This window comes from Nocardia sp. NBC_01499, from assembly GCF_045040275.1.
In the GTDB taxonomy this organism is placed as follows: Bacteria; Actinomycetota; Actinomycetes; order Mycobacteriales; family Mycobacteriaceae; genus Nocardia.
The window spans coordinates 2,473,047-2,530,717 of record NZ_CP109426.1 but is presented as its reverse complement, the minus strand read 5'-3'; the positions used below and the strand labels follow the sequence as shown (position 1 = coordinate 2,530,717).

At 65.9% G+C, this 57,671-nt stretch carries 53 protein-coding genes and 3 pseudogenes (2 of these 56 cut by a window edge); 34 read left to right on the top strand and 22 right to left on the bottom strand.

All coding sequences use genetic code 11. The features are described 5' to 3' along the window. Positions 1-141, top strand: partial view of a sigma-70 family RNA polymerase sigma factor gene (locus tag OG203_RS11500; RefSeq protein WP_405165650.1) — the final stretch only. 486 nt of this gene lie to the left of the window's left edge; 141 of the gene's 627 nt are visible here — the last part of the coding sequence; its start codon lies off the left edge, out of view; it ends in the stop codon at positions 139-141. Positions 142-180: 39 nt separating this feature from the next. Here the strand turns inward: OG203_RS11500 and OG203_RS11495 are convergent, their stop codons facing one another. Beyond that, entirely contained in the window at positions 181-852 is a 672-nt protein-coding gene (locus OG203_RS11495) for a potassium channel family protein (RefSeq protein WP_405165649.1), read from the bottom strand. 2 nt (positions 853-854) lie between these two features. Then, on the bottom strand, positions 855-1,520 hold the full coding sequence (locus OG203_RS11490) for a TrkA family potassium uptake protein (protein ID WP_364721367.1): 666 nt from the start codon (positions 1,518-1,520) through the stop codon (positions 855-857). 160 nt (positions 1,521-1,680) lie between these two features. On the opposite strand from OG203_RS11490, the gene OG203_RS11485 reads away from it, so the two are divergent. The 3 genes and pseudogenes from OG203_RS11485 to OG203_RS11475 all read left to right on the top strand — a co-directional run. Next, a complete protein-coding gene (locus OG203_RS11485; RefSeq protein ID WP_405165648.1) occupies positions 1,681-3,669 on the top strand; it encodes an APC family permease in 1,989 nt (662 codons plus the stop codon). Further along, positions 3,666-3,761 (top strand): annotated as a pseudogene (locus OG203_RS11480) (hypothetical protein); the annotation flags it as partial. The gene OG203_RS11485 and the pseudogene OG203_RS11480, both read left to right, overlap by 4 nt. A gap of 1,449 nt (positions 3,762-5,210) precedes the next feature. Continuing rightward, positions 5,211-5,858: pseudogene (locus OG203_RS11475) on the top strand (class I SAM-dependent RNA methyltransferase); the annotation flags it as partial. Between the two features lie 170 nt (positions 5,859-6,028). On the opposite strand, the gene OG203_RS11470 reads toward OG203_RS11475, so the two are convergent. From OG203_RS11470 to glsA, 4 genes are all read right to left on the bottom strand, one after another. Continuing rightward, positions 6,029-6,832 (bottom strand): enoyl-CoA hydratase, encoded by an 804-nt coding sequence (locus tag OG203_RS11470; RefSeq protein WP_405165647.1) that lies wholly within the window; start codon positions 6,830-6,832, stop codon positions 6,029-6,031. Positions 6,833-6,946: 114 nt separating this feature from the next. After that, positions 6,947-7,831 carry a CPBP family intramembrane glutamic endopeptidase gene (locus OG203_RS11465; RefSeq protein ID WP_405165646.1) on the bottom strand — a complete coding sequence of 295 codons (885 nt, stop codon included), beginning with the start codon at positions 7,829-7,831 and terminating at the stop codon, positions 6,947-6,949. 106 nt (positions 7,832-7,937) lie between these two features. Further along, positions 7,938-8,612 carry an SIMPL domain-containing protein gene (locus OG203_RS11460; protein ID WP_405165645.1) on the bottom strand — a complete coding sequence of 225 codons (675 nt, stop codon included), beginning with the start codon at positions 8,610-8,612 and terminating at the stop codon, positions 7,938-7,940. Positions 8,613-8,928: 316 nt separating this feature from the next. Continuing rightward, a complete protein-coding gene (glsA, locus tag OG203_RS11455; RefSeq protein WP_405165644.1) occupies positions 8,929-10,794 on the bottom strand; it encodes a glutaminase A in 1,866 nt (621 codons plus the stop codon). Between the two features lie 167 nt (positions 10,795-10,961). Between glsA and dxs the strand changes: the two genes are divergently transcribed. Together dxs and OG203_RS11445 are read left to right on the top strand one after the other, a co-directional pair. Beyond that, positions 10,962-12,884: a 1-deoxy-D-xylulose-5-phosphate synthase gene (dxs, locus tag OG203_RS11450; RefSeq protein ID WP_405165643.1), complete on the top strand. Its 1,923-nt coding sequence runs from the start codon at positions 10,962-10,964 to the stop codon at positions 12,882-12,884. Between the two features lie 77 nt (positions 12,885-12,961). Beyond that, positions 12,962-13,168, top strand: a complete 207-nt coding sequence (locus OG203_RS11445; RefSeq protein ID WP_405165642.1) for a hypothetical protein — start codon at positions 12,962-12,964, stop codon at positions 13,166-13,168. Between the two features lie 6 nt (positions 13,169-13,174). Here OG203_RS11445 and OG203_RS11440 read toward each other — a convergent pair whose 3' ends face one another. Next, complete coding sequence (locus OG203_RS11440) at positions 13,175-13,831, bottom strand: PhzF family phenazine biosynthesis protein (protein ID WP_405165641.1); 657 nt, start codon at positions 13,829-13,831, stop codon at positions 13,175-13,177. Between the two features lie 291 nt (positions 13,832-14,122). On the opposite strand from OG203_RS11440, the gene OG203_RS11435 reads away from it, so the two are divergent. Both OG203_RS11435 and OG203_RS11430 read left to right on the top strand, forming a co-directional pair. Beyond that, a complete protein-coding gene (locus OG203_RS11435; protein ID WP_405165640.1) occupies positions 14,123-14,503 on the top strand; it encodes a DUF5655 domain-containing protein in 381 nt (126 codons plus the stop codon). Between the two features lie 651 nt (positions 14,504-15,154). Continuing rightward, the gene (locus OG203_RS11430; RefSeq protein ID WP_405165639.1) at positions 15,155-15,319 is read left to right on the top strand and encodes a hypothetical protein; all 165 of its coding nucleotides are present in this window, start codon (positions 15,155-15,157) and stop codon (positions 15,317-15,319) included. Here the strand turns inward: OG203_RS11430 and OG203_RS11425 are convergent. Then, positions 15,316-15,888, bottom strand: coding sequence for a CGNR zinc finger domain-containing protein (locus tag OG203_RS11425; RefSeq protein ID WP_405165638.1), 573 nt, complete (start codon positions 15,886-15,888; stop codon positions 15,316-15,318). The two genes, OG203_RS11430 and OG203_RS11425, sit on opposite strands and share 4 nt — an antisense overlap. 101 nt (positions 15,889-15,989) lie before the next feature. Here OG203_RS11425 and OG203_RS11420 point away from each other — a divergent pair, with 101 nt between their 5' ends. Next, positions 15,990-16,400 (top strand): SRPBCC family protein, encoded by a 411-nt coding sequence (locus OG203_RS11420; RefSeq protein WP_405165637.1) that lies wholly within the window; start codon positions 15,990-15,992, stop codon positions 16,398-16,400. A gap of 1 nt (position 16,401) precedes the next feature. On the opposite strand, the gene OG203_RS11415 is transcribed toward OG203_RS11420, so the two are convergent. Beyond that, on the bottom strand, positions 16,402-17,664 hold the full coding sequence (locus tag OG203_RS11415) for an HRDC domain-containing protein (RefSeq protein WP_405165636.1): 1,263 nt from the start codon (positions 17,662-17,664) through the stop codon (positions 16,402-16,404). Between the two features lie 135 nt (positions 17,665-17,799). Further along, positions 17,800-18,438 (bottom strand): DUF3000 domain-containing protein, encoded by a 639-nt coding sequence (locus tag OG203_RS11410; RefSeq protein ID WP_405165635.1) that lies wholly within the window; start codon positions 18,436-18,438, stop codon positions 17,800-17,802. A 716-nt stretch (positions 18,439-19,154) separates the two neighbouring features. Between OG203_RS11410 and hemE the strand changes: the two genes are divergently transcribed. The 4 genes from hemE to hemQ all read left to right on the top strand — a co-directional run bounded on the left by hemE (position 19,155) and on the right by hemQ (position 24,192). Next, positions 19,155-20,210, top strand: a complete 1,056-nt coding sequence (gene hemE, locus OG203_RS11405; RefSeq protein WP_405165634.1) for a uroporphyrinogen decarboxylase — start codon at positions 19,155-19,157, stop codon at positions 20,208-20,210. Between the two features lie 441 nt (positions 20,211-20,651). Next, positions 20,652-21,185 (top strand): uridine kinase, encoded by a 534-nt coding sequence (locus tag OG203_RS11400; RefSeq protein WP_405165633.1) that lies wholly within the window; start codon positions 20,652-20,654, stop codon positions 21,183-21,185. Between the two features lie 524 nt (positions 21,186-21,709). Further along, positions 21,710-23,056 (top strand): protoporphyrinogen oxidase, encoded by a 1,347-nt coding sequence (locus tag OG203_RS11395; RefSeq protein WP_405165632.1) that lies wholly within the window; start codon positions 21,710-21,712, stop codon positions 23,054-23,056. A 440-nt stretch (positions 23,057-23,496) separates the two neighbouring features. Further along, positions 23,497-24,192: a hydrogen peroxide-dependent heme synthase gene (gene hemQ / locus OG203_RS11390; protein WP_405165631.1), complete on the top strand. Its 696-nt coding sequence runs from the start codon at positions 23,497-23,499 to the stop codon at positions 24,190-24,192. Positions 24,193-24,283: 91 nt separating this feature from the next. Here hemQ and OG203_RS11385 read toward each other — a convergent pair whose 3' ends face one another. Beyond that, the gene (locus tag OG203_RS11385) at positions 24,284-24,877 is read right to left on the bottom strand and encodes a DinB family protein (RefSeq protein ID WP_405167833.1); all 594 of its coding nucleotides are present in this window, start codon (positions 24,875-24,877) and stop codon (positions 24,284-24,286) included. Between the two features lie 281 nt (positions 24,878-25,158). Here OG203_RS11385 and OG203_RS11380 point away from each other — a divergent pair. Further along, positions 25,159-25,338, top strand: a pseudogene (locus OG203_RS11380) (hypothetical protein); the annotation flags it as partial. Positions 25,339-25,994: 656 nt separating this feature from the next. On the opposite strand, the gene OG203_RS11375 reads toward OG203_RS11380, so the two are convergent. Beyond that, positions 25,995-26,885 (bottom strand): alpha/beta fold hydrolase, encoded by an 891-nt coding sequence (locus OG203_RS11375; protein ID WP_405165630.1) that lies wholly within the window; start codon positions 26,883-26,885, stop codon positions 25,995-25,997. 87 nt (positions 26,886-26,972) lie between these two features. Between OG203_RS11375 and OG203_RS11370 the strand changes: the two genes are divergently transcribed. Then, a complete protein-coding gene (locus tag OG203_RS11370) occupies positions 26,973-27,449 on the top strand; it encodes a MarR family winged helix-turn-helix transcriptional regulator (RefSeq protein WP_405165629.1) in 477 nt (158 codons plus the stop codon). Between the two features lie 412 nt (positions 27,450-27,861). Then, positions 27,862-28,191: a hypothetical protein gene (locus OG203_RS11365; protein ID WP_405165628.1), complete on the top strand. Its 330-nt coding sequence runs from the start codon at positions 27,862-27,864 to the stop codon at positions 28,189-28,191. Between the two features lie 512 nt (positions 28,192-28,703). Here the strand turns inward: OG203_RS11365 and OG203_RS11360 are convergent. From OG203_RS11360 to OG203_RS11350, 3 genes are all read right to left on the bottom strand, one after another. Next, positions 28,704-29,003: a hypothetical protein gene (locus OG203_RS11360; protein WP_405167832.1), complete on the bottom strand. Its 300-nt coding sequence runs from the start codon at positions 29,001-29,003 to the stop codon at positions 28,704-28,706. Between the two features lie 280 nt (positions 29,004-29,283). Continuing rightward, complete coding sequence (locus OG203_RS11355) at positions 29,284-29,772, bottom strand: hypothetical protein (protein WP_405165627.1); 489 nt, start codon at positions 29,770-29,772, stop codon at positions 29,284-29,286. A 100-nt stretch (positions 29,773-29,872) separates the two neighbouring features. Then, a complete protein-coding gene (locus OG203_RS11350) occupies positions 29,873-30,514 on the bottom strand; it encodes a TetR family transcriptional regulator (RefSeq protein WP_405165626.1) in 642 nt (213 codons plus the stop codon). An 84-nt stretch (positions 30,515-30,598) separates the two neighbouring features. Here OG203_RS11350 and OG203_RS11345 point away from each other — a divergent pair, with 84 nt between their 5' ends. Continuing rightward, positions 30,599-32,899 (top strand): CocE/NonD family hydrolase, encoded by a 2,301-nt coding sequence (locus tag OG203_RS11345; RefSeq protein ID WP_405165625.1) that lies wholly within the window; start codon positions 30,599-30,601, stop codon positions 32,897-32,899. Between the two features lie 212 nt (positions 32,900-33,111). Here OG203_RS11345 and OG203_RS11340 read toward each other — a convergent pair whose 3' ends face one another. Next, a complete protein-coding gene (locus tag OG203_RS11340) occupies positions 33,112-33,465 on the bottom strand; it encodes a DUF4442 domain-containing protein (RefSeq protein WP_405165624.1) in 354 nt (117 codons plus the stop codon). 1,044 nt (positions 33,466-34,509) lie between these two features. On the opposite strand from OG203_RS11340, the gene OG203_RS11335 reads away from it, so the two are divergent. Further along, on the top strand, positions 34,510-34,866 hold the full coding sequence (locus OG203_RS11335) for a MerR family transcriptional regulator (protein WP_405165623.1): 357 nt from the start codon (positions 34,510-34,512) through the stop codon (positions 34,864-34,866). 661 nt (positions 34,867-35,527) lie between these two features. Here OG203_RS11335 and OG203_RS11330 read toward each other — a convergent pair. Continuing rightward, entirely contained in the window at positions 35,528-35,758 is a 231-nt protein-coding gene (locus OG203_RS11330; RefSeq protein WP_405165622.1) for a nuclear transport factor 2 family protein, read from the bottom strand. Positions 35,759-35,882: 124 nt separating this feature from the next. Next, complete coding sequence (locus tag OG203_RS11325) at positions 35,883-36,632, bottom strand: hypothetical protein (RefSeq protein WP_405165621.1); 750 nt, start codon at positions 36,630-36,632, stop codon at positions 35,883-35,885. Here OG203_RS11325 and OG203_RS11320 point away from each other — a divergent pair. Next, entirely contained in the window at positions 36,597-37,118 is a 522-nt protein-coding gene (locus OG203_RS11320) for a helix-turn-helix domain-containing protein (RefSeq protein WP_405165620.1), read from the top strand. The two genes, OG203_RS11325 and OG203_RS11320, sit on opposite strands and share 36 nt — an antisense overlap. A gap of 89 nt (positions 37,119-37,207) precedes the next feature. On the opposite strand, the gene OG203_RS11315 is transcribed toward OG203_RS11320, so the two are convergent. After that, positions 37,208-37,324, bottom strand: coding sequence for an SHOCT domain-containing protein (locus OG203_RS11315; RefSeq protein WP_405167831.1), 117 nt, complete (start codon positions 37,322-37,324; stop codon positions 37,208-37,210). A gap of 215 nt (positions 37,325-37,539) precedes the next feature. Here OG203_RS11315 and OG203_RS11310 point away from each other — a divergent pair, with 215 nt between their 5' ends. Continuing rightward, complete coding sequence (locus OG203_RS11310; protein ID WP_405165619.1) at positions 37,540-37,887, top strand: hypothetical protein; 348 nt, start codon at positions 37,540-37,542, stop codon at positions 37,885-37,887. A gap of 3 nt (positions 37,888-37,890) precedes the next feature. Here OG203_RS11310 and OG203_RS11305 read toward each other — a convergent pair whose 3' ends face one another. Next, on the bottom strand, positions 37,891-39,330 hold the full coding sequence (locus OG203_RS11305) for an NF041680 family putative transposase (RefSeq protein ID WP_405165618.1): 1,440 nt from the start codon (positions 39,328-39,330) through the stop codon (positions 37,891-37,893). Between the two features lie 164 nt (positions 39,331-39,494). On the opposite strand from OG203_RS11305, the gene OG203_RS11300 reads away from it, so the two are divergent. Then, complete coding sequence (locus OG203_RS11300) at positions 39,495-39,881, top strand: hypothetical protein (RefSeq protein WP_405165617.1); 387 nt, start codon at positions 39,495-39,497, stop codon at positions 39,879-39,881. On the opposite strand, the gene OG203_RS11295 is transcribed toward OG203_RS11300, so the two are convergent. Then, positions 39,876-40,784 carry an IS5 family transposase gene (locus OG203_RS11295; protein ID WP_405162543.1) on the bottom strand — a complete coding sequence of 303 codons (909 nt, stop codon included), beginning with the start codon at positions 40,782-40,784 and terminating at the stop codon, positions 39,876-39,878. The genes OG203_RS11300 and OG203_RS11295 overlap by 6 nt on opposite strands. Before the next feature lie 259 nt (positions 40,785-41,043). Here OG203_RS11295 and OG203_RS11290 point away from each other — a divergent pair, with 259 nt between their 5' ends. The 4 genes from OG203_RS11290 (at position 41,044) to OG203_RS11275 (ending at position 44,860) form a co-directional block, all read left to right on the top strand. Then, positions 41,044-41,454, top strand: coding sequence for a hypothetical protein (locus OG203_RS11290; protein WP_405165616.1), 411 nt, complete (start codon positions 41,044-41,046; stop codon positions 41,452-41,454). A 141-nt stretch (positions 41,455-41,595) separates the two neighbouring features. Further along, positions 41,596-42,138: a hypothetical protein gene (locus OG203_RS11285; RefSeq protein ID WP_405165615.1), complete on the top strand. Its 543-nt coding sequence runs from the start codon at positions 41,596-41,598 to the stop codon at positions 42,136-42,138. Continuing rightward, positions 42,135-43,325 (top strand): MAB_1171c family putative transporter, encoded by a 1,191-nt coding sequence (locus OG203_RS11280; protein WP_405165614.1) that lies wholly within the window; start codon positions 42,135-42,137, stop codon positions 43,323-43,325. The genes OG203_RS11285 and OG203_RS11280 overlap by 4 nt, the downstream gene beginning before the upstream one ends. Continuing rightward, positions 43,322-44,860, top strand: coding sequence for an AMP-binding protein (locus OG203_RS11275; protein WP_405165613.1), 1,539 nt, complete (start codon positions 43,322-43,324; stop codon positions 44,858-44,860). The genes OG203_RS11280 and OG203_RS11275 overlap by 4 nt, the downstream gene beginning before the upstream one ends. A gap of 160 nt (positions 44,861-45,020) precedes the next feature. Here OG203_RS11275 and OG203_RS11270 read toward each other — a convergent pair whose 3' ends face one another. Next, positions 45,021-45,389: a hypothetical protein gene (locus tag OG203_RS11270; protein WP_405165612.1), complete on the bottom strand. Its 369-nt coding sequence runs from the start codon at positions 45,387-45,389 to the stop codon at positions 45,021-45,023. 1,270 nt (positions 45,390-46,659) lie between these two features. Between OG203_RS11270 and OG203_RS11265 the strand changes: the two genes are divergently transcribed. From OG203_RS11265 to OG203_RS11225, 9 genes are all read left to right on the top strand, one after another. Continuing rightward, the gene (locus tag OG203_RS11265) at positions 46,660-48,615 is read left to right on the top strand and encodes a cutinase family protein (RefSeq protein WP_405167830.1); all 1,956 of its coding nucleotides are present in this window, start codon (positions 46,660-46,662) and stop codon (positions 48,613-48,615) included. Next, a complete protein-coding gene (locus OG203_RS11260; protein WP_405165611.1) occupies positions 48,615-49,382 on the top strand; it encodes a M23 family metallopeptidase in 768 nt (255 codons plus the stop codon). The genes OG203_RS11265 and OG203_RS11260 overlap by 1 nt, the downstream gene beginning before the upstream one ends. 6 nt (positions 49,383-49,388) lie before the next feature. Continuing rightward, positions 49,389-49,859, top strand: coding sequence for a lytic transglycosylase domain-containing protein (locus OG203_RS11255; RefSeq protein WP_405165610.1), 471 nt, complete (start codon positions 49,389-49,391; stop codon positions 49,857-49,859). Between the two features lie 74 nt (positions 49,860-49,933). Then, the gene (locus tag OG203_RS11250; RefSeq protein WP_405165609.1) at positions 49,934-51,295 is read left to right on the top strand and encodes a MinD/ParA family protein; all 1,362 of its coding nucleotides are present in this window, start codon (positions 49,934-49,936) and stop codon (positions 51,293-51,295) included. A 154-nt stretch (positions 51,296-51,449) separates the two neighbouring features. Then, positions 51,450-51,788: a hypothetical protein gene (locus OG203_RS11245; protein WP_405165608.1), complete on the top strand. Its 339-nt coding sequence runs from the start codon at positions 51,450-51,452 to the stop codon at positions 51,786-51,788. Positions 51,789-51,988: 200 nt separating this feature from the next. Then, entirely contained in the window at positions 51,989-52,603 is a 615-nt protein-coding gene (locus OG203_RS11240) for a hypothetical protein (RefSeq protein WP_405165607.1), read from the top strand. Positions 52,604-52,618: 15 nt separating this feature from the next. Further along, positions 52,619-54,745, top strand: coding sequence for a hypothetical protein (locus OG203_RS11235; RefSeq protein WP_405165606.1), 2,127 nt, complete (start codon positions 52,619-52,621; stop codon positions 54,743-54,745). Continuing rightward, positions 54,742-56,316, top strand: coding sequence for a hypothetical protein (locus tag OG203_RS11230; RefSeq protein WP_405165605.1), 1,575 nt, complete (start codon positions 54,742-54,744; stop codon positions 56,314-56,316). The genes OG203_RS11235 and OG203_RS11230 overlap by 4 nt, the downstream gene beginning before the upstream one ends. A gap of 350 nt (positions 56,317-56,666) precedes the next feature. Next, positions 56,667-57,671: the 5' portion of an ATP/GTP-binding protein gene (locus OG203_RS11225; RefSeq protein ID WP_405165604.1), read on the top strand. It continues 222 nt past the right edge of the window; only the first 1,005 of its 1,227 coding nucleotides appear in the window; it begins with the start codon at positions 56,667-56,669; the stop codon falls past the right edge of the window.

Below are 57,671 nucleotides of genomic sequence, written 5' to 3'. Positions count from 1 at the left end.
GAGGTGCTGGTCATGCGGATCGTGCTCGGCTGGTCGGCGGCGCAGACCGCGGAGGCGATCGGCACCAGCCCCGGCGTGGTCAGGGTGATGCAGCATCGCGCGCTGAACAAGCTGCGCGCGGAACTGAAGGCGGCGGCCTAGTTCACCTCGCCACCGCCGCGGATCAGCCCTGTCGGGGAGTCAAGGCTTGATGCCGTGGTTGGCGAGTTCGACCCTGAGGTCCTCTTCGGCCTCCACCGAGGTCACGAACAGCAGTTCGTCGTCGCCCTCGAACGGATCATCCGGTTGCGGCACGATCACCCGGCCGCCGCGCAGAATCGTCACCAGGGCGGCGTCGCGCGGCAGGGTGAGCGTGCGCACCGGCTTTCCGGCCAGCCCGGTGTCGCCGGGCAGCGTGATCTCGACCAGGTTGGCCTGACCCTGTCGCAGCGTCATCAGGCGCACCAGATCGCCGACCGTGACCGCCTCCTCGACCAGCGAGGCGAGCAGGCGCGGCGTCGACACCGCGACATCGACACCCCACGACGAGTCGAACAGCCACTCGTTGCGCGGATCGTTCACCCGAGCCACCACCCGCCGCACGCCGAACTCGGTCTTGGCGAGCAGGCTGTGCACCAGATTGGCTTTGTCGTCACCGGTGGCCGCGATGACCACCTCATAGGTTTCCAGTCCCGCGTCCTCGAGCAACGCGAGTTCGCAGGCGTCGGCGTGCACCCAGACCGCGTCCGGAATGGCCGCAGGCTCGATGTGATCGAGTTGCCGCTCGAGCAGCATGACGTTGTGTCCGCCGCGCAGCAATTCCCTGGCGATGGATCGGCCGACGGCGCCTGCCCCGGCGATGGCCACTTTCATGTTCAGTCCTCGCTCACGGGGGGCTTGCCTGCCAACGCGATGGCCTCACCAACGGAACCGGAGGTGGCGGCGACATAGACGACGTCATCGGCTTGCACGATGGTCTTGCTGTCGGGCAGCAGGCCCTGACCGAATCGGATGATGAACGCGACCCGCACGCTCACCTCGCGCTCCAGGTCGCGCACCGTCCGGCCATACCAATCCTCGTGCAGCGTCAGCTGCGTCACAGCTACCGTGCCGGTCGGGTCGCGCCAGGTGGTGGTGGTGTTATCGCCGATGAGGGCGCGCAGGAACCGGTCGGTGGTCCACGGCACGGTGGCGATGGTCGGAATGCCGAGCCGCTCGTAGACCGCGGCGCGCTTGGCGTCGTAGATGCGGGCGACCACCCGCTCGACGCTGAACATCTCGCGGGCCACCCGCGCGGAGATGATGTTGGAGTTATCGCCGGAGGACACCGCGGCGAACGCGTCGGCCCGCTCGATTCCGGCTCGCACCAGCACATCTCGGTCGAAGCCGACGCCGGTCACCCGCTCGCCGGTGAAATCCTGGCCCAGGCGGAGGAAGGCGGCCGGGTCTCGATCGATCACCGTGACCTCATGGCCGACCCGGACCAGGGCACGGGCCAGCGCCGAGCCGACGCGCCCACAACCCATGATCACTACGTACACCCGTGCAACCTCGTTCCTGGAACCAAGCGTTCGGTCTGCTAATTATGTGGTCGAACGGTACCTGCCGAATCATTCCATCGGCCACGTTCCCCCTCCGCCACACGGCCAAACCTGCGAGCCACGCGCGCGACCACCCTCGCGTGCGCCTATGCTCGCTCCAGTGTCCAAGATGACGACGGCAGCGAAACGAATGCTGCTGGGCAGGCCTTTCCGTAGTGATTCGCTTGGCCATACCCTGCTGCCGAAACGCATCGCCCTCCCGGTGTTCGCTTCCGATGCCATGTCCTCGGTCGCCTACGCGCCGGAAGAAATTTTCCTGGTGTTATCCGCAGCCGGAATTTCGGCCTATGTCTATGCCCCCTGGGTCGGCTTAGCCGTCGCGTTGGTGATGGCCGTGGTCGTAGCAAGCTACCGGCAAAATGTGCACGCCTATCCGTCCGGTGGCGGTGACTACGAGGTGGCCACGACGAACCTCGGACCCAATGCCGGTCTGACGGTCGGCAGCGCGCTGCTCGTCGACTATGTGCTGACGGTGGCGGTCTCGATTTCCTCGGCCGCGTCCAATATCGGCTCGGCGATACCGTTCGTCGCTACGCACAAGGTGTTGTTCGCGGTTGTCGCGATCGCCATCCTGACCGCGATCAACCTGCGCGGCATCCGCGAGTCCGGCACCACCTTCGCGATCCCGACCTACGCCTTCATCGTCGGCATGTTCGTCATGCTCGGCTGGGGGCTGTTCCGCATCTTCGTCCTCGGCGACAACCTACAGGCGGAGTCGGCCGGTTTCGGATTGAAGGCGGAGGACGAGCACCTGTACGGGGTCGCCTTCGCCTTTTTGATCGCCCGCTCGTTCTCCTCCGGTTGTGCCGCGCTGACCGGTGTCGAGGCGATCAGCAACGGTGTGCCCGCGTTCCGGAAGCCGAAGTCGCGCAACGCCGCAACCACCCTGCTGATGCTCGGCACCATCGCGATCGTGCTGTTGCTCGGCATCATCATCCTGGCCCAGCGGATCGGGATCGTGTACGCGCACAACGATGCCGATCTGATCGGCGCACCGCCCGGATACCACCAGAAGACGTTGATCGCGCAGCTCGCCGAGACGGTGTTCCACGGGTTCCCGATCGGGTTCTACTTCATCACCACGGTGACCGCGCTGATCCTCGTGCTCGCCGCGAACACCGCGTTCAACGGGTTCCCGGTGCTCGGTTCGATTCTGGCGCAGGACCGTTACCTGCCCCGGCAATTGCACACCCGTGGCGATCGGCTGGCGTTCAGCAACGGCATCCTGTTCCTGTCCGGTGCGGCGATCGCGTTCGTCGTGCTGTTCGGCGCCGAGGTCACCAAGCTGATCCAGCTTTACATCGTCGGCGTGTTCGTTTCCTTCGTGCTCAGCCAGACCGGCATGCTGCGGCACTGGACCCGATTGCTGCGCACCGAAGCCGATCCCGCGCAGCGGTCGCGGATGAAGCGGTCAAGGGTGATCAATGCCGTCGGCCTCAGCGCGACCGGCGCGGTGCTGATCATCGTGCTCATCACGAAGTTCTTCGCGGGCGCCTATATCGCCATCTGCACCATGGTCGCGATCTTCATTGTGATGAAAATGATTCGGCGACACTATGATTCGGTGTCGCGCGAGCTGGAAGAGCAGGAATGGGACGGCGTGCTGCCCAGCCGCTCCCACTCGATCGTGCTGGTCTCCAAGCTGCACCTGCCGACGCGGCGCGCGCTGGCCTATGCCCGCGCCACCCGGCCGGACACCCTCGAGGCGATCACCGTGAACGTCGACGAGGCCGACACCAGGGCGCTCGTGCGCGAGTGGGAGCAGAGCGATGTCACCGTGCCGCTCAAGGTGATCGAATCGCCCTACCGCGAAATCACCAAGCCCGTCCTCGATTACGTGAAGCGGGTGCGCAAGGATTCGCCGCGCGACGTGGTGACCGTGTTCATCCCCGAGTACGTGGTCGGACACTGGTGGGAACAGGTGCTGCACAACCAGAGTGCGTTGCGGCTCAAGGGGCGACTGCTTTTCGAGCCCGGCGTGATGGTGACCAGCGTGCCGTGGCAGTTGAGTTCGTCGACGCGGGCGCGGACGCCAGGCATGGTGAACGCGCCGGGTGCGGTGCGGCGTGGTTATGACGACCGCTCATGAGTGATTGGCTCGGCACCACTTTCGAGGTGCGCCTCGGCCCGCCCGGGCACGGTGGGTTCTGTGTTGGCCGGCACGAGGGACGCGTGGTGTTCGTCCGGCACGGGTTGCCTGGCGAGCTGGTGCGGGTGCTTGTCACCGAGGATCGTGGCGGCTCGTTCTGCCGCGCCGACGCGGTGGAGATCCTCGAGCCGTCCCCGGACCGCGTCCCCGCGACCTGCCCCGTCTCCGGCCCCGGCGGCGCGGGCTGCTGCGACTTCTCCTACGCCACCCCGAAAGCCCAACGGGCACTGAAGGCTTCGGTGGTCGCCGAACAACTGCGCCGACTCGCGGGAATCGACCGCGAGATCGTCGTCGAACCGATCACCGGCTCCGGCGACACCACCGGCGGCTGGCGCACCCGAATCCGCCTTGCCGTCGACGCCGAAGGACGAGCGGGCGTACATCGATACCGCAGCACCGAGGTCATCACGGATCTGCGCTGCCCCCAACCGGTTTCGGGTGCCCTCGACGGGGTGGCGGATCGATTGTGGACGCCGGGCGCGGATTTGGTGATCGCCGTCGACGGCGACGGCGTGCGCCACATCATCGAACTGGCCCCCGCCGTCGAGGGGGAGCGCCGCAAGTCACGCGGCGGCGACCGCGAGTGGCAACGAGCAGACCCGACCGCGACCGGTGAGCGTCGCGGAGATCAGCGCGGCCGCGATCGCCGTGGCCGCGCCGACCGCCCCGATCGCCGCCGCCCCGGCGCCGAACCCGGTAGTGCCCGCGGCGACGCCGACCGCAGCCGAAATTCTCGCGCCGACGACCTGGGTGTACGTGGACGTGACGACCGAGCCGGTGCCGACACGCGGGGCGGTGTCGAACGCGACAACCGCCGCCGCCCAACCGGCAAGCCCGGCAGCGAACTGCGTGGCGACGACGCACCCGGCCGCACCGAGCGCGCCCACCGTCGCCGCCCAGGTGAGATCGGCGGCGTCTGGCGCGGCGGCGCACGCCGCGGCACAGAACCGAGCGATGGTCGCAGCCCGGATGAGCCTCATGGCGGCTGGCACCGCGACGACGCACGCAGTGACGGCAGCCTTGGCGAGCGCGAGGCCAGCGGACACAACGACTTTGATCTGCCTGGCAGCAACGACGGTGGTCGCGGTGCCGCTGAGCGTGGCCGGGATCGCGACGGTCGGCGGGGTCCGGATGAGCGTGGTGGCACCGATCGGGATGATCGTCGTGGCACGAGTGATTCTGGTGGCAGTCGCGGCGGCGCGCGCGGTCGCGATGAGTCGCGTGGTGCTGATGAGCGTGGCGGTTGGCGCGATGGTCCTGATCGGCGCGGTGACGACGACCGGGCCGCACTGCGGGATCGCGACGGTCTGCGGGGCTCGGAGGGGCGTGCTGGCAGCGACCGGGACGATCGTCGCGGCCCCAACGATTCTGGTGGTGATCGCCGCGGCGGGCGTGGTCGCGAGGAGGCGCGCGGTGCTGATGGGCGTGTGGAGGAGCGGTACGCCGCCGATGGTCGGCTGGAGGCACCGCAGGCTGGTGAGCGGCGCAATGCTTCTGCTCGGCGAGCGGCTACGCACGCTGCGCGCGACGAGTGGGTGATCGCCGGAACCGGGCGTGCGGTCGAGTATGTCGCGGGTCGCCGGTGGGAGGTCGCCGCGACCGGCTTCTGGCAAGCGCATCATGGTGCCGCGCAATGTTATTCGGATCTCGTGGCGGAGTGGTCCGGGTTGCGTCCCGGCGGCTTGGCCTGGGATCTGTACAGCGGCGCCGGTGTTTTCGCGTCCAGGTTGGCCGACCAGGTCGGGCAGACCGGCGCGGTACTCGCGGTGGAGTCGGCCCGCTCAGCAGTCGCCGACGGCACAGCGGCCCTCCTCGACCTACCGTGGCTCGACCTACACGCCCAGCGGGTCGAGCGCTGGGTAACCGAACGTGTCGGCGGCGCAGCACCAGACGTCATCGTCCTCGACCCACCGCGCGCGGGCGCTGGCAAGGACGTGGTAGCCGCGATCACCGCAACCGGCCCTCTCCGCATCGTCCACATCGGCTGCGACCCAGCCTCTTTCGCCCGCGACCTCGGCCTCTACCAATCCGCTGGCTACCAACTAACCGACCTCCGAGCCTTCGACGCCTTCCCCGGCACCCACCACGTCGAATGCATCGCCCTCCTGGAGCGCTCAGCACCGGAATAGCGTGGCACCGCTCGCCAAGCGAGACATGGTGGCGGCGAATCGCGAGTGGGCGCGCCGGATAAGTACAGCTGCACGCTTTTTGATATGGCGCACCTGGAATCGCAGGCAATTCCGGGTGCGGGAAATCAAAAGGCGTGCGGTGACGTGGGTTTCGTCGGTGGTTTGACAGGTCAGTCGTCGTAGACCGGGGGGCGGTGGTCGCGGCGGGCGCGGATGGCTTCGTCGAAGTTGGCGGTGGTGAGGCGGACGTAGAGTTGGGCCATGCCCTCGTGTTGCATGTGGGATTCGAAGCCGCCTGCTTCCATGCCGCTCCACAGCATGCGTTTGGTGAGTTCGGTGCCGACGCGGCTGAAGCTGATGATGCGGTCGGCCAGGTCGTAGCAGGTTTCGAGGAGTTTGGCGGCGGGCACGGTGCGGGAGACGAGGCCGATGCGTTCGGCTTCGGCGGCGTCGACGTCGCGGCCGGACAGCATGATCTCGAAGGCGCGGGAGGCGCCGATGGCGCGCGGCAGCAGGTAGCTGATGCCGAGTTCGGTGGAGGTGAGGCCGTTGTTGATGCCTGCCGCGCGAAAGTAGGCTTCCTCGGCCGCGATTCGGATGTCGGTGGCGACGCTGAGACAGAATCCGCCACCGATGGCGGCGCCGTTGATCGCGCCGATCACCGGTTGGTTCATCCGCCGCAGGGTGATCATCACGTCGTTGAGCAGATCCATCGAGCGGCGCGCGACGCTGGTGACGGTGAGCCCCTCGACATTGGGCACCTTCCCCGCGCTCTGCAGGTCGGCGCCGGAGCAGAAGCCCTGCCCCGCGCCGGTGAGCACCACGACCCGAATGTCGTTGTCGGCGCTGACTTCTTCGAGCGTTTCACGCAGCGGAATCATCACGTCGAAGGCCATCGCGTTCATCCGGTCGGGGCGATTGAGTGTGACCAGGGCGACGTGCGGTCGCGGTGTATCAATGAGCACGAACGACATGCGAACCCCTAACCAGCGGCGTCCTGCCACCGACTTCTCAATATAGGTTGCGCGAGGGATACGCTCGTCCGATCGCGGTTTTGGAGATATGCGCATCCGTTGCCCCGAGGTGCGTCAGCCGAACGAGGGCCAGGAGTTTGCCGGTGCCGTAAAGGGTTTCGACCTGGTGGTTGCGGGGTGGACCGGGAACCAGGTGAACAGCACGGCCGCGATGACGGTGAGTACGCCCCAGCCGACGAAACCGTATCCGGCAAGCAGGGGGTTCATTTCGTGCGCGGGGGAGTTGAACAGGCCGAACAGCATTGCGCTTCCGTTGAATGCGGCGTGGGCGACGGCGCACGGCCAGATGCTGCCGGTGTACATCCGTAGCCAGCCGAGGATGGCGCCGAACGGGACGCAGAATCCGATGAACGCGACGGCGGCCAAGGAGCCGAGGTTCGGATAGTTGTAGCCGAGCAGCGTCAGCGGTGCGTGCCATAGGGCCCAGATCACGCCGGTGGCAATGATTCCGCCGGTGCCGCCGAGGCGGCCGGTGAGCTGCGGCATCAGCCAGCCGCGCCAGCCGAGTTCCTCGCCGAGCGCGAACGGCAGGGTGCCGAGGGTGGAGACGGTGATCGCGTCGACGACGACGGCCGCCACGATTTGCGGGCTCGGGAATTCGAAGATGTACACGTTGAACAGCACGCTCAAACCGAAGGCCACCCACAGGAACAGCGGCGCCGCGAGCCAGGCGATCGCCGTGAGCCATGCGGTCCGTCCAGGTCGCGCGCCGAGCCGTAACCCGTTCTGCGCCACCAGCGCGGACCAGGACAGCCGCCGGTATCGCCACACAGCGAGCACACCGAGCGCCGGGGAGAGCATCATCAGCGCGGCTCCGGTATGCAGCCACAGCCCCGACTGCAAGCCTTGACCATCGAGCCACGGCCCGGACGCGAGCACCCAGGCCGCACCGACCGCGACGAGCAGGAACAGAGCGAAATCGTTGCGCCGAGCGATCATCCGACATCCTTAGGACGGCGTGCTGCTATACCTACTCGGACGCGGTGGATGTCCGTCCGGTTCCATCGATGTCGAAAGTTCTTCTACGGTTTTAGTCCCCGCTCGGCTAATTCAGTTGCCAGGTAACGCGAATCCCCGCCGAGATCTCGCTCTCGCCGAGCTCGACCGGTACCGGAGCGGCACCGTAGGCGTCCATCGAAATCGACATCGCCTTCACGTGCGGAATGGAAGGCGGTGCGGCGGAAGTATTCTCGGTGATCTCCAGCACGGAGCCGAGCGCTCGACCCGCACGCGCCGCGAACTGCTCGGCCTTGGCGACGGCGTTCTCCCAGGCCGCGTCCCGCGCTTGCACGAGCAGCGACTCCTGGTCGGCGAACGTGAGATTCAGACCACCGAGCCGAACATCATCGCCACCCGCGTCGACAGCGTTGGCGATGATCGTCGCGGGGCCGGGATCGGCATCGTCACCGAGGTTGCGCAGCGCGATGGTCAGCGACGTGCTCGCCAGATAACCGGTAATACGATTGCCCTGACCCTCGGTCCACACGGTTTCGGTGTGCACGGACAACCCGCTCGTCGCGATATCTTTCCCCTCGACCCCGTCCGAACGCAGCGACCGGGTAACCCCCGCGACCCGCTCACCGGCCTTGCTGTACGCGAGCGCGACCTTGCTCGCCCGGCATTCGACGGAAATCGTGACGCGCATCAAATCCGGCGTAGCGCGCGCGGTGCCGCTGCCGAAAATGGTGACGGTGCCCGCGGCGTCGGACTGGTTACTCACGGCATTCTCCTCGATCGGTCGACGGTCAGTCTCGCTTCAAGTGGTCAACGGCGGACACAACACAATCGTCCCCGCCGATAAAAGTTCGTAGCCTCATCATCCCGGCCGACACCGGGACCGGGACGCACCTGGACCTCGATCACCGGCATACGCCGAGATGATGGCAAGCCGTGTGGGCCATGAGGTAGTGCCACCCGGTGATGAGTCAAGCCGCACTGGGAAGTGGCATGCCGCGAGGCGGTGCGGCAAGCCGCACGGGGACGGTGACGAGGCTGTGTGGCGACGGGTACGCCAGGTGACGGGCGAGCTGAGCCGCTCAGTAGTCACCCCCACGCACAGCGATCGCGCGCACCGCCGCGTCCATCTGCGCATAAGCCCCCGCTGCCAACCGCTCGAGCAACGCCAACTTCAACTGTGGCGCCCGCGAGGTGAGCTGATCGAATCGCGCAGGGCTCAACACCGCGACTCGCACACCGGTCTCCGCCCGTGCCTCGTTCACGAACGGTGTCCCCACCAGCATCGGGATCTCGCCGAACGACATCCCCGACGACAAACTGACCAGCCGATGCGTCCGATCATCGCTGCCCTCGAACGTGATTCGCACCCGACCTTCGAGGATCAGATACAACCCCGATCGCGCACTTCCGCGCCGCGCGATCACCTCGCCGCGCGCGAAAGTGTGCACCTCGAACTCCTTGGCCAACTGCACTCGATCATCCTGCTCGAGCGCGGCGAGCGCTTCATGATCCTCGATCGCGATCGAGGTGCACACCGGCTCCTCGCCCGGCCGGTGCCGCTCGAGCACGATGTCCTCACACCATTCGGTGGCGGTGTCGCGATCGATGAACACCCGCCCGCGCGGATCGTCCGGATCGAGGCTGGACGCGAGGTGCCCGAGCTTGGCGTCGGGATCGACCAGCGCCACTCGCACGCCGATCGCCGCGAGCTCGGTCTGCAGATCATCGATCATGGTCACCGCGATCGCGCTCACCTCACCGATCCGGCGCAGATCGACCACGAGCGCTTCCAGCTCGCCCGCCTGCGCCTCGATCGTGCGTACCGCGCTCTCCGCGCCCGCGAACAGCAGGTCGCCGTGCAGTTCGTAAACCCGTGCCCGATGGCCGTTTTCGGCGAGCACGGCGATCTCCTCGGTCGTCCTGCGCAGCCGCGATGGCACCTCGGCGACCGAGTATCCGGCCCGGATCGCCGTCCGCGCCGCCCGTGTGACGTGCAGAAAGTGCAGTTCCAGTCGCTGCGACAGCTCACGGCAGGCCGCGACGCCGCGCACGCTGTTGCCGTGCGCGTCCAGCCGAGGGGAGTAGACCGCGATGCCGATCTGCCCGGGCAGCACCGCGACGATGCCGCCGCCGACCCCGCTCTTCGCGGGCAGCCCGACGCTGGTCACCCAGTCACCGGCCGCGTTGTACATGCCGCAGGTGGTCATCACGCTGAGCACCCGCTCGGTCAGCGCGGTCGACAGCGCGCGTTCCCCGGTGACCGGGTTGCGGCCGTTGTTGGCCAGCGTCGCCGCCATCATCGCGAGGTCGCGGCAGGTCACGTCGATCGAGCACTGCCGGAAGTAGCGGTCGACCGCCTCGTCCGGATCGGAGTCGATGATGCCGAACGAGCGCAGCATGTAGCCGATGGCGCGATTGCGGAAACCGGTGCGCGCCTCGGACGCGTACACCGCCTCGTTCATGCTCAGTTCGCGTCCGGCGAAACGCGAATAGCAGCGGCGGATGCGCTCGAATCGCTCGAGCGGACCGTGACCGGTGATCAGTGCCGCCGCGGTGATCGCGCCCGCGTTGATCATCGGATTGCGCGGTCGCTCGGTCACCGGGTCCAAACTGATCTCGTTGAACGCCTCACCGGAGGGCTCAACATCGATGCGCGCGTCCACGAACTCGGTGCCGCGATCGGCGAGCGCGAGCGCGTAGGTGAACGGCTTGGAGATCGACTGAATGGTGAACGAGGTAGCCAGGTCGCCGGTGCCGTAGACCCGCCCGTCGGCGGTGGCCAGGCACAGCGCGAACGAATCGGGCTGCGCGGCAGCCAGTTCCGGAATGTAGTCGGCCAGTGTGCCGGAATCGTCGGGACGGCACAGCTGATAGACGTCGTTGACGATCCTGGACACGACGCCCGGTTCGATTGTCCTCTCGATCGCCTCTTCGAGCTCGGCCACACGATCACTGTAGGCCGAGTACGGTATGCCGAGGCTCACATTTCGGCCTGATGTCGGCAGGTGGTGGTCGTTGCCAGGTGTGGCAGTTGGGTTCTCGTTCGAAGGCACCGACCGCCGCTCCGTAGACTGATCGGATCAGAAGCGCTATCCGGAGGGAGCGAGTTCAGGTGGGAGTGCTTTCCCGGGTCGACACGCCCGAAGATCTTCGTCCGCTCACCGCATCGCAATTGCGTGAGCTGGCGGACGAGATCCGCGATTTCCTCGTGCAAAAGGTTGCTGCGACCGGCGGGCATCTCGGCCCGAACCTAGGCGTGGTCGAGCTGACCATCGCGCTACACCGGATCTTCGACTCGCCCGCCGATCCGTTGATCTTCGACACCGGCCACCAGGCCTACGTGCACAAGATCCTGACCGGTCGCAAGGGCGATTTCGACACCCTGCGCAAGCAGGGCGGCCTGTCCGGCTACCCGAGCCGCGCCGAGAGCGCGCACGACTGGGTGGAGTCCTCGCACGCCTCCGCGTCGCTGTCCTACGCGGACGGGCTGGCCAAGGCGTTCGCGCTGACCGGGCAGGACCGGCACGTTGTCGCGGTGGTCGGCGACGGCGCGCTCACCGGCGGCATGTGCTGGGAGGCGCTCAACAACATCGCGGGCGCGCCGGACCGGCCGGTGGTGATCGTCGTCAACGACAACGGCCGCTCCTACGCGCCGACCATCGGCGGCCTGGCCGACCGGCTGACCGCGCTGCGCACCCAGCCCGCCTACGAGCACGCGCTCGACGCCGGGAAACGAATCCTGAAGAGCATTCCGCGCGTCGGCGAGTCCGCGTACTCGATGATGCACGCGGTGAAGGCCGGGATAAAGGACGCGGTGAGCCCGCAGGAGCTGTTCAGCGACCTCGGGATGAAGTACGTCGGCCCGGTCGACGGACACGACATCGTCGCGCTGGAGGCCGCGCTGCGCCGGGCCAAGGACTTCGGCGGGCCGGTCGTGGTGCACGCGGTGACGCAGAAGGGGCACGGGTACGCGCCCGCCGAGAACCACATCGCCGACCAGATGCACGCCTGCGATCCCATCGATCCGCTCACCGGCGTGCCGGTGGGTGGGCCGAAGGCGCTCGGCTGGACGTCGGTGTTCTCCGAGGAACTCGTCGCGCACGCCGAACGACGCGACGACATCGTCGCGATCACCGCGGCCATGCCGGGACCGACCGGGCTCGCGGCGTTCGGGGAGCGGTTTCCGGAGCGGATGTTCGATGTCGGCATCGCCGAACAGCACGCGATGGCGTCGGCCGCCGGGCTCGCGCTGGGCGGCATGCATCCCGTTGTCGCGATCTACTCGACGTTCCTCAACCGCGCGTTCGATCAGTTGCTGATGGATGTCGCGCTGTTGAAGCAGCCGGTGACCGTTGTGCTCGATCGCTCCGGCATCACCGGGCCCGACGGCGCAAGCCACAACGGTATGTGGGATCTGTCCGTGCTCGGCATCATTCCCGGGATTCGGGTGGCGGCGCCGCGTGACGCGGCGACCTTGCGCGAGGAGCTGGCGGAGGCGCTCGCCGTCAGTGACGGGCCCACCGCCATCAGGTTCCCCAAAGGCAGTGTCGCCGACGATATTTCGGCCGTCGAGCGACTCGACGGGGTGGATGTGCTCCGGCTGGCCGTCGCTACCGGTGATGACGTCGCGCTGGATGGCGGCGGGTCGGTCCAGGCGGTGCGCGGTGACGTGCTGCTGGTTGCCGTCGGCTCGTTCGCCGAGGTGGCCATGCACACCGCGGATCTGCTGGAGGCCGAAGGGGTTTCGGTCACCGTGATCGATCCGCGCTGGGTGCTTCCGGTGTCCGACACCTTGGTCAAGCTTGCCGAAAACTACCGGCTTGTCGTGACTTTGGAAGATGGTGGACTGCACGGCGGTATCGGCTCGACCGTGTCGGCTCGGTTGCGCAACTCCGGGCTGGATATCCCGACCCGCGATCTCGGTGTGCCGCAGCAGTTCCTGGATCATGCGTCGCGTGGTGCGGTGCACGCGGAGCTCGGGTTGACGGCGCCGGATATCGCGCGGCGGATCGGTGGGTGGCTCGCCGCACGGTGAGTTGAGAGGCGAGCGCCCCGCGAATGGCTGGCTCTTCTCGACTGAGTCGTCGAGCGGATCCGGTCAGGTGCGAACTGGTGCGGTTCGCTGTGCTGCCGAGCGATGCGTGTGCTCGCGATATGTGGCGACGGCACCAGGTGGTAGCCGATCCGTTCAGATCCACTCCGCGAGTGTGGCTGCTGTCGAGCGGATCTGTAGGTGCGGCTGTGCTGACCCGCCTGTCTCCCGACCGCTACACCACCGGCGCCGACCTCGCCATCGCGATCAGCGGGTATGTGCGCTAGGGCGAACTAATGTCCGGATTCGGTCTCGTGCCTGACGCGCCCGCCGACCTCGATCAGACCGTCCGGCTGCGGGGTCGTCACGATCTGTGAGCCGCGGCCCTGCGAAATGTGCAGGGGGCGGCCGAGACTGGCGGTGAGGAGCAGTGCCGCCGCGCCCGTGGCCTCGTCCTCATCGATGCCGTCGTCGCGGCCGGGGAAGGCTCGGGCCGTGATCTGACCGGCCGCCTCGTTCTGCCATGCCCAGGCGTAGATCCATTCGCCCGGTTCCGGCATCGGCAGTGCGTCTACCTCTGTCGCAGAGTCGTACTGGCGCAATGTGCGCGGAGGCACCCATTCGGGTCGCGCTGTGATCCAAGTGAATTCGTCGTCGGCCCGGGCACCTACTACGCCTGCCTGGATGACCAGGGTGGGCACTTTGAGCAGCCAAGCTGTACCAACGCACGGATGTCCGGCGAAAGGGAGACGCAAGGTCGGTGTGTAGATGTCGATGACGCCGCGTTCGGGATCATCGATGAATACGGTCTCGCTGAACCCCAACTTCCTGGCGAACGCCTGACGCTCGGCCTCCGCTGGGATAGCGGCCCCCTCACGAACAACACCGAGTTCGTTGCCAAACCGGCCGTCGGGCCCACAGAAGACGCGCAACACGTCGTACTCAGTCACCCACGCAGTCAACCACTCCGGTCACGTCCGCCAAGATCGGCATGATCAACGGGACATGGTGGCGGAAAAGTGCGAGAGCGGCCGCCCTCATGTCCCGTTGGCCGCCAGTGATCTCGCCATCCCGGACCGCTCGGCCGTACTGCAGCGGCAGCGCGGGCGCGCCATCGTCACCGTGCAGGCCTCGCTCGACGTGATCGAGCACTAGTTGGACTGCGACCACGCCGACTTCACCATCTGCCCGCACTTCCAAGAGGCGATGTCCAAGTGCCTGTTTCGGCAATAATGCGAAGGATGGACGAGCATACGGTCGAAAATCTGTTCGCCGATCGCCCGAGCGCGCTGCGCCTGTTCCGCAGTCTGGCACCGCGGATCGAGGCGCTCGGCGCGATCACCACCTCGGTCACCAAGAGTCAGGTCTCCTTCGGCGCCGATCGAAAGTTCGCGTGGCTGTGGCCGATACCGCGGAGCAAGCAGGCACCGGAGGATGTCCTCATGCTCACCCTCGACCTGCGCATACCCGTATCGGATCCGCTGATTCTCGGTGTGCAGGAGACGTATCCGGGTAAATGGACGCATCAGATCCGCGTGCTGGACGAATCGGTCGTCGAGCACGTGGTGAACGAGGGTTGGCTCGAAGCCGCCTACGACTTCGGCATGAAAGATTCGAAGTAAGGCGGAAACCGCTGCCGCCGAGTTCGTTTCAGCAGGAGCCTGTTGCCAAACCCTTTCGGCGCTCCCGAGGCGATCATCCCGTTCAGCGTGCCCGAGGGCGCGCACGATATCCGGACGAGTGATGCCGCACGAACAGGCGCACCCGGTTCGGCGGTGCGACGGTGCGGGTCTGGCGAGGCTGCAGTGCCGGAGTGGAGGGTGTGGCGAGGCTGCAGTGCCGGAGTAGAGGGTGTGGCGAGGCAGCAGTGCTGGGGTGAGGGTGTGGTGGTGCCGCGGTGTGGCGGTGCTGGGGCCTGCTCGTTGCGCTGGCCACCGCGGCTGTTGGATCGGCGCCACTATCTTCGCGCCGGGCACCCCCATGCTGCGTGCCTGAGGGCGCGCACGATATCCGGACGGGTGGTGCCGCATGAACGGACGCACCATGTTCACCGGTTCACCGTTGCGTGCGGGTGTGACGGACAGCGGTGCCGGGGTGTAGGGGGTGTGGTGGTAGCCGGGTTGCGGCGGTGCCGGGTGTGGTGGTGCCGGGTTGCGGCGGTGCCGGGGGTCGCGCTGACCACTGCGGCTGTTGGATCGGCGTCACCATCGTCGCGCGGGACAGCCCCATGCTGCGTGCCCGAGGGTGCGCACGACTATCCGGACGAGCGCCGCATGAACGGACGCACCATGTTCACTGGCGCGGCGGTGCGTGGCGCTGATCACCGAGAGACTCGGCGGCTGCTGGATCGGGTTCGCCACCTTCCGTCGGGCGTCACCGGCGGCGTGCTCGCTATCAGCGCCAGGTGGCAATGCCTGCCGCCGAACGTCTTCGGCTAGCGCGTGGTCCGTCGACGTTGTGCGGCACGGACTTTGACGCGATTGCCGCACACGTTCATCGAGCACCAGGTGCGGCCGTGGTTTCGGGAGTGGTCGTAGAAAGCCCAGCGGCAGCTCGGTTCTCGGCAGGCTTTGAGGCGCGGCCAGGTGCCAGCGGCGACGGACGTCGCGACGTCGGCGAGCAAGATCGCCAGCGCGTGATCGACCGGTTCGCGGGACTGGGGGACCAGGCGCGGCGGCACGCTGGTCACGTCGAGGCGCAGCGGTAGCGCGGCGGATAGCGTGCCGAGTTGTGTTCGCGCCGTGGCGTCTAGGCCGTCCGGATGGGGGCTGGTGACAGGCTCGGCATTGTTCTCGGCGAGTAGCGCGCGCAACCCTTCGCGCAGCCAGACGGCGCGCTCGCGGCCGTCGGCGTCGGCCTGTGCACAGACGGGGAGTAGGTCGTGGGTGTGCAACCAGATCGTCAACTGCTCGGGGGTGGCGAGCCCGTCGCCGTCCGCGCGACGCGTATTGACGAAGTCAACGATGCGCTGCAACACCGCGGTCGTGGTTCCGATTTCGCTGGGCACGTCACCATCGTAACTATCTATTGACGTTGGGTAGTTAGCTAACTATCGTTCAGTCAACACTAGTTAGCCAAGCATGGCTGGAACCCGCAAGGAGTCTGCTGATGGCATCGGTCAAGAAAGAACTCATCGTCGAGGTCCCCGTCGAGAACATCTGGGCGATCATCCGCGATTTCGCCGGTGGCCCGGTCCGGATGGCACCCGGCTACGCCGTCGACAGCAAACTCGTCGCCCCGGACACCCGCGTCGTCGACTTCGCCAACGGGTCGACGCTGCGCGAACGGCTCGTCACGATCGACGACGACGAGCGCCGCTTCGTCTACTCGATCATCGGCGGCAGCGTCACGCCGGAGCACAACAACGCCACCATGCAGGTCTTCCCGCACGGCGACGGACACAGCCGCTTCGTCTGGATCCACGATGTGCTGCCCGCGGAACTCGCGGAGGCCTTCGGCGCCGGCATGGACGAGGGTCTGCGCAGCTTCAAGCAGACGCAGGAGTCGAACCCGTCCTGAGCTACTCGGCGGGTTGCGGGGTGAGCGCGATGGTCAGCTGCGGCACGGCCAGCTCGCGCTGCCAGGGCCTGGCGCCGCCCGACTTGAGGAAGCCGTCGATGGCGGCGGCCAGGTCGTCGGGGGAGTCAGGGATGCGGTCGTAATCGGGCAGTCCGTCCCAGCACAAGCGGCGGACCAGGTCGGGGGAGAGCAGGTTCTCGACCGGGATCGAATGTTCGGTGGACAGCTCACCCATCGCGGTGCGCGCGCGGGTCAATCGGGCGGCGGCGGCCGGGTCGCGGCGCTCCCAGCGGTTCACCGGGGGCGGACCGTCGAATGGCTGGGTCAGCGGGGGTAGGTCGCTGTCCGGCATGGTCCGGCCGCGATCGACGGCGGCCAGCCATTCACGGGAGTAGCGGCGCTGGCGCGGGCCGCCGAATACCGGCAAAGCGCGCAATTGCGCGATGGTCTTCGGGTCGGCGGTGACGGCCGCGATGATCGCGGCGTCCGGCAGGATTCGTGCGGGGGCCACGTCGCGGGAGCGGGCCAGGGTGTCGCGGGTGGTCCATAGTTCGCGCACCACGGCGAGCTGCCTGGTGCGGCGCAGATTGTGGATGCCAGAGGTGCGCCGCCAGCGGTCCGCCTTCGGCGCCGGTGGCTCGGTCGTCCTGACGTGCTCGAATTCCTGTGCCGCCCAATCGGTTTTGCCCTGTGCCTCGAGGTCGGCGGCGACCGCGTCGCGTAACTCCAGCAGCAGTTCGACATCCAGCGCCGCGTAGTTGAGCCATTCGTCGGGCAGGGGCCTGGTGGACCAGTCGGCCGCGCCGTGGCCCTTGCGTAGCGCGTGACCAAGCAGATTCTCGACCATCGCGGCCAGGCCGACACGTTCGAAACCGGCCAGCCGACCGCCCAATTCGGTATCGAACAGGCGCTTGGGGCGCAGGCCGAGTTCGGCGAGACCCGGCAAATCCTGGTCCGCCGAATGCAATACCCACTCGAGGTCGTTGATCGCCTCGGCCAGCGGTGCGAGCGAATCGGCGACCGGAATCGGATCGATCAGGAACGAGCCCGCGCCCTTGCGGCGAAGCTGAATCAGGTAGGCGCGCGCCGAATACCGGAAACCCGAGGCACGTTCGGCGTCGACGGCGAGCGGGCCGGTGCCCGCGGCGAGACGAGTAGCGGCCGCGGTGATTTCAGCGGCGGTGTCCAGTACCGGAGGCACGCCATCCACGGGCGCGAGCAAGGGTGGCGCGCCGGTGGGTTCGGATTCGTCGGGTACGGACATGTTGTTGAACTTTACGTGCAGTGCCGCAGCGGTCGTCGTCCTATCGGGCTTCCGTGTGTCGGGAGGGCGAACAACAGCGGAATCGATGGATGCTTTCGTTCATCTCAACGCCGCGTCGGCCGCTGGTCTTCCCGGCTAGCGATGATCGTTGGAGAGATCCGGTCGCATCTGTAGCTCGGTGATACCGGCCGGTGGGAGTCCTGCGGCGTAGGCGAGCACCTCGCAGAAGCCTTCCACGTGCGGGCGCATGTCATTGGTGATCGCGGTCCAGGAGGCGCGCAGCTCCAGCTGATGGGCCCGCGGCGGGCCCGCGATATCGCCGTAGCGCACCGAACTGGTCGAAGTCACAGTGCCGCCGAGCGCGGTGAACGGTTCCGAGCGCGACTCCAGCGCGTCGACCAGCCAGCTCCACGCCACCTCCGGTAGCAGCGGATCGGTGGCGAGCGCGGCATCGATGTCGGCCTGGATGTAGGCGACCAGCCGCAGGGTGCCATGCCAGGCATCGTCACCGTCCGGATCGTGCAGCAGGATCAGCCTGCCGAACGCGTCGCCGTCCGAATCGACCGGCACGACACCGGATTCCGGATGCTTTACCTCGGCACCGAGTGCGTAAGAGTAGGGCGCCAGACGTTGCGGCGGGCGGATCGGAGCCAGCTCGATCCGAGGGTGCACGGTAGCGGTGCCCATCGCATCGACCGCGGCGCGAAATTGAGCTGGCTCGCCATGGGGTCCCTCGGTCGCTGCGGCGCCGTCGCGGAAGTCGAGCGGTGTCACGAAGGGGACGGTAGACCTTGTGCACCCGGCACAGTCGGAGGCGCGCCGCTGTATTGATGCCGCGTCCGCGGGCCATTCCGTACTTCCGCGCGTCGCACCTTTCGGCGTGTCGCCCTCGTCGGGGTGATCGGAGGTGGTCCGTCCGCAGGCCCGCGCGCTGCCAGGGCGCAGCACGGGCCTCGCCCGCATCCTGATTGCCCGCACGCGGGATCGTGGTGCGGGGGAATCAGGATGCGCGCGGGGGTCGAGTGGGTCACGGTGGCAGCGGTGAACTGGATCGCCGAGGAGATGCGGCGCGGCGATGCGGAGATGTTGGTGACGGTCGGATGTGAGCCTGCTGCTCCTGTGGCTCGGCCGTATCGGGCGGCGGGTCACGCATCGGGGACCGCCGAAGTAACCCGGCCCAATCAATCGGCTCGGCCGCGTCCTGCATCGGGAACCGCCCACGTACCTGACACCAACGAACTGGCTCGGCCGCGTCACGCATCGCGGTCCGCCGAGGTACCCGATCCCGATCAATCGGCTCGGCCGCGTCGGCTGGTGATCGTGCATCGCGGGATCCCACCGCACGCCTCTTGAATTGCCGTACGTGGAATCGCAGGCGAATCGTGGTGCCGGGAATCAAGGGGGTGCGGCTGGGCTGGGGCGGTAGCGGTGGAAGTGGGGGCGTGGAGGCGTGGTGGAGGTGGGGCGACGGCCCTTTACGATGGGCGTTGATGAGCACTCATACTCGCCGCCGCCTGACCGATGCCCCGTTCCTGGCCGCCGCCACCGGTGCGGCGCCGAGCAGGCGTCCGGTGTGGTTCATGCGGCAAGCCGGACGGTCGTTGCCCGAGTACCGCGAGCTGCGCAAGGGCGTTGGCATGCTGGAGTCCTGCTTCGATCCGGAGCTGGTGTGCGAGATCACGCTGCAGCCGGTCCGCAGGCACGGTGTCGACGCGGCGATCCTGTTCTCCGACATCGTCGTTCCGCTGAAGGCCGCCGGGATCGACCTCGATATCGTGCCCGGCGTCGGGCCGGTCGTCGCGTCGCCGGTGCGCACCGGCGACGATGTGCGCGCGCTGCCGCGATTGCGGCCCGAGGAAGTGGGCGCGGTCGCCGACGGGGTGCGGTTGCTGGTGGACGCGCTCGGCGAGACGCCGCTGATCGGGTTCGCGGGCGCGCCGTTCACGCTCGCGTCTTACCTGGTCGAGGGTGGGCCGAGCAAGAACCACGAGCGCACCAAGGCGATGATGTACGCCGACCCGCAGACCTGGCACGCGCTGCTCGGTGCGCTCACCGACATCACCATCGTCTTCCTGCGGGCTCAGCTCGACGCCGGTGTCGACGCCGTGCAGCTGTTCGACTCCTGGGCCGGCGCGCTCTCCCTCGCCGATTACCGCCGGTTCGTGCTGCCGCACTCCGAGCGGGTGTTCGCCGAGGTCGCCGACGCGGGTGTGCCGCGCATCCACTTCGGTGTCGGCACCGGTGAACTGCTCGGCGCGATGGGCGAGGCGGGCGCCGACGTGGTCGGCGTCGACTGGCGGGTGCCGCTCACCGACGCCGTGCGCCGCGTCGGACCCGGAAAAGCGTTGCAGGGCAACCTCGATCCCGCCGTGCTCTTCGCGGGCTCGGCCGCGGTCGAAACCGAAGCACGCCGCATCGCCGCCGAAGCCGACGAGGCGATCACCTTGGGCGCCAAGGGCCACATCTTCAACCTGGGCCACGGCGTCCTCCCCGACACCGACCCCGCAGTGCTGACGGCACTGGTCGAATTGGTGCACGAGCTGTAGTGCTCGCGGAGGTCGGGGCGGTTGTCGCGAACGAACCATGGTTCGGTTCGAGACCGTAGCGGTCGTGAAGGTTGTGGCACGGGTTGTCGCGAGCGAGCGAGCGAGCGAACGGCGGCTGGGTGGACTGGACGAATGATCATGGGGAACTGGTGGCGGCGTTTACTCGCAAGATGCCGCCACCAGTTCCCCATGATCTTGGTCATGCCCCCTGCACCCCACCACCAACCTCGCCGTGCTGATGGCATTGGTGGAATTGGTGGACTAGCTCTGTGCTCACAGAGGTTGTGGCGCGTTGTCGTGAGGGAACTACGGTTCGGGGCGAGACCGTAGTGCTCGTGGAGGTTGCCGCGAGCGATCCACGGTTCGGGTCGAATCCGTAGTGGTCGTGGAGGTTGTGGCGTGGGTTGTCGCGAGTGAGCCGCGATTCGGGGCGAGACTGTAGTGCTCGCGGAAGTCGTCGCACGCGTTGTCGCGAGTGAGCCGAGGCTCGGTTCGACCAGGTTGGTCGCGGTCGACGGGCCGGGCGGAGCTGGAAAGTCAACGCTGGCTGGACAACTCGCGCGCGAGTTCGACGCATCCGTAGTGCCGACCGACAGCTTCGCGTCGTGGGACAACACGCTGGACTGGTGGTCGCGGCTGGAGAGCCAAGTACTCGAACCACTCGGCCGCGACGTGCCCGCTCGATACCAGCGGTATGACTGGGATCGGCGAGCGTTGGCCGAATGGCACGTGGTCGAGCCCGGCGGCGTGGTGGTGCTGGAGGGCGTGTCCTCCTCTCGCGCGGCCGTTCGTGCCCGCCTGTCGCTGGCCATTTGGGTCGACACCCCGCGACCTTTGCGGCTGGCCCGCGGCCTCGAACGCGATGGCTCCGCCGCGCTCCCACTGTGGGAACAGTGGATGGCCGACGAGGACAACCACTTCGTAGCCGACAACACCCGCGCGCACGCCGACATCATCGTGAGCGGCACCGCGTAACCACCTCCGCAGACCTGCTCACGCCTCCCACCCACTTGCGGTCCGCGCACGAAATCGTCGGCAATTACCTGCGCGCGAAGCAAATACGCGCGCAGGAGCGCCCCCCGACTGGCGTTTCCGCCGTCACGCCCCACCGGGTGGACTGGACGAATGATCATGGGGAACTGGTGGCAGGGTTTTCTCGCACTTTGCCGCCACCAGTTCCCCATGATCTTGGTCACGCCCCCTGCCCACCACTGACTCCGCCGTACTGACAGCACTGGTCGAATTGGTGCACGAACCGTAGTGCTCACAGAGGTCGGGGCGCGTTGTCGCGAGCGAACCGCGATTCGGGTCGAGACCACGGTGCTCGCGGAGGTTGTGGCGCGTGAACCAGGGGTCGGTTCGAGATCGTAGTGCTCGCGGAGGTTGTGGCGCGCGAAGCGGGGTTCGGGTCGAGACCGTAGCTCTTGTGGGGTAGTGCGCTTCTGCGTGGGAGTGGACCGGTCGGGGGTGGCGGGTGGGTGGGGGATACCGTCGAGGGCATGAGGATCGCGGTGGTCGGTGGTGGGATCAGTGGGCTGGTTGCCGCGTATCGGTTGCGGGTGTTGTTGGGGGCCGGGGCCGATATCTTGGTGCTTGATCGGGCTGAGCGGGTTGGTGGGGTTCTCTATACCGGTGAAGTAGGCGGGGAGCCTTTGGATCTCGGGGCGGAGGCGTTTGTCGGGCGGCGGCCAGAGGTGCCGGAGTTGCTGCGGGAGGTGGGGCTGGAGACGCAGTTGGTGACGCCCGCGGGGTTGCGGCCGTTGGTGTGGTCGGGTGGGGCGGCGCATGCGTTGCCGGAGCGGACGTTGATGGGGATACCGGCGGATGCCGAGTCGATGCGGGGGTTGGTCGATGCGGAGACGGTCGAGCGGATCGCGGGGGAGTCGCGGCGGCCGCTGGCTTGGGAGCCTGGCGCGGATGTCGACGTGTACCGATTGATCGCCGACCGGTTCGGGGTACAGGTTGTCGAGCGGAGCGTTGATCCGTTGTTGGGTGGGGTGTATGCGGGGAGTTCTCGCTCGATCGGGGTGCGCGCGGCGCTGCCGACATTGGCCGCCGCGTTGGACGACGGTGCGCCCAGTCTCACCCATGCCGTGTCCGTCGCGCTGCCGCCGCCGTCGAGTGCCCCGGTCTTCGGTGGGCTCCGTGACGGATACCAGGTGCTGTTGGCGGCGTTGGCGGCGCGATCCGGTGCGAAGTTCGTCACCGCGACACCGGCCACTCGGCTCGCCCGCGGACTGCGCGGTTGGGTCGTCGACCCGATCGGTGCGGTCGACGCGGTCGTGCTCGCCACGCCCGCGCCGGTGACCGCCCGACTGCTCGGCACGGTCGAACCGAATGCCGCTGCGGCACTTGCCGGTATCGAGTTGTCCTCGTCGGTCGTTGTGGCGCTTGCCCTTCCGCGCGACACCGCGCTGCCGCAGAACTCGGGCATCCTGGTCGCCACCGGAGAGTCGTTGCGCGCCAAGGCATTTACCCTGTCCAGCCGAAAGTGGACGCACCTGGCCCAGCGCGACACCGCCCTGGTCCGTGCTTCCTTCGGCAAATTCGGCGACGACTCCACCCTGTCCTGGTCCGACGCCGACCTCATCACCGCCGCCGCCGAGGATTTGGCGACAGTCACCGGCATCGCCATCGAGCCCGTCTCCGCCGTCGTCCAGCGCTGGCGCGGCGGCCTCGCCCAATACGCCCCCGGCCACACCGAACGCACAGCCGTCATCGAATCAGCAGTCGCCCCGCTCGACGGCCTCGCCCTCGCGGGCGCCTACCTCCACGGCGTCGGCGTCCCCGCCTGTGTCGCCTCAGGCAATGCCGCCGCCCGCCACATCGCCACTGCCGCAGGCTGATTCGTCCTCACGTGCGCCTACCTCGACAGCGGGGTGTCGTGTGCGCGTCTCCTCGGCAATGCCGCCGCCCGCCGCATCGCCACTGCCCCAGGCTAGTTCGCCCTCGGCAGGCACCGATGTCTACGGTATGGGTGTCCTGTCGTGCTTCGGTATTGCCTCGCAGGCTGTTACGAGGCACGAACGCTGCGGGATGCCTCTCGCGAGAGAGGCCCGCACTGTTGGTGCGTTTCGGCTGGCGAGGTGGGGTGCCGGCGGTGCATCGCCTTGCCGCCGTGGGCGAAGCATCGCAAGCTCATGGAGGGGTTCGAACCACGGTCGAGCGCTGTCGGTCCGTCGGCTGGGCTGGGTACGTGGCTGGGGTCCGCCGACGACCGCTCGCAACGGTGTGTCGACCCCGGACCGCGAAACGGTTGACTTCCGGCGGGTGGCACGATGGGGGCATGGCGCGACTCGATTTTCAGGAACTCAACTCGACCATTCGGTACCTGATGTTCTCGGTGTTCCAGGTGCAGCCCGGGGTGCTCGGCGATGACCGGGCGGCTGCGATCAAGGAGGCGCGGGCGTTTTTCGACGGGCTGGCCGATCGGGACGTGGTGGTGCGTGGCGTTTATGACGTGGCGGGGATGCGCGCTGACGCCGACTTCATGATTTGGACGCACGCCGAGCGGATCGAAGACCTGCAGGCCGCCTACGCGGATTTCCGTCGCACCACCGAGCTGGGGCGGGCCAGTGACCCGGTGTGGAGCAATGCGGCATTGCATCGGCCCGCCGAGTTCAACAAGAGCCACCTCCCGGCCTTCTTGACGGGCGAGGAGCCGGGCAACTACATCTGCGTGTACCCGTTCGTCCGCTCCTACGAGTGGTACCTGCTGCCCGACGAGGAGCGGCGCAAGATGCTCGCCGACCACGGCAAGGCGGCCCGCGGCTACCCGGATGTGCGCGCCAACACGGTCAGCTCGTTCGCCCTCGGCGACTACGAATGGATCCTCGCCTTCGAGGCCCCCGAACTGCACCGCATCGTCGATCTCATGCGTGATCTGCGCGCCACCGAGGCCCGCATGCACGTCCGCGAAGAGGTCCCGTTCTTCACCGGCCCCCGCGTCGAGCTCGACAAGCTCATCAACGCCCTGCCCTGAGCAACCGACGACAGGCCCGGCATGCGGGGGGTTGCCGCGAAACGCGTCCCCCGGTCGCCGACCGCGCCAGCATCGATACGAGGACTCCTCGTCAGCTGAGTCCGGCAGCCTTCTTCGCGGCTTCCTCCAGCTCGGACCGATAGCGCTGCCACCAGGTCGGGTCGCTGGTTGGCATGTTGTCTTTGTGGGCGAGCAAGCCCGCCGCGCCGTCGATGAGTTCGCGAACGATATCGGCGTGTCCGGCATGCCGATTGGTTTCGGCGGTCACGTGCACCAGGATCCGATGCAGGGTGACGGTTCGGCGGTCTTCTGACCACCACGGAACCGAACCTTCGGCGGTGAGGTCGAGACTGTCGATCGTGGCGTCGGAATGTGCCCAGGCCCTGCGGTAGAACGCGATGATGTCGGCACGCGATTCTTCGGCGGTGGCCCACATGTCGGCGGTGGGATCGGCCTCGAAATCCTGTTGGGTGATGGATTCGTCGTTCGGTCGGCCGAAGGTGTCGCCGAAGTAGCCGAACTCGATGGTGCCGAGGTGTTTGACCAAGCCGAGCAGGTTGGTGCCGGTGGGGGTCATGGGTCGGCGAACGTCGTACTCGGACAGGCCATCGAGCTTCCAGAGCATGGCTTCGCGGGCATCGCGCAGGTAACGGTGCAATTCCACTTTAGGGCCGGAGACGGTCATGTCGAGCACTCTGCCAGGCCGCCCGTCGATGCCGGACTGTTTTTCCTTCTCCGCCAACAACATCCACTCGACAGACACGCTCAGGTCGCCGCAGCCGCCGATATGGCCGTGACCACGTTGTTCAAGCATTTCCCCGACGGCAAGGAAGCACTGATCTTCAGTCACGGCGAGGATCGGGCGGTCGCGCTGACCATGGCGGTCCGCGAGCGTGCCGAGGGGTGTGATGTCTTGTCGGCTGTGCAGGACTTCATCGAGTCGCGGGGCCGTTCCGGGCCGAAAGTGACGCCTCGCAGGAGCGAGTCACTCGGCTTGTTCGCCGCACGCCCGCGCTGCGGGCCTATGCCCGGCGGAAATGGACGGACTGCGAGGACAGCCTGGTCGCGATCGTTGCCGAGGAGACCGGGCGCGCGGTCACGCCCGCCGTTCGAGCTGTCGTGGTCGACGTCGCGGACGCCCGGTGAAAACGTTCACCCGGCGCCTGCGAGCGACCGAGTTCCAGCGTTCTAGCTGGTAGAACCCTCCGCGGGCTGCAACCGCAGCGAAATGGAGTTGATGCAGTAGTACTCGAACATCTGCAGGCCGTTCGGTCTGGGTATGTGGGTATTTTGGCTGGTGAGTACCGTCTTTGGCGGTTGGTGGGCCGGCGTCTGAATCACTGGACGTTCGCGCGGATAACGGAAGATCAGCCTGAATTCGTTCGCGAAAACGTTCGCGACGATCGAGCGGCCCTCGGCGTGTCGCTGAGCGGCGCGCCGAAGGAGTTCTTAGCAGGGCAATCCTCTGGCAACTAGTAGTGTCTGCGCTTCGAGGCGGCCTGCCTTACCGGCGGGACGCGCAGCTGTGCGGTGTTCAAGTGGGAGACTGCGAGACAGATCGTGAGCGATCCTGCGTAATGCAGGCACTCCTGGGCGCCAGATTATGCCCAGCGAGCGGCCACGGCAGGTTGTGCCGGGGTAGCGGCTCGCCGCGTCGGAATTGTGCTCTGGTGCACTAGAACACGCGGCACTGGACTTCTTTTCGCGAGAAGAAGAATGGTGCGCCATCAGGGACTTGAGCGCAGATTCAGTACCTCTGGACACTGAAGATGTGTCCATGCGGGAGCGCCGCGCTCGGCCGTTCAGCGGCTCCGGTCGACGCGGTCGACGAAGTCGCCGACCGCGGTGGCGAAGGCGGCGGGCGCCTCCTGCGCGACGAAATGCCCGACGTCCGGGATCGTGACCGCGGTGACGTCGCCGGCGACCTGGCGCATCGTCCGCTCGGTGAAGGGGGCGTTGATGCCGTCGACGGCGAGCACGGGAACGGTCAGCGGCCGCGACTCGGCCAGCGCCCGCATCCGGTCGCCGCCGGTCAGGGAGGAACGGTAGAGCCCCTCGGTGCCGCGCCAGCCGCCCGGCCGCGAGTAGGTGCGGGCGAACTCGTCGAGGTCGGTCTCGGTGACCCCGCCCGGCGCCATCGTCATCACCGAGACGGCCCAGTCCAGCATCACTCGCTCGCGGCCGGCCAGGAACAGCTCCGGAATTCCCGGGGCGGCCAGGAATCCCACGTGCCAGGAGCCGCCGTTCCTCACGTCGGCCAGCATCTCCCAGCCGTACCCCGGAAGGGTGGTCTCGACGCCGGTGAAGCTGAGGACGTCGCCGGGGTGCGTGGCCGCGAACGCGAAGACCGGCCCGCCGCTGATGTCCTGGCAGGTCACGTGCACGGGCCCGACGCCGAGGTGGGCGACCAGCCGGTGCAGGTCCTCCGCCATGGTGGCCAAGTCGTGGTCGCCGTCGGCGATGCCGGAGTCGCCGAAGCCGCGCAGGTCGACGGCGAACACCCGGTGGGTGGCGGCGAGCAGCGGGATGACGTCGCGGAAGGCCCACCAGGACTCCGGCCACCCGTGCACCAGCAGGATCGGGGAGCCGGTGTCGCCCGCCGAGACGTAGTGCAACGTGGTGCCGTTGACCTCGGCGGTGTGGTGCGTGACGCCCGCCACGGCGGGCGAGGCGGTCGCGAAAGAGCTGGTCATGCGATTACTCCCAAGATAGACAACCAGGTTAACTCCAGTGTTGGACAACCTGGTTGTCCGTGTCAAGGGAAGATCTAGACTGTGGCCATGTCCTCACGATCCGGCGCCGATCTCGCCCTGCTGCTCCTGGGCAGCTATCGCAATCTGGTGGACGAAGTGGTCCGGGAGCTGGCGACCCGGGGATACCCCGACGCCCGGCCGTCGCACGAGTACGCGATGCGGGCCATCCGAGCCGGCGCCCACAGCGCCTCGGACCTGGCCCGCAGACTCGCCATCACCAAGCAGGCCGCGGCGAAGACGATCGCCGCGCTCGTCGAACGCGGGTACGTCACCACCGAGACCGACCCCGCCGACATCCGCCGCAAGAACATCCGGATCACCGATCACGGGATCGGGCTGATCACCGAGGGCACGGCGATCTTCGACGAGGTGCGGGCCCGCTGGGAAGTGCGTCTTGGCGCCGCCGAACTCGCCGAGCTGGAAACGCAGCTCGCCCAATTCGTCGGCGACTCGCCCATCAACCTCGACGCTCCGGGCTGGGCGGCGGGGCAGGAACTACGCTAGCGGTCAGCCGAGGGTCGTGGTCGGCCGGTCGGCGCCGCTTTCGGGGCCGCCGGAGACATCGGCGGGGCCGAGGAATTCGCGTTTGTACAACCGTTTCACGCCACCGGGATGCCGGCCCACCTGCTTAAGCTCGAGCTGGCACCCGGACGGTCCATCACCAAATCACAGCATCACAACGCGATGCCATCACCCGGTCACCCCCTGGGCAGTCCCGCCCCCCGGTGCTCGTCAGCCGAGCCACTTCCTCGCGCAGCCGCTCGACGTCCCACCGGAGATGCCCACCCACCGTGCGCACCGCGGGCGTACGGGGCACGGGCACGAAAACCGGTCTTTCACAACTACTTCCAGGCAGGGACCGCGCGAGCGTGCCCGAGTCCGCCACTCCGAGCCCAATCGACACGCCGCAGCAGGCATGACGACCCCTATGCCCGCGATCCCGGACTCGACCAAAACCTCCCTGGCTCAGCGGCTGCGTCAACACGCCACCGAGCGCTGGCCCCAGCTGACCGGTTTACATGTCCGCTACCACGGCCAGTTCGCCTACGTTGAGGGCGAACTGGCCGACGGCGACCGGCTGCCTCTGATCCGGCTTCGTTACGGCGGATCGGCTTCAACGTGGGGATTCAGCCTCTACCTCGCCAGCAGCGGCAAGTACGAAAACCAGATCCTGCCCACCGGATTCACCGCAGGCAGCCCACAAGAAGCCCTCGATTGCGCCTGCGACCTCTATCTCGAGCACTGATCCCCGAAGAACTTACGGGCGGGACCACTAAGCGTCGCGGCTCATGCACGCATCGTTATGGAAGGTGTTCTCATGTCGGACACGTGTGGCGTGTCATTGACAGAGGTTGAAGGTCTCGATACATAGAGGTTCCGGTCGAGCCCAGCAGGATGGTGTACGACTCCCGGTTCCTGCACAACGCAGGGTGCCGGAACCGAGAAATAGATGACCACCGCGCGATCCCCAGAAGCCCCACCAAGTCGTTCAGAAGAAAAGAAGACCACGCGATGACCTCTGCCCAACCTATCGCCCGGTCCGTGGCGTTGCCCGGCAGACTCGCCGCCGCGAGTCCTGATCTACTACGCAACATGCGTTATCCGCATCAGCGGTGACCGCGCTCGGCGGGGTCGTGAGTGCCCACGACACGTCGGTTCGATCCACATCTACATGATCACCCAAATCGGTCACCATCGCGCGCTATTCGGCTACTTACCGCGCATTCGTACCAGGGTTAGGCGCGCGGTTCAGTCCGGTCAAGGTTGTGGCTCGCGAACGACCTCGGCGGGTGCCTTGCCCGGGCGGAGACCCCTCCAGATTGGGTGGCGGAGTCGGCCGTCGCTGGTCCACTCCGTGAAAGAGACTTCTCCCACGACCCGTGGATCTACGTACACTGCGTCCTTCACATCGGCATCGACAGTAGGTGTATCGCGTTGCAGTGGTTGACGTTTGGCGCGTAGTTCGTCGAGCATTCGATCCGACCAGCCGGTGCCGACGTTGCCGATGTAGATCAGCGCCCCGCTGGGATCGTGGACGGCCAGCAGCAGCGAACCGATGTGGCCCGCGCGGCGGCCGGCGCCGGGGACGATGACGACTTCTTGTTCGAGGGTGTTCTTGAATTTGATCCACAGTCTTTGTTGTTGCGGGAGACCAGGCGCAGATGGTCATCGACGCAGCCGATGGCCAGGATGCCGTCGTGGCCTCGGTCGGGAGCCGAGTGTGGTTGGCCATCATCGGGTTCCGGTGCTGCGGTCGGTCAGTGTGGGGATGGCGTCGCGGCGTCGGCGCAGCCGTGCGGCGGGCAGGGGCGGCAGGCTGGGGCGGCGTGATCCTCGGTTACGCGATCGCGGCGCGGCGCAGCTGGTCGATTTCGCGAAGGATCTCGGTTCGGTGCTTGGCTGACTTGATCCATTTCGGTAGTCGCGCGACCGCTGTGTGTCTGATCCCGCCGTCGTCCCACGGTGCGTGTTCGCGCAGGGATGCTTGGACATAACGCCTGATCAGGGCCAGATGGTCGAAGTTGTAGGCCCACAGCCACCCGTGACGGGTCTCGGCCCGCAGGCACAGTGGCAATTCGAAATACGGATCGGTCGCGGTTGAGCCCGCACCGGTGATGAGGTGGTAGCCGCGGCCGGGTTTGGTCCGCGCCAGCCCGCAATGGCCGCACACCAGCCGATGCGCGAACAGCTCTCGACCTGGGCGACCGGCGTGTTCTGGCGCCGGTGACACATGCGCGGTCTTGCCGCATCGCGGGCACTGCACCAGAATGTCGTCCTCGAAGTCCACCAGATTGCGGCGGTCGTCGAAGAACCGTTCCGAATGCATGCACTGATTATGCGGCACATGGCGCCTGGCGAATCCTCCCAACATTGGATATTGCCGCTGTTCCACCGGCGAACAGGATGTCGGGATCCAGACCGAGCAATTACTCGCCCTCGGCGTACGGGGACGGTGGAGGTACGAGGATCGTCTGCAGGGCGGGACCGACGTGCCGGACGATCATCTCGCGCTCTGCTTCGGTGAGCACGGCGACTTGCACGATCTGCCGGCCGACGGTGATACCGATCAGCATGGAGGTCGCGAGCGCAACGCGGACGGCGGTGTCGTGACTGTCCGATCCGAAGTGGTGCAGGTCCTCGGCCAGTCGCGATTCGATGAACTCCCGCAGTTGCGTGTTCGCCTGTTCGTTGGCGATCGCTCCGCGGAGCATCGCGCGCAGGGCATCGGCGTGCGGCTGATCGCCCTCCCAGACTGCGAGGTAGGCCCGGACCAGCCGTTCGCCGACGGACTCGACGGGACCGCTGAACGCGTCGGCGATGCGGGCGAGTGCATCGGGCGAGATCGACATCACGGCTCCGAAGAGCCCGTCCTTGGACCCGAAGTACTGCATCACGAGCGCGACGTCGACCCCGGAGTCCGCGGCGATCGCACGAATCGTCGTGCTTTTGAACCCGTCTGCCGCGAACCGCCGGCGCGCGGCGTCGAGAACCGCCTGGCGGGTCGTGCTCTGCCCTGGCCGTCGACCACGTCGAACGTGCGGCGTCGGTCCTTCGGGTTGCTTGGCCATGCGAACAGCGTAGGCTGGCGGGCAAAATATCAACAACAGTTGATTTAATTCCGGCTGCCCGCCCAGAACTCCCGAGGAAGAGCGATGACACACACAGGTCTGCTAGCCGGCCCGATCAGCGGGCTCAGGTACCAGACACCGACGCACCAAGGACTCACCGGCAAGCAGGGCGAGTTCCTGTACGAGGAGGGTGAGCGAGTCGCCTTCCTCGTCGGCGCCACGCCCATCGGCAACGTCTCCGGACGCCCTCGGGTGAACCTGGCGCAGATCGTCGCCCGTACCGACGGCAACATCGCCAAGCTGCGCGATCCCGGCCTGACGAACGTGGCCCGGTTCGTGTTCACCCTCGGACGCAAAGCTGTCCGAGACGAAGGGACGAAGATCGCCCCTGAGGTCCACGACATCGTCGGCCACCGGCGAATCGACTTCCGGCACGACGCCGACTTCACGGGCATCGGTCCGGCCGACAAGCTCCAGGCGTTCGCTGACGACCCGGTCGTTGTTCAGCTCCTGCGCGACCTGAACGACGCCGGGGTTTTCGAGGGTGCCGGCCCGCGGACCCTGTGCACGCCGGCGAACGCGCGCAACGAGGTCCGCCGCAACGTCATGGGCATCCTGAGGTTCCGCGACATCGAGATCCCGCTGCAGAACGGCGAATACGTCCTCGCGGACGTCTTTCGGCCCGCTGAGCCGGGTAGCTACCCGGTCGTCATCAGCTCAGGCCCCTATGGCAAGGCGTTCCATCACCACTCCATCGCGTGCGATGGCGACCTCGAAGCGCACGAACTCATGGAGGACGACTACTTCTCGGGCAATACCGTCGGCCAGCCGTTCGAGAACCATGAAACGGTCAACACTGCGTCCTGGGTGCCCGATGGATATGTGGTGGTCCGAACGGACATGCCCGGTGCCGGGAACAGCCCCGGACGGCTCGCCCCCTGGGGCATCGCCGGAGCCGAGGCTCTTCGCGACTGCATCGAGTGGGCGGGGGTACAACCATGGTCCAACGGCAACGTCGGCACGTGGGGCATGTCCTACCTCGCGATGAATCAGCATCAGGCCGCCAGTCTCCGCCCGAAACACCTCGAGGCGATGATCGCCATCGGCACAGACGTCGATCTCTACGAGGAAGTCGCGTACAACGGCGGAATACTCAACGAGCAGTTCTGGCCGATATGGAAGGCAAATGGGATCGATCGCGCGATCATCGGGGAATCCGACATCGCCGACTTCATCCGGATCATGAAGGACAGCCCCTTCCGCGACACCGATCCAGACGCGATCTTCGGAGAGCGGGCCGACGTGTTCATGTGTCCCGACCTGACGAACGTCACCGTCCCCCTCTGGGCGGTCGCCGCGACGACCCACGCCGCACACTTTCACCAACTCGGCGGCAGCAACGCTTATCTGGTCACGCCCACCCCCCATAAGAAGCTCGATATCTGGGACGACTGGTTCCAGAAGGCTTACGCCTTGGAGACCGTCGCCGCGCACAAAGCGTTCTTCGATCACTGGCTCAAAGGAATCGACAACGGGATCATGGACGCCCCTCCCGTGCGCCTGGAGATCAGGTCCGGTAACGGTGCTGCGGTCGTCCTCCACGAAACCGAGTGGCCCGTCGCACGCACCGATTACACCCGCTGGTACCTCGACGCATCTTCCACCGAGACAGCCGAGCCGGCAGGAGAACGACAGTTTCTCCGACTGTCGACAACCGAGCCGACCACCACCGCAGCGCGGTCGTACTCAGCCGAGATCGCCCTCGTCGCACCCGCTGCCGGAGCAGTATTGCGCGTCGACCCCACATCGGCCCGGTCCGACCCGCGCGCGACAGGCATCTCCTTCCTCAGCGCGCCGTTGACGGCCGATGCGATCCTCGCCGGATACGGCAAGGTCGGCATGACAGTCTCGTCCACCAGTCATGACATGGACATCTACGTGTCGATACGTGTCATCGACGAGGCCGGCCGCGAAGTCGACTTCACCGGATTCGCCACCAGCGGCTTCGGTGATCGCCCCATTCCCCTCATGAAGGGCTGGCTGAAAGCATCACACCGGCGAATCGACGAAGAACGCAGTACCGAATACACCGTCAAACACACCCACCGCAAAGCCGACCACGCGCCACTCGTCCCGAACGATGAGGTCGAAGTCGAGATCGAGTTGATCCCGAGCACCGGACTGCTGAGGAAAGGTCAGCGGATCCGCGTCGACGTACAACCGTACGACGGAGTCGCGCACGGCATGCATCATGCTTACGACCCGGCCTACCACGACGGAACTCTCAATAGCATCCACACTGGCCCGTCTCGCCTGGGGTACGTGCAACTACCCCTCATCGACGCCACAACCGACCACCAGGATCCGAAACCCAGCACCCCCTGATAAGCCGAGACCACCAATACGAACAAGCCTCCCCGCCTCGGAGGGCCACGGGCAGTTGATCTTCCGCCGCACCGCGCTGGCCCGTTCGGCTAGCGCGACATGCGGCATATCGTGCGTTCGTCGACTCAGCTGAACGAGGAGGCGACTGCTGATCTCCGGACATAGAGCTTCTGGCGTGCGCGGGCAATCACCACACCATTCGAATCGACCAGCTATGCCTCATGATTGGTAACCGACTTCGCGCCATCCGCTGTCGCGCGGCGGATCTCGTCGACCAACTCCCGTGGCATCACCATCGTCGATCGCACCGTGTCACGTCCCGGTGCCAGGAACTCGATCTCGGCGGTGGTGTTCCACACCCGGTAGCCGCTGCCGAGCTGTCCGTAGGCCATCATCCCGAAGAACGGGTCGGTCATCGCGAAAAGCGACCACCCCGGGGCGGCGCCGTTGTGGTTGGAGTTCCAGCGACGCACCTTCAGGCTCACCTCGGCCGATGTCCAGTCATCGGCGAATCGTTCGACACGCATACCGAGAAACAACAACGGCGGAGCAACATTCATCACCATCCGCAGCATGCTCGGCGTCATGACCAGCGCAGGAAGCGTGCGCCTATCGAATCTCCCGGGGCTTGAAGCGCATTTCGGTACTCTACCGACCACAGACGGCATCCTGAACAAGCCGACTGGCCGACGGGGTGACCACATGGTGATCTGTCCGATCACTCGCTCATCGCCATGTGCGCGCAGTCCGTGAGATCAACCGCCAGCCAACGTCTGTGCTCGCTCGAACGCGCGGGTCGCGGCAATATCGGATGTTCGAGAGACGTTGGCGGTCAACCGATCAGCGTCCCTCAAGGGTGAGCTCGGCCCATACGGTCTTGTGCCTGTGGTGGCGGGTGTGGGCCCATGCTGTGGCGAGTCGGTCGATCAGGATCATGCCGCGACCACCGGTTGCGTCCGGGGTATGTAGATGGGGTCACCGTGGCCGGTGTCGTCTACCTCGATGCGCAACCGCGTCTGGTCCGCGCACAGTGATATCCGGCATCGTCACGGAGCCAGTCCGTGACGGCGGGCGTTTCTGACCAGCTCGTCGAACACCTGGATCGCATCGGCGAGCACCACCGGTGACAGTGACAGCGGCACCGAAGCTACCTGGTCACGATGATCCGAAACCCTGAACCCGCTCGTGAAATAACCGACCGCATCCGAAGACGAAAATCTGTCGTGGCGGGTGTAGACATCCTGTAGAAGCAGGTATACAGTCTCTGTTGTTCGAAGAGAAGATCAAGAGGCCGGGCAGGTGAACTGCCTGGAATGAAAGCTCCACCCCCGTCCCCTCCGGCGGAGAAGAGAATCCGGTGCACTCGGCTGGACCGCCGGAGGGGGGACGAACACGCAAGATAGACAAGTAATGCGCAGGTCGAACCGGCAAACCAGGAGGTGGTCACTGAGTAGTCACTTATCGGTTCCGCGTCCCGGCACATGTCGGATGCGGTGTGGAACATCGGCTTTCGTGGCCGGTGAACAGAATTGATACTCCCTCTTCCGTAAATCCCAGGCCCCGGCGCACCTGCGCCGGGGCCTGCCTGACGTCGAACCCCGAAAGGTGCTGTGCAGCAACCGAACACCGACCCCGCCGATGGCCCCAGCGCCACGGACAAACTCGACGACGACACCTATCCTGCCTACAGCATGGGCCGCGCCGCGGAGATACTCGGCGTCACCCAAGCGTTCCTGCGCGGCCTCGACGCCGCCCAACTCCTGACCCCGCAACGGTCGACGGGCGGGCATCGCCGCTATTCGCGCTACCAGCTGCGCATCGCCGGACGCGTGCGTGAACTCGTCGACGCCGGAAACACCCTCGAAGCGGCGTGCCGCATCGTGATCCTCGAAGACCAGCTCGCCGAAGCTCAGCGCCTCAACACCGATTTGCAGCACACCCTCGACCAGCGCACTCACCCCGGCTGACCCCTGGAAAGCGAACGTGACCGGACCACGCACCGCCCGAATGGATGTCCATCTTCCCCAAGCGATGGACCCGGCCGCCCTCGACGCTGTGATCGGTCTGCACGTCGAGTCGGCCCTGGCCCGAACCAGAGAACGGCCCGCCACCATTGAACGCGGCCCCGGCCACCCGCATGCACCCGGGGTTATGTGCTGGCCGGTCACCTACACAACCGGTCCGACCCATCAACAAGACTGAGGGCAAGCCGAGCATGTGACTCTGGACTCGACACCCCCTGTGAACGGTCGGCCAGCCACCTCTGAGTGACCGCTTCGCTCAGCGCGCACAGCGGCATTACCGCTCACTCGTTCTGACTGAAGTCAGCATGAATGAGTGCGATACAGAACGTCTTACGCTGATCATGGCGTGTTGCTCGCAGTACCCCGGTCACCCTTGCGGGCATGCGTTGGCGCTGTGCGCCGGGCCGATTCACTCGAGCCGGTGTTGCTGTCAGGAGTTTCAACAGGCCGTGATCCGGGCGGCCAGGGTGTGCGCGTGAGCGATGATCTGAGATCGGTTTGCTAGCGGGCCGCGCATCAGCGCCCAGATCGGCCGTGCAGGCCGCTGAACTGGTCGGGCAGGAAGTTCTAGAGTGTCACTCCTCGGTCGGCGGGTCCCGAAGAACTAGGCGTTTGTCAGCTGCGCGCATAGGGCGTCGACCGTGTTGGTGGCACGAGCGAGCCCGAGGTGGTCGATGTAGTCCCGCGACTCGACGATCAGCCCGTCGCGGATCCGGAAGACGATGATGCCCGGCGCGGCCCAGCCCGCGTCGCCGCGGTAAGTGAACTCGCCGATGACCACCTCAGGGTCGGCAGTCTGGTGAACGCGTACGTCCTCGACGCGGAAACCCGCCAAGCTGGCTGGCCCCGCCGCGGCGAAGTGCTGCGCGGTGAGCGCAGCCGAGGCGGCCAGGCTGGATCAGCTGCCGCGAGAAGGAAGTCTCGACCGCAGAGGTGGACTATCCGCGCTCGGGTGAGGGCTACGGTCCGGCCGCGGTGTTCGCTGTAGCGTCCATCCTGAGTTGGTTGTGGTGCCGGGTGATTCCGACCGTTGCGCGGTAGCGGCGCCCGGTTCGTCGGCCGATGTGAAGGACATTGCCGTAGCTGGGAATGCGCGCTGTGACCGACTGGAAGGCCGGTTTGGTCAGATGGAGCGTTGCTGCGCGGAAAACATGATATTCGCTGCGACATCGGTCATCGCGATCCAGCCAAAAGTGCCCGGTGGGGGGATGCGTCGTCGATCCGCAGATCGGGGAGCCGTTCGAACAATGTTCGCAGCGCGTAGGTGCCCTGCATGCGGGCAAGGGGAGCGCCGATACTAGTGGTGTGGTGTCGACCTCTTCACTGGTGGCGATAGCGGCCAGGGCGATCTCGCGGGTGCGGGGGGACAGGTCGGGATCCCGCTCGCCACTAGGAGTGGCGATGAGGCTGAGGGTGACGCCGGTGTTGGCGGCGTGGATCAGGCGCGCGGCCTGTTCGGGGGGCATGCGCAGCCGGCCAGCGGCGGCGACCCGGTCGAGTTGGCCCACCAGCAGGCGGTAGGCCTCGGCACCGGCGGCGGGACGGTGTCCGGGTTGGGGGCTGCCGTATATCAGGACGTAGAACGCGGGGTGGGTCAGGCCGAACTCGGTGTGGCTGTCCCAACCTCGGCGTAGGTCCTCGACCGGGTCACCGGTTGGGGTGAGGGCGTGTTTGTGGGCCAGGTACTGCTCGAGGCCGTGGGCGGTCACCGCGTCGAGAAGTCCCTGCTTGTCGCCGAACAGGTGGTCAGGAGGGGTTTCTCTGTCGGGGTAAGCGGACGGTATTTGAAACAGTGGGAACCGGACCGTTTCAGCAAGGTGATCACCAAGATCCAGGCTGCTCCGGTCCGCCGGCCGCAGGCGGGATCGAGCAGTGTGAAGCCTCGGCGACTGGATCGACGGCTCACGGTAGAGACGATCGCCGAGCTGGTGGCTGCCTACGAGGCGGGCACTTCGACCCCTGAGCTATGCAAGCGATACGAGCTGTCCAAGGGCGGAGTGTTGAAGCTGCTCGGTGAGGCCGGGGTGACGATGCGCAAACAGCCTATGACGGACGAACAGACGGAGATGGCGGTCAAGCTGTACGGCGAGGGGCGGTCGCTCCAGGCAATCGGTGATCAGCTGGGCAAGGCGAAAAGTAGTGTACGGGAAGTGTTGCTGGCTCAAGGTGTCAGGATGCGGCCCTCAACTCGGTGACGGATGCCGAGCACCCTTCAGAGAAGCGACACCGAGGGCACGATGATGTCATCGTGGACGGTCGGCTCGTCTACCGTTGATCGCTGGAATCAGGCGAGTAGCTTTGACTTCTGCGCTTCGAACTCGTCAAGTGTGAGGACCCCGGAGTCTCGGAGCTGAGCGAGCTTTATGAGCTCATCGGCAACTGAGCTCGGCGCGACAGGCACTTGCGACTGTGCGCCACTGCCGAAGTCCCGATGCGCACGAAACCAGGCTTCGATCTTCTGAGCAGTGCCGTAGCTGATCGCGACTTCCCTGCGTGTCAGGCTGAGTTGAGTCCACTGGTTCACAGCAAATCGGCCTGGCGCGGGGCGAGATCGGATCGACCTTCTTCATGACCACCAGAACGAGGACCGCAGTCGGCGGGGGCCAGAATGGACCGATGGATTCCCTGGGGCCACGAGCCGACGAGCCCAAGCGCCGCCGCGCATTCAGTGCGGCCGATAAGCTCGCCCACCTCGAAGCCTACGAAGCCGCGGTCGAACACGGCGACGGAGGCGGATATCTGCGCCGTGAGGGTTTGTACTCGTCGTTGATCAGCGAGTGGCGCAAGCAGCGCGACGCCGGGGTGCTGGCGGGTAAGAAACCCGGCGAGAAGATCGGCAAACTCACCGCCGAGCAAGCCGAGATCGCCCGGTTGCGGCAGGAAAACGAACGGCTCAACAAGCGCCTGGCGACCACCGAGACCGCCCTCGACATCATGGGAAAAGCACACGCTCTCTTGGCTTGAGATTTAACCCTTCTTCTCGGCTCCGATCTTCTCCGCGGTGTCGGTTTTGCGCAGTTCGGATCCGAGGTAGTGCCGTGGTGCAGGAGTGTTCCTGCCTCCTGGTGGACGGCCTGGTCCGGGGTGGCTCGTTTTCGGCAGACGGGTCGGGGTGCCGAGCCGATCGCGCATATGTCGAAATGCGCGGCGAACTCGGTAGGGAGTCAAGGGTTTTCCCGGTCGTGGTCGCCGTTCCCATGGGCGGCGCATGTCTGTGGCCAGGTCGCGGGCCAGGTGCAGCTGGGTATACGCAGCGATGAGCAGCCACGTCCACCGGATGGTTTGCTCGGGGTGCCGCAGACGAGCGGCGGTCCAGCCGAGCTGGGATTTCATCAGCTTGAAAGTATGCTCCATGTCGAATCGGCGCAGGTAAGCCCGCCAACAGATGTCAAGATCCGGGGCGTGGGGCCCGGAGTGCCATAGCCACATCGTGCGGTGCGGATTCCGGCCGTCGGGCAGCCGTTCGACCCGGACTTTGATGACGGTGCCCTCGATGACCGGCAGCCGGGTGAACAACTCTGCGTCCAGGCGGGCGAAATATCCGTTCCGCTGGACTTTTTGATGCATGCGTTGCCAGCACCGGACCTCGACACGACCGTAGTTGAGGGTGTCGGGCGCGACCAGCAACTGGTCGGGGCGACGCAGGTTCACCTTCGCTGAGAGCTCAAATCGGTTGCCATGCACTCCGTTTCGTCCTGGACCCGGCTTTCGGGGGCCTGGTCGCCCGTCGTAGTAGACGCGGTCACCGCCGATCCGCACCAGCGTCTGGACCTCCAGCCCATCCAGGGCGTGGGTGAGCGCAGCTGCCGCATATCCTTGGTCCAGGACGAACAGCGGCGCGGCCCGTTGGATCACATCTGATTGCTTGCTGAGCCGCTCGGTGAGGTCGCGGATCTGGTTTGCGGTCCAGGCAACGGGGTACGACCCTGCCGGCAGACGCCGAGCATCCAGCGGAAGCGTCCACGACGAACGCCCCCACTCCAGACCCATAACCCACTGAAATTCCCAGCCCGGCACCACCTTTCGATCACCATCACAACGACACGGCGCGTAGTGCAGCCCCCGGTCCGGTGAGCACTCGGCGTTCGGCCGCGGATAGGTCGTGGAGTCGATGCCGAACATCAACGGCGCATCTGCGGGCAATTGATCGACCAATAGGTCCCGCAATCGTTCCTCGTCGATCGCGCCGTCGGTCAGCGCGTCATACAACGCCCCGTGCCCGCGCCGGAACACCGGAGCCAACGACAGCTCCACCAGCGAAGTGACAGGTCCGTCGGTGCAGATCACCGCATCGGCAAGCTCGAACAGCGCATCCGCTCGCGTATCCAAACAGTCGTAGAACCGGTCACGGAACCTCGACAGCCCAGACAGCGCCTCAACATCGGCCACCTCGTGCGGCACACTCACCTCTACAGCCTTCAATCAAGATCGGAAGATGACACGATCTCGCGAAAGTTGTTCCGCCGTCTCGTAAATCGCGGAATCAACCGAAGTTGATCTTGCGATGGTTAAATCTCAAGCTTGGAAACTCTTTCCGAGAGAGCGGATTCCGACGACAAGCGCAAGAAGCGTTGACCGTCGCCTATACGGCGTTGACCGCCGCGCGGGTCTCGACTCGGCGGGCGGCGTCGTTGACCGGGCTGGTGCGTTCGACCGCGATCCGCCGAGACCGGGCTGCGACTGCACCCGCACCGGTGATTGAACCGGCACCGGCAGCCGAGCCGCCCAACAAGCTCACCATGATGGAGCGACACCGAATCCTGGAGGTGCTCAACAGTTCCCGGTTCGTGGACTTGGCGCCGCTGCAGATCTATGCCCAACTGCTCGACGAGGGCGTCTATCTGTGTTCGGTGTCCACCATGTATCGGGTGCTGCGCGAGAATCGCCAAGTCAGCGAACGACGACGGTTGGCGCGCCATCCGGCCAAGACGTGTCCGGAGCTAGGGCTTGTTTCATAAGTCGGGGCATCGGAGCCACTGGTTGATGGCGGCGATGTGGATCGTGGCCAGGTAGCGGACGGCGAGTTTGTCGTATCTGGTTGCGACAGCACGGTGTTGCTTGAGCTGGTTGATGCCGCGTTCGACAGCGTTGCGGTTTCGGTAAGCCTCGGAGTCGAAGGCCGGTGCCCGACCGCCGGCCGAGCCGCGGTTACGGCGGTGAGCCACCTGGTCACCCGGGATTGCGATGGTGGCTTTGATCCCGCGTTGGCGCAGGTAGGCGCGGTTGGCGCGGGAGGAGTAGGCCTTATCGGCCAGGACCCGATCTGGTCGGACCCGCGCCCTGCCCAGTCCGAGGCGTGGCACTCGGATCGAGGCGAGCACGGCGGCGAAATGCGGGCTGTCACCGGCTTGGCCGCCGGTCAGTAGCAACGCCAGAGGCCGTAGGCCCTGCTCACAGGCCAGGTGCAGTTTCGTGGTCCATCCGCCACGCGAGCGACCCAGCGCGTGGTCGGCGGGTTCGACTTCGACCCCGCCGGGTGGATGTTTCTGCCCGTCGCCGTCGCGGCGGGCGCCAGCGGCGTGCTGGTGGGCCCGCATGATGGTGGAGTCCACACTGATCTGCCAGATGATCGCGCCGACAGCATCAGCGAAGGCCTGCAACATTTTCAGGATCAAGGCCCACCTCCCGCCACGCTGCCAGCGCCGGAACAGCCCATAGATCGTCTGCCACTGCCCATACCGCACCGGCACATCCCGCCACGGCGTGCCGGTGCGGGTCCGCCACCGGATCCCGTCGATGAGCTGCCGTTTCGTCCACTTCGGCGGACGGCCCGCCTTCACACCACGGGGCAGCAACGGCTCCAACCGCGCCCACTGGGCATCGGTCAGATCCGCACGCCCCGCGACCGATACGCTGGTCACGAGGTCTCCGGTATTCAAGGTTTTGCTTGGTCGCTAAACCCCTTTACCGGAGACCTCCCTCGCATCAGGTCACCAACACGCCAACCACCGCAACAACTTTCAGCTCATCTGCGCTGCCCCAGCACTTATGAAACAGGCCCTAGCGCGAAAGTCACGCATTGATGACTGGCGGCAGCTACAGTTCGGGCCGGGACCAGCGGAAACGGGAGTGATTGACGCTCAGGCGGGCGGAGCAAACGCGAAGCGAGGGAGGGTGAAAATGATGGCCGATACTCAACCACTGCACGCGAGGCTCAATCGGTTGTTCGAAACCTTCCACATTCGAGGGACACCCGAAGAGACCAATGCCGACGTCGCGAGCGCTATGAGTGCCGCACTGGAACGTACGGTCTCTGCCCGCGAAGTCGAGGCCCTTAGGACGGGGACCGTCGAACCCGATACGGACAGCGATCCCGCCATGTTGGAGGCGCTGGCCAAGCACTTCGGGGTGCCGTCGGTGTACCTGACGGGGTCAGGGGAGCGAGTCGATGCAATCGACGCCAACCTCCGACTGATTGCTGCGGCCAGGGATGCGGGCGTCAATGGCTTGGCTTTGCGCGGAGATGGTCTCGATTTCAATGACCTAGCTGATGTCTTCTCGAAACTCGCTCAGCAGCAACACCTTCCATGACGACGTAGCCCTGATTCAGCGATACGGCTGAACGGGATGCCCAGGGGCTTGCGGGCAGGCAAGGAGGCTCGATCGTGTGTTCTCCGTCGATCGTTGCTCTAGGGCGTCGCCGAGATCGTTCTGATCGAGGTGGGACGACGGGTGCTCGAGGTGAAACCTGTGAAAGCTGAACGCGAACTTCGTCGTCGGTGTCGTCGCCTGCTTTCGGACCTCGATATTCAGCCGCCCTTGGATGCGGCGACCTTATGTCAGCGTGTAGGGCACCAGCGAGGTAAGCCGATTAGACTACTGGCGCACCGCATTCCGGTACCGGGGCCATTCGGTGCATGGATCAGCACCGACGCAGCGGACTACTTTCTGTACCAGCAGGAAACCAGCAAGTCACACCAGGACCACATCATTCTCCACGAACTAGGGCATCTACTGGCCGGTCACCACAGCGATGAACAAGATGACGCATTGACAGTGCAGCTGATCCGGGCGGGAACCCTGCCCGCCGATGTTGTACGCCGTGCGTTGCGTCGTACCTCCTACGACACAGCCGAGGAGCGTGAGGCGGAGACAGTGGCGTCGATCATCCTCGAATGGGCCTCGGTGGTGGACCGTGTCGTCGCACCCCTCTCGGTGGACAGCACCGCGCAGCGGATCGGCACGTCGCTCAATGACAGGTTGGGCTGGCTGTGATCGCGCTGCAGGTCGTGGAATGGGCTGTGGCCGCTCTCGCATTGGGGTGGATGCTCTACCTGGTGGTACGTAAACCGCGCGATCTCAGGTTACGGTCGATCGCTGCGGTGGTCTTGTTCGGGACTTTGGGCTGGCCATTCGGGATAGCGGCCTCCAAGGGCGTGGATTTCGTGGGCCTCGAGCCGATGTGGTCTCGATTCGTGAACCACGCGCTGACTGTGACGGTTGCGTACTGCCTGGTTTGCTTCTTTCTGTTCTCGGCGTTCGATCCTCGCCGAGCAGCTGCTCGTGCTTGGTGGCAGGCCCTCGTGCTTGCCGCTGTCTTGATCGTGCTGATCGTCGCGACTGCGACAATTCCCAGCGATGTTCGGACAGCCGCCGCGATGCTGCCGGTGGAGACGCGTCCACAACAGCGAGGGGTAGCAAGCATCGGGTTGTTCTACGTGACCGTGAATTGCTACCTGCTCTACGTTTTCGTGACCGCAGCAGTGTTGACGCGACGCTATGCGCGCAGCGCTGAGCGGCACCTCCGGCGTGCGCTGCTGCTGGCAATGTGGGGATCTATCGCTCTGGTGCTGGCATTGATCATTTTTGCTGCTGGCGACATTGTCTACTGGGCCGGCGAGGTCATGCCGAGTCACCTTCTGTTACTGGGGATGTGGGCAATGGTGCCGGGGATAGTTCTGTTCCTGCTCGGCATCAGCTATCCCGCCGCGGTCACTCGGTTGGCTGCCGGGCGGATCTGGTGGCACCATCTCCACGCCTATCACGCCCTGAGACCGCTATGGGCGATGCTGCACACGGAGTTTCCCGAGGATGCGCTGGCGCGCCTACCCAACCAGCTGTGGCAGGACCGGATAACGATCACGGGCATTCATCGTCGCTTCTATCGCCGGTTGATCGAATGCCGAGACGGGCTGGTACGAATCAGCCCCTATGTCGCAGACATCAGGGCAAATGCTCCACAAAGCGGCCCGGTAGTGGCAGACCTGCCGGCACAGCTGCGGCAAGCCTTGCGCGCACACGCGATTGGTGTCGAACCCGTCGGAAATCGAGCGATCCCCATCGCGGTGCCAACGTCCGGCAGGCTCGACGCCGATGTCAACGAACTCGTGGCGCTGGCCCGTGCGCTTGTGCCAGCTCGTGCGGCTACAACCGGAACCGAGAAAGGTGCTATCTCGCAATGACAGCAACAGGTTTCACGAATGAGTCGACCTCGATCGGTGCGACGCTGGCAGCGTTTATGCGGCACTCGCCGCAGATTGCGATTACGCACGCCGATAGCGCCTGGACCTACGAGCAACTGATCGATCGTATTTTCCAGATGGCACGGGCGCTGCGCGCCGAAGGTCTGGGGCGTGGCGACGTGGTCGCAATCGCGACCGGCAACCGTCCAGAAACGTATGTACTGCGGTATGCGGCAAACGTGCTCGGCTGTTGCTCCAGTGTGTTGTATGACGACCTCGCCCCGTCGTTGCTGACAGAGATGCTGCGAACGGTCGGCGCGAAAGCTCTGGTTTTCGACCCGGACAGCGGAGCCGACCAGGCGCTGGCGGCGATCCAGGAATTACCTGGTACTGCAGCGCTTGCTCTAGGGAAATACCCGGACGTCGTGAACGTCCAAGCTCTCGCTGACGCGCAATCGGCCGAGCCGGTCGCTGTCGAGGCGCTGCCCGAAGACACGTCAGCGATCCGACTCACCGGAGGCAGCACCGGTACCCCCAAAGGGATCCCGCAGGACTTCAGAGTGCCGTTCTACCTGACCGCGCCCGCACTCAAGATGTGGGAGGGCGCGACACAGCTGATGTGCACCGCCATCGGCCACCTGGCAGGAACGTTGTCTGAGGCTGTGCTCGCCGCGGGAGGGCGAGTCGTAGTTCAGGATTGGTTCAACCCTGATGAGGTTCTCAGAGCGATCGAGCGTGAGCGGGTTACCTTCATCTGGTTGCAGCCTGCAATGCTGCACCAACTGCTCGACCACCCCGCTCTCGAATCCACCGACACCTCAAGCCTGCGCTCGTTGATGATCAGCGGCGGACCCAGCACACCTCATCGAATCACCCAGGCAATTCAGCGCTTCGGACCGATCATCACCCAGGGCTACGGCGCCTACGAGATCGGCCAGATCACCATTCTCAGCCCCACCGACCACCAACGGCCCGAACTCCTCACTACGGTTGGGCGCCCAGTACCCGGCACGCAGGTGAGTATCCGCGACGACGAGGGACAGTCAATGGACAACGGTGTCACCGGTGAGATCTGGGTGCGAGGTCCGAGCCTTATGACTGGCTACCACAACCAACCTGACCAGACGGCGAAAGCGCTGACCGATGGTTGGTTCCGCACCGGCGACCTCGGCACCCTCGACTCCGAGGGTTACCTCACCCTTGCCGGACGCAGGAAAGACGTGATTATCGGAGCTCGTGAAACCATCTACCCATCCCACATCGAAAGTGTGCTCCACCGACACCCCGGTATCCAGCAGGCCGTGGTTTTCGGCGCCACCGGCAGCGATAACGACGAACAGGTATGCGCGGCAGTCGTTCCCACGCCGTCGCATCAACTGTCGGAAGGCGATGTGACCGAGTGGATTAGCGCTGAGCTTGGTGGAGCGTACGCACCGGAAGCTGTACTTGTCCTAGAGGAAATGCCGACGATGGGTAGCAACAAACCTGACCGGACCGTATTGAGAGCTCTGATCAGGGATCGGCTCAAGAAATAGGCAATCGCACGGCACCGGCACCCTGGCGGCTCGGCCGCAGTGGCTGAGGTCGGGGAGGTCGTGCGAGGAGTGGTCCGTTCGATTGGACCCTGTTAGGGCGTGTCCGAAATTCCGGATAGCTCCGACTTCCCGCGGCGTGCCGCCGGATTCAGGAATGCGATCATGCTGTGCGTTGCCAGTGCAACCGGGCCGTTACGTCACCAGTGGGTGCGCTGAGCCCGAGCTCTGTGCGATCGGCCGAGAGATCGGCCGTGCGGGCAAGCACGCTGCCCTCGCCGAATGGTGTCGTGCCGACGCTGACGTGATGGATCACGGTATCTGCGTCGACGGTGACGGTGCCGGTGTAGGCGCCTGAGAGTAGGCCGTCTGATTGGTGGTCGGGAACGTGCAGGATTACCCACACCTGGCCATCTGCGGTGTAGCGCAGTATTCCGGACACGCTGGGCTGGACGAGGATTCGGGCCTCAGTGGCTCCGGTGATCTCGATCCGGTGCAGTGTCCACGTTCCTATCAAGTCGGCAAACCGCACGGCTGGCCCTCTCGGTTGATGAGGTCTGTTTCTATGAGAAGACTGCCAGGATGGAGGCATCGGGTCGATTACCTCGCAGCTACTCCAGGCCGCTGATCTGCGCGTCCAAGAGCATTTCTGAAGTTTCCTCAGGCGCGAGTGGGGAGGCGGGACATGACGGCGACCAATAGAGATCTGAGCCATGGCCTCGTACTGGCCTGGTCGCGTCTCGCAGTCGCGGACGTAGCTGCGGGTAATGTTGCCAGCTGGTTGCACTATCTGTGTGATCTGGGTTACATTGGGTAATCGCCCCATTCTGAGGGGTTCCCGGCAACCGCAAAGCGGAACCGGACGAGGGCTGGAAGATCCGATGTCGCCCGCACGCAATCCGTGGTAAGAAACTGCACTGATTGCCTGCGGCGAGCGTGGTCGACCCGCATGACGGCTCTGTGCTAGGCCAGGATGTCATTGTTCTTGTGTAGCACGGATATCCGTGGCCTCCTGAGCTGAGCGGAGGAGGGCAGTCGCGATGACCGACAGTTCTCGACGGAGTGCCGAATCCAACGCCAGGGGAAATAGTGGCGACCGCGAATCGTTGGGGCGTAGTAGAGCACACCCCGAAATTCTGCGAGACGTAGGGCTGAGTGAACGGCTAGAACGGTTGTACGACGCCGTGGTTGACGAAAATCGGCGTTTGCGGCGATCAGCTCGGTTGCGCCGCGAACTGCTGCCGGGCAGCAGAGAGAAATCACAATGCTGCGGGGTCCGTCAACATCGAATTGGCGGTACGGAAAACCCGAAACAACACTGGCCGTAAGTGGTTTCCCGTCCTGGGCGCAAGCCCAGGGAATCTCGTGTGCGTCAAGCACGGGCCTGATCGATATGTCGATTCCAGTAATCGAGGCGTTGGTGGCGCAGCGAGGTATGTCGCAGCGTTATTCGGTTCGAGCACGGATATGTAGAACCCGTTTGTAGCGGCGGGCGTGGGAGGTGGTCTGATGGGTGGTAATCATTCCGGAAGTGTGAATGAAAGTCCGGCTGAGCGGATTCTGCGGATCCGGGAGATCAGTGCTCGAACGGGGGATACGCCAGATCGTATCCGTCATCTGCGTGTCGCCGGGCATGAGTTGTATTCGCGGGCTTGGAAATCGGGGCTTGCGAAGAATTCTCCGCTGAAGTTAGAGGCGTCGGCCGTCGATGCTTGGGTGCACGAGCGGAAGCGATCGACCGGTCGGGACGCGTCGTGAAGTCGGGCAGTGGTGTCGAGGGTTCGGTCCGTCGCTCGGTGCCGATGCGGCTGTTGGCCGGTGGGGCTGTGTGCGTCGTTGGGGTCGCTGGTGTGATGACCGGGGCTGGTGGGGCTGTGGGAAGTCCTTGGTCGGGTGCAGGATTGAGCGGACCCGATTGTCCCTCGGTCGCTGGCGTGTTCTTGCCTGGTACGTGGGAAACGAATGCTTCAGCGGATGAGACGAAGCCGGTCGGGCTTCTGGGTCCGGTGGCGACCCGATTGTCGGAACAGTTCGGTGGCAAGTTCGCCTTCAGGTTCCCGGCGTACGCGGCGGCGGCGTTCGACGGCATGGCTTATGGGAACAGCAAAGCTACCGGGGTCGCCGCTGTGCGTCGGGTTATCGAGGACTTCGGACAGCGTTGTGGTGCAACGAAATTCGTTTTGGCTGGCTACTCGCAGGGTGCTGACGCGATGGGCGATCTCACCGCATCGATCGGTTGCTCCGGGGACCCGGTCAGTGCGGATCGGGTGTTGGCGGTGGGTTTGGTCGCCGACCCGCGCCAGGGGACTAATGGTGGGAAGCTGGTCGGTCCGCAGGTGGAGGGTGAAGGTATCGCTGGCCCGCGCCCTGGTGGGTTCTGTGCGTTGTCGGCGGTGACGGCCGAAATTTGTGCACAGCAAGACAAGTACTGTGCCACCAACGCGTCGACCAATCCGATTCTGGCAGGGCTGGGTCGGGTCCTGTCGCAACCTACCGGTAGCGCACCGACGACCCCCGACCAACAGACGAGCTCGGCGCCGGAGCCGATTGAGTCGCTGGTCTCCGATGTCAGCAAGATCAATCTCGCGGGCGTGCGGGACGCGATAGGGAAGGTCATCGCGGCCGCGGGGCAAGGGCAGGCCGACACCGGTGTCCTTTCGGCGGCGGTGAACGATGCGCAGACAGCTTTGGGGCCGCTGGGTGAGCTGGTGTCGTGGACCAAGGCCAATCCCGCGGCGCTGTCGGGTTCGACGAACCACACGCCGGGGTCACCAGAAGGGTTGGCCGCCGATGTGGTGGGCGGGCTGTCGCGGTCGGACCTGCCCGCGGCGAGGGACTCGCTGTCTCAACTCGCTGCCAGCGCCGGGACAACAACGGCGGGTGACACATCGAGTGGGAATGCTGCCGCCGCGGGCCGGTTGGCGACGGCGACGGCGCCGTTGACCGATTCGATGGGCTCGTCCTCGCCGGAGGCGTTGTCGCAAGCATCGCGGACGTTGGGGATTGTGAAGCCCTCGGTCGTGGTCAGCCAGGTCACCAATATCGCCACCAACGGGTTGAGGTTCGCGGCGAACGTGCCCGCGATCGTGGACACGGTCTCGCGGATCAGCGCCGCGGTCACCGACACAAACGACGTCGCGGCCACAGTGATGACCCTGCATGGGATGTTCGGTGAACTGAACACCCTGTTCACCCCTGTGGTGGTGATGGCTGACGGTGTTGATCTACGCACGGTATCGCAGCTGGTGGCGATGATCCCGGACAGCACCGGTGCCGCGCAGACCGCGTCGGTGCTGGTCGGGTTGCTGGACAACCTGAATGTCGTGGCGCTCGCGCGGCAGGTCGGCCGGCTGCAGGAGGACCTATGGGGCATCGCCGAGGCAATCACCAAGGGCGGCGACCCGGTCGAGATCGGGACCCGGCTGGTCGGGCTGGTTCCCACGATGCTCGGATTCGCAAGCTTGGCGGTGGACACACTCACCGGCACAACCAGCCACATCGACAGTGCCGAGCCTGTGGCGCAGGGTGGCGTCGGGGATCTGGGTGGGCTGGCACGGAAGTTGACCGACAGCGTCGGCGGGCAGGGCGGTGACGACCTGGCTCAGCTGGCATCGGACGGGCTGACAGCGGCGAACTTCTTCGCTTCCGGTGTTCATCAGGGCTATCAGAACTATCTCGTCGATGGGCAACGCAATGCCGTTGACTGGCTGACGGATTGGTTCGCCGCCCGTATCCGCACCGTCGCTGGGGTGGTGTGATGGCCGCCCCGTTGATCGGCCTGGTCGGCGTCGGTGGCGTGGTGATAGTTGCTGCGGTCGTGCTTCTGCTCGGGGCAGGGGACCGGAGGCCGCCGAACCCGAACTGCCTGCCCGACATCCCCCGTACCCACCAGCGAGTATCCGCCGGGGCAGTGATGATGCCGCTGGCCGAAGGCAGCTATACCGTGTCCTCGCCGTTCGGGGTGCGCGAGGGTGCTGCGCACCGCGGTGTCGACTTCGCCGCGGGGTTGGGGACACCGATTCTGGCGGCGACCGATGGTCGGGTGGCCGCGGCGGGCCCGGCGGAGGGGTTCGGGCATTGGATCATTATCGACACCGTCTACGACGGTGCCCCGCTCTCGACGGTCTACGGGCATATGAACGCCGGTGGCGTGTTCGTCAAGACCGGAGACCTGGTCAGCGCCGAGCAGCCGATTGGCGCGGTCGGCAGCGACGGCGAATCCACCGGCCCGCACCTGCATTTCGAAGTCGTACCGGGCGGGCGACTGCAAGGCGGCCAACAGATCGACCCGATGCCGTGGCTAGAACATGCCACAAACCATGCGACCGAGACGCAGGTGGCACCGGTAGCGCATGACGCTGCGGATGGTTCGCGGCAGACGTCACGGTCACGGTGGTTGCGGGAACCTGGCACGGCAATGGTGGGGTGTAATCCGAGTTCGGTTGTGGTGGCGGATGTTTCGTTACGCCCAGGATCGGTGCCGAGCGAGTATGAGCCGTGGATTCGTAAGGCTGCGGGTACGTGACGGGAGGTGTCTGCACCGCTGGTGGCTGCGCAGCTGCGGCAGGAGTCGGGGTTCAATCAGTTCGCCGTTTCTCCGGCGGGTGCGCAGGGCCCGGCTCAATTCATGCCGCAGACCTGGGCTCGGCACGGTATCGACGGCGACGGTGACGGACGTGTCGATGTGTACTCGATCCCCGATGCGGTGATGTCGCAGGCAGCATTCGACTGCTCACTAGCCGGTATCGCCAAAGATGCTCTGGCGCAGGGGAAACTGCACGGTGATCTGACGGAGCTGTGGTTGAGCATGTACAACTGCGGCCTCGAGGGCACCCTCGCCCAGGGCGGGGTATGCCAGAACTCCGAAACCCAGGGCTATGTGAAAGCCATCCCACGCATGGCCTCCAAGTACGCCGCGGCAAACCGATCACCAGGCATCCAAGCCAGCGCGGGGGCAGCAGAGCACACGGTGAGCGTGGCCCGTGGGGGAGGCGATCTCTAGTGGCTGGACGTAGCAACGACGCGTCGCTGAATCGGCGATCACCCGTGGCCGATGACGACGTGAAGGAGGCGGATATGGATGAAACCGGTGCCCCCGGCGGGGAGATGGCCGCCGAGGCGGAATACACCGCCGAGCGCCCAGTGGACTTGCGGCGGCAACGACTTCGCCAGCCCGCACCTGCAGACGCCTACGACGAGAGCCTCGAGGAGTCGGGCGATGAAGATCTCGAAGGACCGCTGGAGTCGCCCAACGATCCCTACGGCGTTGGGGAAGCGAACCTTGTGGTGTCGGGGCCCTCGGCCCATGAGGTCGCGGCGGCGCGGGAGGTCCGGTTGTCGATGCTGCTGCGGCCCGCGCTAGGGGCAGAAACTGATCCCGCCCAGTGGGGGTGGCGCGGCAAGGCCAACACAGTCGGTTTGCGGCTCAAGCCTGCCCGGTCGAGTCCGGAGGTGGCGTGTCGGCGTGCGGTGGAACGGATTCGCCAACCCCTGCCCGGTACACCGGTGGTCGCGGTGGCCAACCCGAAGGGCGGATCCGGGGTGACACCGGTCACGGTGGTGTTATCGGCGTTGTTCGGGCGTTTCCGTGGCGGGCAGGTGGTGGCGTGGGACGCCAACGAATCCTGCGGCACCCTGGCCGCACGCGCGGCGACGTGCAGTGGGCCAGAGACGGTGTGGGATGTGTTGGCCCACGCGCGAGAGTTGTGTTCGGCCAACGGCGATGCCTCGGCGCTGGGGCGGATGTTGCAGCGCCAGCCGAGCTTGGATGAGGTGTTGGCCTCGGACCAAACCCCTGGCGGCAGTGTGAATGTCGGGCGCGAGGAATGCGCGGCGATCCTGGCGGTGCTGCGGCGGCACCGGTCGATGATCCTGATCGACACCGGCAACAACGAACGCGCACCGGCGTTCCGGTGGACGGTGGAGAACGCCACCCAACTCGTGGTACCGGTCGTGAACCGCCGCGACGTCATCGTGGCAGCACTGCGACTACTCGACGGTATCGCCGATGCCGGGCACGAAGCCTTGGCCGCCAACGCGGTGATCGTGCTCGCCGACCACGACACCCGGCAACGCGCGGAAGCCGCAGAAGCGTTGGCTGGTGCGGGGATTGGGCGTGTGCTGGGTGTGCCCTATGACCCGATGCTGGCCGGAGGCGAGCGGATTGTCGTGTCGAGACTGAGCCGCCCGGCGCTGCGGGCGTGGTCGCAGGTCGCGGCAGCGGTTGCTGACGCGGTCGCGGAAACCCTTGCCGCACAACAGGCACCGATAGAGACAGAGTTCATTCCGGACTCACATCGACTCAGCGAAAGCCACGACGCGCTGGCCCATCGCCGACTGCTGGCCTACGCACTACACGAAGGCCCGGGACCACTGACCGGCCGCTACCCGGTACCGACGTGGTCGGACTGCGCGGACAGCACAGCATTCGGCTGGTGAACCACATCGCCGGTGTTGAGCAGGGCGAGGTTCAACGTCCACGAAACAGCAAGAGCCCACGAGCCGTGTTCGGTCAGGAGGTGAAGCGATGATCAGCAGAGATGTTGTGCCACAACGACTAACGATCGGGTGTCGCAGTGCGTCAGTGGTGGCGATGAGCATCGTAGTGGTGGTGTTGGCCGGGGTGCCGGACGCTTCGGCGCAGGGGATCCAGAACCCCTTGGGTGGGGTGAGCCCGGACTTCGGATTGTTCGGTGGGGCCCTGGATGCCACGTGGAAACGGATTGTGGCGTTCGTGTGGGCGCTGGTCATCATCGGCGCTTCGGTGCGGGTGATCGTGGGCGCGTTCAAGGTCAAGCGAGCCAAGAGCCGCGGCTACGCCAACGACCTGTCCGAAGGTTCGGAAGAACTCCAAGACGCACTGATCTCGGTAGGACTTGTCGCAGCGGCCTCGCCACTGGTGGCGACCATCTTGTTCGTCGTCGGGGGATAAACCCGCCAACACGACCATCGCCCGATCACAGCGGGCCACGACTCGGTTAGTAGGTGAGGCACATGCGTTGGAATACACATAGATTCGCCGATCTCACACCAGAATCAGCAAGTGCTACACAACGATCCCGGTCGACGAAGACAACCAAGCCAGCTACTGGCCGCCGGAAGATCCCGTGCAAGGCACTGATCGGTGCGGGCGTGGCCGTGTCGCTGGGGGTGAGCGGGCTGGTGATCGTCGGCTCCTGCGACGGCGACCATGGTGGCGGGCACGGATCGGAGGTAAGTGTGCGGGTCGCGCACGGCCCGACTGGTGTGCGCGACGGTGTCCCGGTCGGATACGCCCGTGACCGTGAAGGCGCGGCGACCGCGGCGGTGAACACGGTGCAGGCATTGAACCAAGCCGGGCAGGGCCGGATCACGATGGACGCGGTGCAGGCCGCGCTGCTCGCGCGAGATCCGGGCCCGCACTTGCGGGACTCGATCCAGATCGGGCGTGATCGCGCGCCCGGCCCGGATGTGGTCAATCTCGTTCCGGCGGCGGTCAGTGTCGCGGCATTGGCACCGTCCTCGGCGCGAGTGGTGGTGTGGACGGTCGCGGTGTCACGCTCGGCGATCACCGAGGGCGCGCCGGTCTCGGTGGTGACCGCGTGGGCGACCCACACGGTGGAGTTGGTGTGGGAGCGCGGGGACTGGAAGGCCAAAGACACGACCGGCCGGGTCGGCCCTTCCCCGGACGAAGTCGTCGCGCCGGGCACCGAGTCGCCGCTGAGCCAGCCGCTGCAGTCGGGCTACTACACCGTCTACGTCAACTAACCGGGGGTGAGCGCGATGAACCGACACCAGGTGGCTACTGTGGTCGCGACTGTGTTGTGCGCGTTAGCTATCGGTACTGGCACCGGCGCAGCGACCGCGGCCGCCCAACCCGATACCCAGGCGTCAGCAACGAAGGCGTTGCCGCATGGATTCCCGCTCGATTTGCGGCAATTCGTGAGTGGTACCGACGAATTCCGCACCGCACCATGGTTTTCCGGAGTATGCGCGAACCGGGGCGGTGATATCGGCGGCTACATCAACGCGGTGATGGGCGTCGAGGACCGGTTGCTGTACTGGTCGGCCAGTGACGAACAGAAGAAGACGTTGCTGGGTGGCGCGAGCGCGAATCCGGACGTAGATCGCTGGATCCAGGAAGGGATCGAGCCACCGAAGGATCTTCTCCCCAAGGTGTTCCCGGCCGGGGATACCCGCTTCGGGTTGCCCTCACCGGTGTGTGCGGAGGATGTGAAGCGGTGGGCGAGCCCGGCGTGGAACGCGTGGGGCTTCGACTGGGCCAAGACCCCGGACCGGCAATCGATGCACGAGATCACCACAGCCACCGGCGAAGACTTCTCCGCCGTACCAGGCCAAGCGTGGACCGACCCGTGTAGCGTGCACCAGTCCTACTGTGTGCACGCCTTTTTCGCCGACTGCACCCACGCCGATCCGGCGAGTGGGGATCTGGTGCGGTGCCTGGACTGGAACCGCGCGGTAGGCAAGCTGTTCGTCGGGACCGCGCAATGGCGCGACCGCAACACCTCCTTCGCCGATCGTTTCGGCAAAGCGATGTTCGGGGCCGCGGGTCAATCCGCCGGAGCAGCGTTCACCCAAGCCTTCTCCTGGCTGTGGGACGCGACGGCGAAAGTGGTTCGGTTTGTTGATGATCCGCAGTCGGTGATCGATGACTGGGCCAACTCCTCCAAAGCCAGCGCCTCGGAGCTGAGTGCGAAGGTCCTGGACGGGTTGGCCGCGACCGGGCGCTTCGACCCTCACGCGGGGTGGTTTCTGCGCTGGTATGCCTTCAGCACCGGGATCGGGGTCATGGTGATGGGGTTGATGACGCTGATGGCGTTGTGGCGCGCGGCCTCGCGCGGCGAAACCGTGAAAACCATCGCCGGAGACCTGTTCGGGTACATGCCCGCCGGGATTTTGTTGATGCTGTTCGCGCCGATGCTCGCCGCGATGCTGGTGGAAGCGGCGAACCTGGCCTCAGAATCCATCGCGCGCATGGCGGGCCCGGACATGGGCGAGATGATCGACCACCTCAAACGGTTCACCGGAGAGCTGACCGCCACCGACCTCGCCGGTGGTGTGCTGGTGGGGTTGTTGCTGTTTCTGCTGTTGATCGTGTGTGCGTTGTCGGTGTTCGCGGGGTTGTTGATGCACCAGGTGGCGTTGCCGTGCCTGGCGGTGGCCGCGGGGATCGGATTCGGGATGTGGGTGCACCCGCAATGGCGCAAAAAGGCCCTACGGCCGGTGCTGGTTTTCGTGGCGATCGTCGCATCCAAACCCTTGCTGTTTCTGCTGTTGGCCACCCTGACCGGAGTCATCGACGCCGGACTCACCGACACCGCAGAACAACAACCACTCGGCACGTTGGGGCAGTTGTGTCTAGTGGTGGTCGCTTTTGGAGTGGCGGGTCTGGCTCCGTGGTCATTGCTGCGCTACGCACCGCTACTGCCGTCGCGCTCGGACGCGGCAGGGTTCGGCCAGTCACCCTCGCTGATGGCCGGCGCTGTTGGCGGCGCGGGTACGGCGATGTGGTGGAGCAGTCGAGGCGCCGCAGGTCGAGGTCGTGGTGGGCGCGAGAGTGCACCCGCTGACACCGGCGGGGGAGGCGGCAATAGTGACCCGGGGTGGCGCACCGCGGGCAGTAGCGACGGCCGGTCGGCGACCGAATCACGGTTCGGACAAACGCTTTCCCGCAACACCAGCGACTCGACTGGTTCGGGCGGGGGCCGCCGTGGTGCTGGTGACGTCGGCCGATCCGCGACCGGGGCGACTCGCCGGCTCGGCTCCGCGGCGTTGTCGGCGGGAATGGTTGCCGCGCCGATCGCCGCGCAGGCGGCCAGCGGAGCGCTGAGCAAAGCACGCTCGACCGCGGAAGCCGCACCCGGTGACGCCGAGTCGGAGTCATCATGAGTACCGAGGCGCGAACCTCGATTCTTGGTGGGGAGATCGCTCGCCGATCGTGGTTAGGTCTGTCGCGTCCGGTGCTGATCAGCTGGGCGGTGACCTTCGCGGTCGTGGTCGCGATCTATGTCCTCGGTGGTGGCCAGCCGTGGGTGATCGCCACCGCGATCATCACGCTGGTGTCGGTGTTCGCGGCCACGATGGAATGGCGCGACAAACCCTCCTGGGCTGCGCGCCGCTCGCACACCGCGCGCACGTGGTTGCGGCGCCGACGCGGTGAACACATCTATCGCCATCGCAACGACCCCCACCACGGTGACCCGGACCTGGATCCGGGCTGGGCATTCCCGCCACCCCTAGGCAGCACCGCCCCGCTGCCGGTCGCAGGAACCGGTTTGGATGAGATGTTCATCGTGCGCACCGCCAATCCCGGTGAACGCACCACCTATTCGGTGATCGTCGCAGTGGAAGGTGTCGCCGACGGCCTGCGTGGCGACAGCGCCTACGCCGCCTCCTCGGTCTCGTTCGGGACCTTCCTTGCCCAACTCGCACGCGGCGGTTCCCATATCCGGGGCATCCAACTGCTGCACCGCAGCGTCCCGCACGACATGACCCCACACACCCGATGGGCACACGCCCGGGTCGCCCAGCTGACCGACCCACGGCTGGGGCCCGCGGTCGAATCCTATGGCGCACTGATCGACCTGACCGCACCCCTGGCCGAAGAACACAGATCGTTTGTGGTGCTGCGTATTCCGCAAACCGAAGCCTTCATGGCCGAGACCGCACGGCTGGCCCGAACCAAACACGCCACCACCGCCGCCGCGATCGCGCAACTGGTCCGCGACGAAACCGAACGCGCCACAAGACTTCTCGCTATCGCAGGCATGGGACGCATCGACGTCCTCGGTGAACGCCGAGCATGCGCGATCATCCGTGCCTTCCTCGATCCCAGCTTCAAGATCGATCGCCATCGCGACGCCACCTGGACCAGCTGCTGGCCCACCTACATCGGCGGGACCGACAGCGTCGCTGTGGGCGCCGAGGGCCGGTGGCGCACCCGGGTCGGCTACATCCGGCCCCGTTCCATCGAACCGGTCGAGCTCGGACCGTTGTGGTTGGCACCGCTGCTGACCGGGGTAGAAGCCGATCCCGGTGACGACGAGACCGCGCCGATGCCCACCATCCGCACCATCAGCGTCCGCCTGGACTTCGTCCCCGCCCACCGAGCACGCGCCGCAGCACGCGGAGACCTCACCGCCGATCAAGCACGCAAAACCAAAGAAGCCAGACGCGGAAAACTCGACGACGGCTCGACCGAAGTCCTGACCAACGCCTCCAGCCGCCGCCGCCACGACCTGGTGCCCGGCTCCGGACACCACGGCGCCGTCTACGCCGCGACGATTGCGGTCACCGGACGCGACCCTGACGACCTGCAACGCGCCTGCATGCGCGTCGAAGAAGCCGCCAACGACTCGGCGATCGCCGGAATCGACTGGGCCAACGGCGATCACGACGTCGCGATGTTCACCACCGTGCCACTGGGACGCGGCCTGGCCGCCACCCCTTACACCCGATAGGGAGGCGAGCAACCATGCAACGGCACCGCAGCACCACCACTCACAACGATGGGCGCATTGAATCCCATTGGCAGCGGCCCAGTTTCGGCCGTTGGAAACATCTTCAGCACCGACGCCTCGCACGGCACGAAACAGAGGAAGGAAACGGACAACCCGAACCGGGTAATGAAGCGCAGCACGCGCTCGTGCGGCGCCCAGCACCGAAACGTCGACGTGGGCTGGATCGATACGGATGGTATGAGCCACGCTCGGAAGGCGCGTGGACCACCACCCGGCAAGCCGAGGCCTGGAACCTGGCCACCAGCCGACGCAGCTCCCGTCAGGATGGCGTGCTGGCCGGGCTGAACACCATGACCCAAGAATTGGAAATCGTTGACGCCTTCGCTGCCTACGGCAGCGAAACCAGCGGCATCAACGTCGTCGTCATCGGTGACATCGGGCGCGGCAAAAGCTCCTGGATCAAAACCGTCTGCGTCCTACGGCAATTGGTCGCCAACCGCCAAGTCGTCATCCTGGACAAGAAACCCCAAGCCGGCCTCGGCGAATACACCCCACTGGCACAAACACTCGGTGCAGAGAGCATCCGCTTCCGGGTCGGCGGCCACGGCGCGTGCCTGAACCTGCTCGACCCAGCCATCAGCGCCCGAGGCGACCATCGTGGCGGTATCGACGGCGTCGTCCCGGCCGGACAGGAAGCCCTGGTGATCGCGGTCCTCACCGACGCCATGGCGCGTGAGCTGGACGAGAAAGAAAAGGCCGCCGTCGGCGCCGCACTCTCGGCTGTCACCACCCAAGCTCGCCAGGCAGGCAGGGATCCAGTCATTCGCGACCTGGCGCTGCGGCTGCTGGACCCGAATCCCGCAGATGGCAACGGGTTCGGACCACGATGGTCGCAGCGAGCCCTGGAGTGGGGACTCGAGCCGGGGTTGGCGTTGCTGCGCCTGGCCGAGCGCGATCTACGCGGGCTGGTCGATTCACCCACCAGCCCCGCGGTGCGGACCGCGCTGGAGAGCCATCCGCTGGTGCATTTCGATCTCAGCGCGCTACCGACCGAAGGCCCGGCCCTGCGGGTGGTGATGACCGCCGCCAACACGTGGCTGGCCAATAAACTGGCGGCACGATCCTCGCGCTACCAGCAGACGATCCTGGTCGTGGAGGAAGGCTGGCACGTCGCCGCCGGATCGACCGGTGAAGTGTTCCGCGGCAACGTCAAACTCTCCCGCGGACTCGGTCTTTCGACCATCGCGGCATTCCATCACCCGGCTGATCAGCCTCCGGATTCTCCGGCGCGGGCGTTGATGAGTGAAGCGAGCATCGTGGTGCTGTTCGGGCAATCCCGTGCCGACGACGCGCTC

Bases quoted from the DNA above. Each gene is read 5' to 3' on its own strand.
- OG203_RS11495 (WP_405165649.1), bottom strand. From the start codon at position 852: ATGAAAGTGGCCATCGCCGGGGCAGGCGCCGTCGGCCGATCCATCGCC.
- OG203_RS11470 (WP_405165647.1), bottom strand. From the start codon at position 6,832: ATGTCGTTCGTGCTCATTGATACACCGCGACCGCACGTCGCCCTGGTC.
- OG203_RS11465 (WP_405165646.1), bottom strand. From the start codon at position 7,831: ATGATCGCTCGGCGCAACGATTTCGCTCTGTTCCTGCTCGTCGCGGTC.
- OG203_RS11435 (WP_405165640.1), top strand. From the start codon at position 14,123: ATGGACGAGCATACGGTCGAAAATCTGTTCGCCGATCGCCCGAGCGCG.
- OG203_RS11430 (WP_405165639.1), top strand. From the start codon at position 15,155: ATGAACGGACGCACCATGTTCACTGGCGCGGCGGTGCGTGGCGCTGAT.
- OG203_RS11420 (WP_405165637.1), top strand. From the start codon at position 15,990: ATGGCATCGGTCAAGAAAGAACTCATCGTCGAGGTCCCCGTCGAGAAC.
- OG203_RS11415 (WP_405165636.1), bottom strand. From the start codon at position 17,664: ATGTCCGTACCCGACGAATCCGAACCCACCGGCGCGCCACCCTTGCTC.
- hemE (WP_405165634.1), top strand. From the start codon at position 19,155: ATGAGCACTCATACTCGCCGCCGCCTGACCGATGCCCCGTTCCTGGCC.
- OG203_RS11395 (WP_405165632.1), top strand. From the start codon at position 21,710: ATGAGGATCGCGGTGGTCGGTGGTGGGATCAGTGGGCTGGTTGCCGCG.
- hemQ (WP_405165631.1), top strand. From the start codon at position 23,497: ATGGCGCGACTCGATTTTCAGGAACTCAACTCGACCATTCGGTACCTG.
- OG203_RS11385 (WP_405167833.1), bottom strand. From the start codon at position 24,877: ATGACCGTCTCCGGCCCTAAAGTGGAATTGCACCGTTACCTGCGCGAT.
- OG203_RS11375 (WP_405165630.1), bottom strand. From the start codon at position 26,885: ATGACCAGCTCTTTCGCGACCGCCTCGCCCGCCGTGGCGGGCGTCACG.
- OG203_RS11370 (WP_405165629.1), top strand. From the start codon at position 26,973: ATGTCCTCACGATCCGGCGCCGATCTCGCCCTGCTGCTCCTGGGCAGC.
- OG203_RS11365 (WP_405165628.1), top strand. From the start codon at position 27,862: ATGACGACCCCTATGCCCGCGATCCCGGACTCGACCAAAACCTCCCTG.
- OG203_RS11355 (WP_405165627.1), bottom strand. From the start codon at position 29,772: ATGCATTCGGAACGGTTCTTCGACGACCGCCGCAATCTGGTGGACTTC.
- OG203_RS11350 (WP_405165626.1), bottom strand. From the start codon at position 30,514: ATGGCCAAGCAACCCGAAGGACCGACGCCGCACGTTCGACGTGGTCGA.
- OG203_RS11345 (WP_405165625.1), top strand. From the start codon at position 30,599: ATGACACACACAGGTCTGCTAGCCGGCCCGATCAGCGGGCTCAGGTAC.
- OG203_RS11340 (WP_405165624.1), bottom strand. From the start codon at position 33,465: ATGGTGATGAATGTTGCTCCGCCGTTGTTGTTTCTCGGTATGCGTGTC.
- OG203_RS11310 (WP_405165619.1), top strand. From the start codon at position 37,540: ATGGATTCCCTGGGGCCACGAGCCGACGAGCCCAAGCGCCGCCGCGCA.
- OG203_RS11290 (WP_405165616.1), top strand. From the start codon at position 41,044: ATGATGGCCGATACTCAACCACTGCACGCGAGGCTCAATCGGTTGTTC.
- OG203_RS11275 (WP_405165613.1), top strand. From the start codon at position 43,322: ATGACAGCAACAGGTTTCACGAATGAGTCGACCTCGATCGGTGCGACG.
- OG203_RS11265 (WP_405167830.1), top strand. From the start codon at position 46,660: ATGCGGCTGTTGGCCGGTGGGGCTGTGTGCGTCGTTGGGGTCGCTGGT.
- OG203_RS11260 (WP_405165611.1), top strand. From the start codon at position 48,615: ATGGCCGCCCCGTTGATCGGCCTGGTCGGCGTCGGTGGCGTGGTGATA.
- OG203_RS11250 (WP_405165609.1), top strand. From the start codon at position 49,934: ATGGATGAAACCGGTGCCCCCGGCGGGGAGATGGCCGCCGAGGCGGAA.
- OG203_RS11245 (WP_405165608.1), top strand. From the start codon at position 51,450: ATGAGCATCGTAGTGGTGGTGTTGGCCGGGGTGCCGGACGCTTCGGCG.
- OG203_RS11235 (WP_405165606.1), top strand. From the start codon at position 52,619: ATGAACCGACACCAGGTGGCTACTGTGGTCGCGACTGTGTTGTGCGCG.
- OG203_RS11230 (WP_405165605.1), top strand. From the start codon at position 54,742: ATGAGTACCGAGGCGCGAACCTCGATTCTTGGTGGGGAGATCGCTCGC.